The following is a 56755-nucleotide window of genomic DNA, read 5'->3' as shown; positions in this document are numbered from 1 at the left end:
CGATTGAGATAGCCATAGATGTAGATTTTTAGCAGCACTGCTGGATGGTAAGCCGGACGACCCGTTGCCGCAGGATCGACACCCTCGAACCCGAGTGTTCCAAGGTCAAGTTCATCGACAAAAACATCGACTACCCGAACTGGGTTTTCTTCGGTGATGTAGTCGTCCAGGCACTCCGGCAGCAACGTGACTTGCGTCCGAGACTCACCTTCTATGAATCGCTTCATGATCGTCCCCGCCACGATCTCGACGATCAGAAGGTTAGACAATCGCAGGCGTTTTCACACAGCCTGGGTCGTAAGCGGCCGGAGAAGTGGTGAGCGATGCACCCTTGTCTTCCACCATGTGGAGGACAAATCATGTCCATACTCACCGTAAAATCTCGAGAGCCCTGGAACAAAGGCAAACTGGTCGAAAAGCACCGCTTCGGTTTAGGGACATTTGGGCGATCAGAGCGCGGCTGGAAATTGCCAACAATCGTGATCTGGCTCTGTTCAATCTTGCCATCGACAGCAAACTACGGGCGTGAAGAGAGAGGCCTTTCTCTCAGGCGTACTCGAGCGCGGCGCAAGTGCACATGCTCCAATCGGCGAGCGCCGCAATTACTGGTTGCTCACGCGCTGCCTAAATCTGGCTTTGCCCTGTGACCACCCTAGTCGTTTCTGCCTGCGGCAACGCCAAGGCGGGCAGCTTTGAAGGCAAGTTCAACTGCCGCAATAGCGGCGTGTCGTAGCCATAAACGTCGGGCTTGAACGTCACTCTCCCCTCGGTGCTCAAGTCGACCGTCCAATAGGCCAACAACACCGGTACCTTGACCGGAAGCTTGATGTTCTCGGTCCTGCCATTGGCCAACTGCTTTTGTATCCCCTCGCTGTTCCAGCGCACCGGGTCGTTGAACAACAGCTCGACCAACTGCAGGGGATTCTCCACCCGAATACATCCGGAGCTAGTGGTGCGCACCGACTTGGCGAACAACTCGCGATGCGGTGTGTCGTGCAGGTAAATCGCATAATCGTTGGGGAAACGAATGACCACCTGCCCTAACGAGTTGGTAGGGCCGGCGTCCTGGCGCAGCGTGAGGCCGCGCGCGTTGTACCAGTCGACGGTCGCCGGATCGAGCTCATTGCCAGCCCGATCAAGGACCCTGATTCGGCTGGCCGCCAAGTAATCTGGATTCTGCTGAATCTTGGGCAGCATATCCTTTGCCAGAATCGTCGGCGGCACAGTCCAGGTGGGGTTGAAGGTGATGTGGGTGATCTCGGATTGAAATACCGGAGTGCTGCGCACAGGCTTGCCGACCTGCACCCGGGAACGCCAGATGGGTTTGCCATCGCGGTAAAACGCCACCTTGTAGCCGGCGATATCGACAACGACAAAGGTGCCATGGAGTTTGTAGAGCAGCCAGCGCGCCCGCTCCATGTTCACCCGGACCTGATCAATCCGTACCTCGACAGGCACATTCAGCGCCGCCAGGGTGGCCGCGCCAGCCACGCCATCCACACCAAGATACTGGTCGGCCTGATACTTCTTCACCGCAGCAATGACTTTGTCGTCGTAATCGCTGCGCTTGCCCTTATGCGGATCAAGGTAACCACCGGCCACCAGACGGGCACGTAACTGTGCGACCACAGCGCCGCCCATTCCCGGTTTGAGTGACTGCCCTTCGGCGATTTTCGGCCAACCGCCGGCATCGCGAACCTGACGCAACTGCGCCAATGCCTCACGCATGTTGATATAAACAGCCTCTTGCGGCGGCGCCTGGGCGAACGCACGGGCCACATCGTGGGCATCCAGGGCAGCAAAGAAACTGCTCACATCTTCACGGGGATCAACACCGACCGGGTCGAAGTTCCAATGAAAATCCAGCTGCGATGGGTTGACCTTGCCGCGCCGCAATTGCAGGAGTGCGGTGATGTAGGTGCGGGTCAGCGCGATATCAAAAGCCGCCGCCTGCGCTGGCGTCGGCGCGCAGGCCTGGAATAACAATTGAGCCTCGGCCAACTCGCCGACCCGGAAGTCCGCAGGGTTCAGGCCGTCGGTGTGAGTATCATTCAGACTTTTGAGCAACTGGGTGACATCGCGCCCGTCTGTCCAGGCGGCGCGATAGTTGCGATGGGAATAGAAATCGAGAACAACGCGATTGATGTCCGCGCGCTGATGCTTGCGAGCGGTAATCAAGGGAGGAAATGACGATGCCAGGGGTTCAAGCGCGGCCTGGATCCCTTGTCCAACGATGTCGTCAGGCGCTGCAGTCGCCGGACTGGCTTGCATAGATGCCGACACGATCTGCGACGTTTCACCCAGCGCAGTGCCACTGATCAGAAAGACCATGAATAAGGCGCGGCTTATGACGAATAACCTTGTTAATTGCACCATGGATAATCCTTGATCTCTCGCAAATCAAAGAGCTGGCGTCCAAACCGCTGCTAGACTCGACCTCTACTTGATGAGATTCACATAGGGCGTTACATCGCTTTGGCTTTCCACTCACAGCGCTGCTGTCGACGTCGGCCTTCCTACCCACAGCCTACGCCGACTTGCTTGAAATTGCCTTGGCCAAAGCCGCTCCAAATGCCAATGCCAAGGTCATCGCCCTGGCGCAGAGACTGGCAGTTCGAATAACGGTTGTGGGTGTTCGATCTGAAAAAGCGCACATTGCTGTTCCACGAACTCGTTGCCCATGGCCGTAACAGCGGCGAGAACTGAGTACCTGGAAAAAAAAAGCGCCATTCATTCGGGCGGCGCTGTCCGGTATGCCGGTAGCTGTCAGGCGCAACGGAACATTAGAGCGCCGCCAGCGGGTAAGCATGCAAACTGTCCTTGCATTGCGCTCGATGAAACGCGACCCCGTCTCTAGCTCGCCGGCAAGAGGATCACGAAGTTCTTTTTCATGTCTTCGAGCACGGTCCACTTGCCTTTGGCGCCCGGTTCGATAATGAACGTGTCGCCAGCGGCCAGTGTGACCGGGGCACAACCCTCAAGCTCGATGACGCAGCATCCACTCAAGACATGGCAGAACTCCCAGACTTTGTAGTCGATGCGCCACGCCCCGGTGCTGGCTTCCCATTCTCCGGAAATCCGACCTTGCTGTTCATCGTGATAGTACTTGGACGTCAGCGTATGAGGGTCGCCTTCCACGACTTCTTCAAAAAAGGGAAGGTCGCGCACCGGTTGGATATCCAGTTCGCGGAACACGGTCAGCTTCTTGTTCATGGTTTTTTCTCGAGCACGTTGTGGATAGGGCGATACATCAAATAGGCTTCACCGGTTACGCCAAGCATCGGGTGCGCAACGATCTGGCAGGTTTTAACAATCTGAAAGCCATGACGTTCGTAGAAGCGGCGTGCACCGTGGTTCTCGGCATAATCGATCAGGCATAACCCATCCAGGCCAGCGTCCTCGGCGCGCTGCTGCGCGTGGCGAAGAAACTGAACGCCCAGCCCCTGGCTGCGCCAGGCCTCATCCAGCGCCAGGCTGGAGATGTACAAGGTGTCGGGTATTTCCATGTCGGAATAAGGCGCGAGGACCGGGTCTGTCTCGACAGGCCTGTCAGGGGCCTCGCGCAAGGCATAGCTGTGCATCATGCCGATGACGCGCCCGTCGAACGTGGCCATCAGGCAGTTCTTGTAGGAAAAGTCGCCCTGCTCCCTGGCATAGCGAGACGCACCGACACTCAGCAATGTTTCGCCAGGTGCGGCAAGCTTGCTCCAGATGTAATCGGCCATGCCCTCCGATGTCAGTTGAAAGAAGCGCGCAATATCGTGCGCGTCCGACGCTTGAGCGGGTCTGAAGTCGATAGGCATGCAAAGTGCTCCGTTGGGACCAGGTGGCAGGGTAGCCGGGTTTAACGGTTGCCACCTTGCTCTGGGCGACACCGTCAGCACGGCGTACGACGCATGTCATCACCTGCTTGCAGGCTCCCACAGGGATTGTGCCAGCTTCAAGAATTGAGCAAGGCAGTTGCTCTCACAGGCGCAACCCGTGCCATGAGCTCAGACTCTGGCAAGTACGGCCTTGGCCTTCTCCAGCGCCATGCGCGCCCGCTGCTCACCGCTGATGCCCTGCTCCATCAGTTGCCGGGTGGGGATCTCCAGGCTCAAGGGCACGGTCGCCGGCAAGCCCCGCAACAGCCCCACCAGATCGGCATCGCCCTCCCCCGGGAAGCGCCGTTCGTTGCGCGCCTGGCGCAGGATCTCGTCCATGTCGGCGGGCACCGGGCCTGCGACGTCACACAGCTGGGCATAGCGCATGCAGTGCGGCGGCAACTGCGCCAGGTCGTCCAATGAGGAGCGCGAGCGGTTGAAGTGGAAGGCATCGACCAGCACGCAGCCATTGGCCCGATCGGCGTTGGCCACCACGCGCATGGCCTGGCGCAGGTCGCGCACGTCGGTCCAGGGCATGAATTCCAGGTGCGGGTGGATGCCATAGCCGGCGGCCAGGTCGCACAGTTCTGCAAAATGCGCAGTCAGGCGCGCTTCGTCCGGGTCGTTGCCTGCCACCAGCAGCTCGGTGCCGCCCAGATCAGCGCCGACAGCCAGGATCGGTTCAAAATCGGCCACGCAGGTGTCGGGCTTGAGCCGGAGGATCTCCAGGTCGAGCACCTGGATGCCAGTGTCGCGCAGGCGTGCCTGGGTCTGCCGGCGCAGGTCGGCGTCAGCCACCAGCGGGAAGTGCTGCTCCTGCTCGGTGGCTGGCACCAGGCGCAGGCCCACATGGCTGTATCCGGCGCGGGCGGCGGCTTCCACCATGTCGGGCGGGGACAGTTCGAGCACCGTCAGGGCGGCGAGGGAAAAGATTCGGTCGGTCATGTCAGTTACCTAAGGACGAGAAATCAGGCGATCAGTTCTGGCGCACAGGCTCGGCCCGTTTCGGCAGCCTGGCGGATCGCTTCGATCAGGGCCAGGGTGCGGCCACCGTCGGCGGCATCGATCAGCGGCGCTTCAGTGCCCTGGACCACGCGGATGAAGTGCTGCAACTGCAAGGTCAGCGCCTCGCCTGCGGGGATGGCTTCCTCGCTCTGCAACAGCGGCGTGTGCCAGCCGGATCCGGCCTCGGCGTAATGCCAGCGCTTGAGCTGCGGAATGCTCAGCGCCCCTTGGGTGCCGGCCAGCAGGTAGCAGGGCTGACCGTCCTGGCGCGGGTAGATCGGGCTTTCACCGGAATCCAGCTCCCAGCTCCACGGTGCGGCGACCGCGTCGGAGCCGGTCAGGCTGCCCAGGGCGCCGTTGGCGAACTGCAGCAGCACCGCCGCGCTGTCCTCGTTGGCGAAGCCGCGCACGTCGTTGCGGGTGAAGGCCTGCACCTGCACCACCTCGCCACACAGGTGGCGCAGCAAGTCGAGATCGTGGATCAGGTTGGTGAGCAGAAAGCCCGCCCCCGGCTCGCGGCGCCAGGGCGTCTCGAAGTAGCTGTCGGGCTTTTGCAACTGCCACAGCGCGGTGACATTGATCAACCGGCCCAGCTTGCCCTGGCTAATGACCTGATGGGCCTTGGCGATCAGCGGGTTGTGCCGCCGGTGATGGCCGACCAGCACCGGCACGCCACGGCGGCGCGAAGCCTCGACCAACGCACGCACTTCATCCAGGTGCACGCCCACCGGCTTTTCCACCAGCACCGGCACACCAGCCTCGACACAATCCAGGGCGGTGGCCACGTGCAGGTTGTTGGGGTTGGCGACGATCACCGCATCGGGCCGGGCCTGCTCGAGCATCTGCCGGTGATCGGCGTAGCAGGCAACCCCACATTCGGCGGCAAACGCCTCGGCCTGCGGGCCTGGGTCTGCCACGGCGCACAGCTGGGCTTGCGGCAGCCGGCGCAGGTGCTGGTAATGCTGGCGGCCCATGATGCCGGCGCCGATCAGGGCGATTCGTAGGGGTGAGTTCAACGCGCTGTCCTCTTGTCGTTATTGTGGTGTCGATTATGAAATCATGTTCCAGAATCGACACTGCACAATGTAGAGCCAAGTTCAGCTTTTCAGAACGCCCCACCCCACAGACTGTGCGATTACCGACCAGAAATGCCCATCAGGCGAACAATTCGCTCGCCCGGCTGGCCGCCGACAGCTCTTCTGCCGCCGCCAGCAACAGCGGCGCCAGCTCTGCCAGGCGCGTTTGCGCCAGGCGGGCACTGGGGCCGGCAACGCTGAGCACACCGATCACCTCGTCGCTCTGCGGGCGCCGCACCACGGCAGCCAGGGCTGAGGTGCCGATGGCCGAGGTCTGCTCGACCCAGGCATAGCCGCGCTCACGGGCGCGGTGCAGGTAGGCCAGCAGCTCATCGGTCGAACGGGGCGCATTGGGGCCGAACTGGGCCGGGTCGGCAATGCCCTGGCGCAACACCATCTGCAGCGCTTCGTCGTCGCCCAGGCTGGCCAGCCAGGCATGCCCGGAGGCGGTGTAGAACAGCGGTGCGTCACGCCCCATGTCGGGGTCGTAGCGCAACCCGGAACGGGCGCCCTGGGACTTGGCGATCCAGGTCTGGCGGTGGCCTTCGATCACGCCGAGGCGCACCAGCTCGCCGCTGTCCTGGGCCAGACGGTCGAGTATCGGCTGGATGATGTCGGCACCGCTGCTGGACAGGTAGCGAAAGCCCATCGCCACCAGTTTGGCAGACAGCTGATAGCGGCTGTTGTCGCGGTTCTGCCGCACGTAGCCCAGGCGTACCAGTTCGGTGAGCATGCGGTGGGCGGCGCTCTTGGGAATGTCCAGGCGCTCGGCCAGGGTTTGCAGTGGCAAGCCGTGCGGCTCGCCGGTGAGGCTTTCTACAAGACTGAAGGCGCGTTCGATCTGACTGCCAGCCATGACACGTATCCCTGAAAATTTGCCGAATTCTAGAAGATGATTCCATGCCGTCGATAGCCACCGCAGCCTGCTGACATTGAAGTGTCCGGTTACCGACCAGAAATTGGCCCTCGGCCTTGCAGTGCTATCCGCTGGAAATGATTATTGTGGAATCAAGTTCCAATAATAATCCAGGAGATACCGCAATGCCCGCCGAACCCATCCCAAGCGATTGCGACGTACTGGTCATCGGCTCCGGCGCAGCCGGCCTGGCAGCGGCGGTCACGGCCGCCTGGCACGGGCAGAAGGTCACCCTGGTCGAGAAAGACCCGGTGCTCGGCGGCGCCACCGCCTGGTCCGGTGGCTGGGCCTGGGTGCCGCGCAACCCGTTGGCCCGGCGCGCCGGCATCGTCGAGGACATCGAGCAGCCGCGCACCTACCTGCGCAACGAACTGGGCAGCCATTACAACGCCGAGCGTGTCGACGCCTTCCTTGAAGCCTGCCCGCACATGGTCGCCTTCTTCGAACAGCACACGGCCCTGCAATTCGCCGACGGCAACGCCATCCCCGACATGCACGGCGACACGCCCGGCGCCGCCCTCGGTGGCCATCAGGTGATTGCCGCTCCGTACGATGCCCGTCAGCTGGGCGCACTGCTGCCGCGGCTGCGCAAGACGATGCGCGAGACCTCGTTCATGGGCATGCCGATCATGGCCGGCACCGACCTGGCCGCCTTCCTCAACATGACCCGCTCGCCGCGCGCTTTGCTGCACGTGTGCAAACGCTTCGCCCGCCATCTCTACCACCTGGCCCGCCATGGCCGGGCGATGCACCTGGTCAACGGGGTGGCGCTAGTTGCACGGCTGGCGAAGTCGGCCGATGACCTGGGGGTGCGGATATTCGAGTCGACCGCAGCCAAGAGCCTGCTGGTGGAAGACGGCAAGGTACTAGGGGCTGTGGTAGCAACCGCGCAAAGCGAACGGGCGATCCGCGCCAAGGCGGTAGTGCTGGCCGCAGGCGGCTTCCCCAATGACCCGGAACGGCGCCGGCAACTGTTCCCGCGTGATAACAGCGGTCACGACAACCTCGCCCTGCCCCCGCCGTCCTGCTCCGGCGACGGCCTGCGCCTGGGCGAGTCGGCCGGTGGCGTGGTGGCCACTGACCTCAAGTCGCCGGTGGCCTGGGCGCCGGTTTCCAAGGTGCCGCACCGCGACGGCAGCGTCGGCCACTTCCCGCACATCATCGAGCGCGGCAAGCCGGGCATCATCGGCGTGCTTGCCAACGGCAAGCGCTTCGTCAACGAGGCGCACGGCTATTACGACTATGTGTCCGCCATGGTCGCCGCCGTGCCGCAGGGCGAGGAAGTCTGTTCCTGGCTGATCTGCGACCACCGCTTCCTGCGCCGCTTCGGCCTCGGCCATGCGCGCCCGGCGCCCCTGCCGGTGGGGCCGCACCTGCGCAGCGGCTACCTGAAACGCGGCACCACCCTGGAACAACTGGCCCAGGAGTGCGGCATCGACCCCGCCGGGCTGAGTGCCACGGTCGCTGATTTCAACCAGCATGCACGCCAAGGCCAGGACCCGGCCTTCGGCCGTGGCTCGACACCGTTCAACCGCAAACAGGGCGACCCGCTGCACAAAGGGCCGAACCCCTGCGTGGCGCCCATCGAGCAAGGGCCGTTCTATGCGGTGAAGGTGCAACCCGGCTGCTTCGGCACCTTCGCCGGCCTGCGCACCGACGGCCACGCCCGCGTGCTGAACGACGAAGGCCAGCCGATCAGCGGCCTGTACGCGGCCGGCACCGACATGGCCAGCGTGTTCGGCGGCTGGTACCCGTCCGGCGGTATCAACCTCGGGCCAGCGCTGACCTTCGGCTATGTCGCCGGGCGGCATATCAGCGGCGTAACCGAGTACGAATAGCGCCAGCGGCTGGCGAACCATGGACATTGCCAGGGTTTGCCACTCAAACTGAGGCAGACGCGTGCCCACCGACCTTACCCGAGGAGGACGACTGCCCTTGAACAAGAACACCGAGCGCTCACGCGGCTGGCTGGCCAGCAAGCTCCTCGCCGACGGCCAGGAACCGGACCCACGCTTCACCCTGGCCAACGAGCGCACCTTCCTGGCCTGGATCAGGACCGCGCTGGCGCTGCTGGCCAGCGGCATCGCCGTGGACATGTTCACCGCCGAGATCTTCAGCGCCGGCACCCGCCGCCTGCTGGCACTGGCGTTGATCAGCCTGGCCCTGCTGCTGAGCCTGCCGGCCTTCGTCCGCTGGCTCAATGTGGAACGGGCCATGCGCCAGAAGCGCCCGCTGCCGTTCCCGCTGATCGCCCCGGCGCTGTCGATTGGCGTGTCGCTGGTGATGGTGTTCTTTGCCTATGCGGTGTTCTTCCATGCCTGAGCCGCAACTGGCCCACGCCGATGACGGCTTGCAGCCGGAGCGCACCTTGCTGGCCTGGCGGCGGACTATCCTGGCGATGGTCGTGTGCAGTTGTTTCTTCCTGCGCTGGGTACCGCACCATCGCTGGCTGGCCGTGGCACCGGCGGTGCTCTGTCTGCTGGCTGCCGGTGCCGCCTGGCTGCGTTTGCGGCGCAGCTACCAGCGCCATGTGACCGGCCTGCAGGCCGAGACCATCGCCTCTGGCATCACGGTGAATCTGTTGCTGGCGGTGTGCGTTACCGCGCTATGCGCCGTCGAGCTGGCCGCGATCCTCGCCTGGTAGCCAAAGCCCTAGAACTGCGCCAGCCAGTACGCCACATCCACCTCGTCGATCTGGTCAGCGCGCAGGAAGCGCTGGGCATACTCCACATGCACCCCACTGCTGAGGAACAGCCGTAGCAGTTGCCCATCGACGTGCTGGTCGCGGGCCATGAACACCAAAATCTTCACCGACTCGGACAAGCTCTTCGGCGCCTTGTACGGACGGTCGGCGGCAGTCAGCGCCTCGAAGATATCGGCAATGGCCATCACCCGCTCGGCGATGCTCAGGTCGTCCCTGCCCAATCGCCGTGGGTAGCCGCCGCCGTCCATCCGCTCGTGGTGGTTGCCGGCAATGTCCGGCACCCGCCGCAGTTGGCGCGGGAACGGCAGCGAGGTGAGCATGATGATGGTCTGCACGATGTGTTCGTTGATCTTGAAGCGTTCTTCATCGTTCAACGTGCCACGGCGGATGGCCAGGTTGTACAGCTCGCCGTGGTTGCTGGCATTGGCCGGCAGGCGCATGTCGAAGCCCCAGACGTTGCGCGGGTCGTCCTTGGCCACCGGCGGCTTGCGCGGCCCCCAGGGCACCTGGTGGTCCGGGCGGTCGGCCAGCAGCGGCTCTGCCACCGGCAAGGGCATTGGTGCGGCACCGGCGTGGCGCTGCTCCTCATCGCGGGAAATGCCCAGGCGGTTGTCGAAATAGCGCAGCCAGCGGCGCTGGCCGATGCGCTGCAGGCGCTCGACATCCTCATCCTGCATGAACTCGCCGCCGATATTGGCCTTGGCGACGAAGGCGAACTCATCCTGCAGCTCGCCACGGTACTGCTCCAGCCAGTGTTGCAGCACCGATTTGTCCTGCCCCGCTGCCAGGCCCTGCCAATAGGCCAGTTCGCCATCGCGCCAGAGCACTTCGAAACGCATGCGGATTTCATGGATACGGTTGTACAGGGTCTCCAGCTTGGTCGCCTTGTCCACCACGTACTCAGGGCTGGTGACCTTGCCACAATCATGCAGCCAGGCGGCAATGTGGAATTCGTAGCGCTCGGCCTCGGTCATGCTGAAATCGGCATACGGGCCGCTGTCGGCCTGTACGGCCTTGTCCAGCAGCATCTGCGCCAGCTGCGGCACGCGCTCGCAATGGCCCCCGGTATAAGGGCTCTTGGCATCGATGGCATCGGCCAGCAGCTTGATCATCGACTCCAGCAGTCGCTTCTGGGCTTCGACCAGCTGGCGCGTCTCGATGGCCACGGCAGCGGCTCCGGACAATTCTTCGACGAAGCGGCGGAACGGCTCGCCGACTTCAGCAGGCTCGCCCTTCAATGCCAGGACGAGAATGCCGAGCAGGTCATGACTACGGTCCTTGAGCTCCACCGCAAGACTGTGCCCGCCCAATGCCAGGCCCTGGGTAACGGCCGCAGCCAGGTCGCGATGATCGCCCTCGCCGACCGCCAGCGCCTCGGGGTAGCCATCGCCTCGGCACGCAGCCGCCAGGCGCAGGCGGGCACGGTCTTCCTCGAACAGGTATACCGCGCCTGCGCTGACTCCGGCAGCCTCCACCAGATGCGTCAGCACACCATCCAGCATGCGCTCCAGCTGAGTCTCGCGGCTGAGTATCAGGGTCATCGCCTGGAAACTGCGGATGGTGCCGGACATGCGGCTCAGCACCCGGCTCAGCTCTTTCACCTCGGACACCCGCGAGGCCACCCCCACTTCGCGACTGAAATCGAAGTCGGCCAGTCCACGTACCTGCTCGGCCAATTGATGCAGCGGGCGGCCGATGCGCTGGCCGAGCAACCCGCCGAGCAGAAGCAGCACGGCCATCAGCATGGCCGTCCACAGCATCTGCCTGAACAACACCTGGCGTGCGCTTGCCAGCAGCTCCTGCGCCGGTACCGCGATCAGCACTTGCAGGTCCTGCCCGGCGAGGTTGGTCAGTTGCACGCGCATGCCGTACCAGGTGGCGCCGTCCACCTCATAGGGCACTGGTCGAGGACCTTGGGGCAGATGGCTGTAGAGCTGCTGCAAGCTGGGGATACCCAGTTCGGCAACACGCGACAAACGCACCGAATCACCTTCGTGCACGATGGCCCGCTGAAGGTCTGGGTACGCCACCACATTGCCCTGGTCGTCGACCACGGCGATTTCGGTGCCTGGGGTCATGCGCAGGTCACGGGTTTCACTGGCCAGGTCGTTGACCGAGACATCCATGCCGAGCACCGCCGCGCCATCGACGCTGCGCTGGGCCATGGTCATGCCGATATCGCGGGTGGTGAAAAACACGTAGGGATGGGTCAGGACGGTGCCGGCCTGCACGGAGGCATCGGCGAACCAGGGCCGCGTGCGTGGATCGTAGTGATAGTCCGGCATAGCCTGGGTCTTGAGCAGGCTCAGGGCCTGGTCATAGAAGCGCCACTCCCCCGACATCGCCCCACCCTCGCCGAGGCTGACGCTCTGCACCAGAAAGCGCGTGCCCGCTGGGGCAGCAAAGCGCTCCAGCAACTGCGGGTCGCGCAAGCGGCGCACCAGCAGGAACTCGCCGTTGGGGTAACCGATGTAGGCGGCGCTGAGCATCTTGTTGGCATTCAAGCTTTCGACCAGCTGCGGCAAGCGCTCCAGGCGCTGCGGCAGGTTGCTGGCGGCCGGGTTGAAGGCCAGCAGGCGGATGCTGCTCTGTGCGGGATCGACCAGGCGCCGGGCCCGTTCGTCGATGGTCTTGCCGACTTGTTGCGCGGCATCGCCCGCGGCGGCCACCAGCGCCTGACTGATACCGCGGTAGCCCTGCCAGGCCAGGCCGGCGCCGAGCAGCAACATGCCGAGCATGATGGCCATCGCCACCAGCAGTTGCAGGGGGACCCCGCGTCCGGCATTGCTCACGGCTGGCTGCTCCCTGAACGCCCGAGGCACACCCTGCTCGCCCACAGGCGACTTGCCGACCCGGCAGCATGACCTAGCAATACGCAGACCATCCGCAGCATTCCTTATGTGGCGACTTCAATAGTGTAATCAGTCGAGACAAACATGCCGGGCGGAGGCAGCACGCTGGCAGCTAGGCATACCAGATAGTGGCACGGCGCCATCGACAAACTCAATCATCGCCCGTAGTAGGAGCGGCCTTGTGTCGCGAAAGGGCTGCGCAGCGGCCCCAGCAATCGCGAATCAAGGTGGCATTTCTGAGTTCACCACATAAAAAACCGTCTCGTATCATCTCCACCACTAAGGAACTTCGATGCCTGTTATTTCAAGATAATGAAAAGTCTCTACGGCAGTAACTTTTCCTACAATATTTTAGGAAACCTAAAGTTTCACAACGAATTGATTCCTCGCTAGTGTTTTGGCTTCAGATTAGTTCCAAAAGCCAACTCCAGATACTAATCAGAATTGCGGCTCGAGCGCCGCAAGCTGTTAGACGAGGAATTTCCATGAGCATCACTCAAGACATTGCCAATGCAGTCGCTGAAGTCGACTTTCTTCTCACCCCCTGCAAAGCCTGCCAACGTCAGGGCCTGCCCATCCTCCCCCTGCGCCGAGCCGTGGTCCCCGATACCCACCCCGCCAGCGACCCCGCTACGCAAACCCGGATGGGATTGCGCACCTTGCGCAGCGGATACCTCTATGTGCTGCTCGACCAGCGCATCTGGCATGCCTACGAAGTCACCGCGCAAGGCCACCTGCGCCGCTTCAACCCCTACGAACCTAATCCAGGACCGCCACCGTCCCTTCCCGAGCACTGTGTACATGAGGATCACGACATCCCCTCGTCCTTCCTCAACATCGACACCGACACCTACGGTTCGGCCTGGCTGGCCTTCTCCAGCGATCCCTGGCCGGGCAGCGTGCTGCAGGCCTACAAAACTGGCCAGGCGCCTGCGCATCGCTTCGAGGGCCTGGACCTGATCCAAGCGCGCAAACACCCCGAACTGCTGGGCCTGGCCATGACTCCTGACAACCTCCAGGTTGACCGTCAGGTGTTCGAATACGCCCAGCAACTGAACGGCCCGTTCGACAGCGCCCATGGCTTCCATAGTCGGTTCCTGCGTAAGACAGCCCTGCGCGGTTATGTGGTCAACGCCATGGCCCGCCATCAATTGGAAAACGGCGTGCTGGCGGTGGTACTCGACGACACCGTCGGCCTGATCCAGGAGTACAACCACCAGCGCCTGAACTGGGTGGTCAAGCGCCAGGCCTGGCGCGAAGACCCGCTGCGCGCCTACCAGCTGCAGACGTCGCAAATCCTGCAGATCATCCGCGCCACCCAGCGCGAATGGGCGGCACAGAAAGTGTTCACGTTCGAGGCACAGACCGGTGACGGGCCGCCCGTGTTCACCGATCCCGAAGTGGAGCGTCAGCGCGTGGTCGAGATGCGCCAGCAAGAGAGCGACGAAAAGCTCGAGGAGCGCTATGACGAACCTCGGCGTGCGGCGTTCCAGGCGGAGTATGAGCAAGAGGAAGCCCGCTTCCAGGCCTACATCGACCGCCATACCAGCACCTACGCGAAGCTCTACGAGAGCGCTGCCTTCGCCCTCATCGAAAGGCACGACTACGACGGCCGGGACCGCGAATCAGGCATCGGTTACAGCAAGACCATCGCTGCCTGCCTCACCGGTGGCATCACCGAAGCGCCCGCCGCCAGCGCCGAACCGTCCCCGCCAGCCCCTGGCACCAGCGAAGCGCTGTGGCTGAAGTGGCTGCAGGACCCGAACAGCCCACCGTACCGCGCTTTGATGCTGCGCGACGGCCCCCTGATGGCAGCGCTGCTGCCAAGTTTCTCGGCGACCGAGCCGACTAACTGGAACGACAGCGAAAAGCTCTACAACGCATTGAGCAAGCTCATCGCCAGTGATGACATCGGCTTCAAGCTGCGTGACTCGGTGAAGCAAGCCATCACCGAACTGCAGGGATCGGTCAACGCCGCCAGCCAGCGCCTGCAAACGCTGCTCAATCCCGGCATCCAGCAGGCCGTGCGGCACCTGAACAGTGCCAGTCAGCGGGTCTACAACGGCGTGCATCTCATCGAATTACAGGTGCAGATGAAGCTAGGCGAGTACTACGCCCTGCAGAGCGCGCACCTGCGTGAAATGCAGAACAGCGCCAGCGACAAACTGGCCAAAGCGCGCGCGGAGATGATGCCGTCTCTCGACGAACTGAAATCCGGCGTGCCGAACGAAGCGCGCAAGGTCAAACCGATCATCCAGACCGGCCTGCTGAGCCTGGCCGTGCTCGACCCGAAAGTGGCGCACACCGTGATCCAGGTCAGCGTCTGGGTCGAAGGTACGGCGCATGAGCTGCATGAACGATTGGCCAGGGAGGTAAAGCTCAATGTCAATCAGCTGAATGATGCCGCAAAGATGGCGATGGTGGACATTACGGTTGCGGCGGGAACGCTGGAGTTGGATGCGCGGAAGACACTGAATGGCATGAAAATCAGTGCTGGGCAGGCTTCACAGTTGGTGCGGGACAGTTTTACGGGGCTGCGGGGAACGGGAAAAGGCTGGGAGTTGCTGCTGTCCCTAGGCGGGCTGTATTTATTGAACGATAGCCTTGGCAAGAACCTGAAGAATGCAGAGGAGGCGATGGGGCCTAAGGCCGGTGAAGCCATGCTGGCGCTGTACGGGGCCAAGCTGGGAATTATCGGTGGCGGTATAGAGATGGTTGGGCTTCTGATGCCGCGCAAGGCGAGCACAAGCAACCATATGTCTCTTGGCCGTAGCATTGTCAGAATTGGCGGCATCATTAACGCTGCAGCAGGAATTTTTGAAACGGCAAAAGCGATAACTGCTACCAGCCGATCATATAGTTCAGGGGACAAGACAGCTGGCAACTACTACATCTTCGCGTCAGTGGCCAGTGCTAGCTCAACTATCGCAGGCATCTTCGGAGTGCTCAGCCCATTAGCACTAAAAGCCATAGGAATTGCCATAGTATCAAGTTTCGCCGCATACATATTAAATAAATTAGCTGAAAAAAACGAGTCATCACAACTGGAGGTTTGGGCAAGACGTTGTTACTTCGGGAAGGCCGATGAGACACCTCGCATTCATTGGGACTCTCCCAATCATGCAGACATCGCGCTTGCGGCACTCAATGCGGTGACGCTAGGCATAACAGGAGCCCTAAAATTTGACACCATCATTGCAAACCAGCTAAACAACACCAAAGTTGGGGTACCCGTCGACCTGCAGACATTTCTAAAGTTCCGGGTAACGCTCCCCAACTTTAGCAATTCATCCACTGGTTATCATTGGGCACTCCTGATTCATAGACATGGCGACGGCGGCCCTTCCCATTATACTGGTGGCGAAGTCATCGCTTCGCAAGAACATTTCCCTCCAGCACTCGTGACAACCACCTCCAAGCGGGCATCACTAAAGCCCTCAAAAGACATCAATAAAATTGACTATAAACCCGAGACTTTAACAATCAACGAAATTGATCGACCACATGCACAACAGAAAAGCAACCATTTAGCAAAGACTCTCATCGGGCAAATTGAATTAACCCACGATACAGGAAGGCATAATATAATGTCTGCCTCGCTTACCATCACTTACTGGCCGGACCGGAGCATCCCTGAGGCTTATGCCGAATTCACGACACAGGAGAACAATTAATGGAAACTCCTAGCCGAGGTATCGGTTGGAAATACGATCTACCCTCCCCTCAAATCAAAGCAGCCCTAGACTTAGAAGTCAAAAACCTACTTAAACCTGTAAGCGACATGAACGAGAACTATATCGAACTATCTCGAACGACCTTGAAAGCCAGAGGCTACTGGATTATTGGAAGCATATTGATATCAGCTGTCGCGCTAACCGGAACAATACAGTCACTCTACTATTTCCCTCCGGAACCAAACTTAACCGGATTGAAACAGCTTTCTTTTTTCATGCTCATTTACCTCATTATAGCGTGCTTTATCACCCCATATATTCGAATGGAATTTGGCCTCCCTCAAGATGAACCCATCCGTTTCAACAGGCATCGACGCAAGGTCTATTTTTACCAGTACAGATTCAACTTTCTGAAACCATTCGGCAAAAAAAACTGGGGCGTGATACCCGTGGCTTACGACTGGGATGACCTCACCCTCGAGGCTTACCGCATTTATGCTCCCATGGGTAACGGTGGGCTCAAGGAAGAAGTCAAGATCTCGATTTGCAAACCGGGCACCAACGAAATAATCGACCGAGTGTTTTTTTACGACGACATAGAGGAAGGCGAGCAATACTGGGCCATCGTCAGGCTGTTCATGCAACAAGGTCCCGAAGCGATTCCCGACTTCCTCCACCCTTCCAATAACAAGGACGAAAACCCGAGTCCGAACACTGAAGGAAAAATAGTTTTTCGTAACCCGTTCAACCGCCTCGGCCCCGAGGTCAATTGGCCCGCCGAAATGGACCTGGAATCCCGCACCGCCCCCATTCAAGCCGAGCAACCATGAAACCCGCCAACCCTGGCGGTATCGCTTGGCCTCCACGCTTCCACCCGGTAGACTTCCCCCCGGGTGCTAGCTGCAATGTGCAGTGAAGCAGGTTAATCGAACAACGCCGGTCGGGCCGCCAGCGGGATTTCTTGCGCCTATGCAAAAAACCAAATTGACGCGTGCCCAACTGCTGGCCCAACGCGCCTTCGCCAATTTCGAGCGTTTCCTGCACATCGAAGCGGTCAGCGGCATCGTCCTGCTGATCACCGCCGTTGCCGCCCTGATCTGGGCCAACTCCCCGGCCGCCGCCAGTTATGACGCCCTCTGGCACACGCCGATCAGCTTCGGCATCGGTTCGCTGAGCTTCTCGCAATCTCTGCACTTCTGGATCAACGATGGCCTGATGACCATCTTCTTCCTGGTGGTGGGCATGGAGATCCGTCGCGAAATCCACGAAGGTGCCCTGTCCAGCCTGCGCCAGGCCACGCTGCCCATGGCCGCTGCGGTGGGCGGCGTCGCCGTCCCTGCGCTGATCTACCTGGCGTTCGGCCATGCGCCGGCCGAGCAGCAAGGCTGGGCCGTGCCGACCGCTACCGACATTGCCTTCGCGGTTGGTGTGCTGGCCCTGCTGGGCAAGTCGATCCCGTCCAACATCCGCGTGTTCCTGCTGGCACTGGCGATCATCGATGACATCATCGCCGTACTGATCATCGCTATCTTCTATTCCGGTGGCCTCGACTACAGCGGCTTCGGCGTGGCCGCCATCGGCCTGCTGCTGGTGGTCGGGCTGCAGAAGATCGGCGTCGGCTCGGCCTGGGCCTATGTCATCCCCGGCGCCATCACCTGGATCGGCATGCTGATGACCGGCGCTCACCCGACCCTGGCCGGCGTGATCCTCGGCCTGATGACCCCGGTTGCCGCCATGCCGTTGGGCGAGCGCCCGCTGGATGCGGTCTCGCGTTTCACCAACGACCTGCTCGGCCGCGCCAAGGCACCCGAGCAGGACACTGGCGACCTGAGCGCCCCGCTCAAGCGCCTGCGTCTGGCCCAGCGTGAACTGGTACCACCGGTAACCCGTGTGGGCGGCGCCCTGCACCCGTGGGTGGCCTACGCGATCATGCCGCTGTTCGCCCTGGCCAACGCCGGTGTGGGCCTGTCGGGCATCGACCTGTCCGCCTCGGGGCCACACTGGGTGATGACGGCCGTGGCCGTGGCCCTGGTGGTCGGCAAGCCGCTGGGCATCATCAGCGTCAGCTGGCTGATGGTGCGCCTGGGCTGGTGCAGCCTGCCGGCCCAGGTCAACTGGCGCGGCATCACCCTGATCGGCCTGCTGGCCGGCATCGGCTTCACCATGTCGATCTTCATTGCCAACCTGGCGTACAGCGACCCGGCCTCGCTGGGCGCAGCCAAGCTCGGCGTGTTGTCCGGCTCGGTGATAGCGGCCGTGCTGGGCCTGGCCTGGGGTGTCATGGGCCTGCGCAAGGGCACCAGCAAGGCGCCTGTGCAAGCGGGCTGAAAGAAACCGGGGCCTGCGGGCCCCGGTATTTTCTTGTATACAAAAATTTCAAACTTTGCTTACATGCATGTCTGTGCGCCTACGACATCGGCAATCGTCGCTGCGTATTGTGCCAGGCACATGCCATGCAAGCTTCTCAGCAACACACCTCCAAGACCCTCCTGGTCAAGAACGCCGCACTGTTGGTCACCATGGACGGCGAACGCCGCGAGATCAAAGGCGGCGGCCTATACATCGAAGACAATGTGATCAAGCAGGTCGGCCCCAGCGATACGCTGCCGCAGCACGCCGACGTGATCCTGGACATGGCCGGCAAGGTGGTCATCCCGGGTCTGGTCAACACCCACCACCACATGTATCAGAGCCTCACCCGCGTGGTGCCGGCGGCCCAGGACGGTGAGCTGTTCAACTGGCTGACCAACCTGTACCCGATCTGGGCGCGGCTGACCCCGGAAATGATCTCGGTCTCGACCCAGACGGCCATGGCCGAGCTGATCCTGTCGGGCTGCACCACCTCCAGCGACCACCTGTACATCTATCCCAACGGCTGCAAGCTCGACGACAGCATCCACGCTGCCGGCGAGATCGGCATGCGCTTCCATGCCGCCCGCGGCAGCATGAGCGTGGGCCGCAGCCAGGGTGGCCTGCCGCCGGATTCGGTGGTGGAGAAGGAAAGCGACATCCTCAAGGAATCGCAGCGCCTGATCGAGGACTACCACGACGCCAGCCATGGTTCGATGCTGCGCGTGGTGGTGGCGCCCTGCTCGCCGTTCTCGGTCAGCCGCGACCTGATGCGCGAAGCTGCGGTGCTGGCGCGTAACTACGGCGTATCGCTGCACACCCACCTGGCCGAGAACGTCAACGACATCGCCTACAGCCGCGAGAAGTTCGGCATGACCCCGGCCGAGTACGCCGAAGACCTCGGCTGGGTCGGCCACGACGTGTGGCATGCCCACTGCGTGCAGCTCGACCAGCACGGCATCGAGCTGTTCGCCCGCACCGGCACTGGCGTTGCCCACTGCCCTTGCTCGAACATGCGCCTGGCCTCGGGCATCGCGCCGATCCGCAAGATGCGCGACCACGGCGTACCGGTGGGCCTGGGCGTCGATGGTTCGGCCTCCAACGACGGCGCCAGCATGATCGGCGAAGTGCGCCAGGCACTGCTGCTGCAGCGTGTGGGCTTTGGCCCGGACGCGATGACCGCCCGCGAAGCCCTGGAAATCGCCACCCTGGGCGGTGCCAAGGTGCTCAACCGCAACGACATCGGTGCCCTGGCGCCGGGCATGATCGCCGACTTCGTCGCCTTCGACCTGGGCCACGTGGCCTACGCCGGCGCCCTGCATGATCCACTGGCGGCCCTGGTGTTCTGCACCCCGACCCACGTCGATACCAGCGTGATCAATGGCCGCGTGGTGGTGCAGGATGGTCGCATCACCACCATCGACCTGCCCCGCGTGCTGGCACGCCACAACCAGCTGGCCTACCAGCTCGTCAGCGGCGAATAACCCGAACAGGCCTGGCCGCTGCGCTCGCAAGAGCGCAGCGCGCCTTGCCGCGGCTGCGTTTTACCCGCTCCACCCGAATGCGACTGAATCCGTGCAGTTAGACGCGTAACAAAAACAAAAGCGAGCTACTCACCATGACATCTACCGCTACACCTCGTCCGGAAGACGAGAACCTCGGTATTGGCGCCAACTTCGCCTACGGCCTGCAACACGTGCTGACCATGTACGGCGGCATGATCGCCGTGCCGCTGATCATCGGCCAGGCCGCCGGCCTGTCGCCGGCCGATGTCGGCATGCTGATCGCAGCCTCCTTGTTCGCCGGGGGCCTGGCGACCTTGCTGCAGACCCTCGGCATCCCGTTCTTCGGCTGCCGCCTGCCGCTGGTCCAGGGGGTGTCGTTCGCCAGCGTGGCGACCATGGTTGCGATCATCGGCAATGACGGCACCAACGGCCTGCAGGTGGTGTTCGGCGCGGTGATCGTGTCGTCGTTGATCGGCCTGCTGATCACCCCGCTGTTCTCGCGCATCATCCAGTTCTTCCCGCCACTGGTGACCGGCATCGTCATCACCACCATCGGCCTGACCCTGATGCCGGTAGCGGCACGCTGGGCCATGGGCGGCAACAGCCAGGCGGCCGACTTCGGCAGCACGGCCAATATCAGCCTGGCCGCATTCACCCTGGCCTGCGTGCTGTTGCTGAGCAAGCTGGGCAGCGCCAGTTTGTCGCGCCTGTCGATCCTGCTGGCGATGGTCATCGGTACCCTGGTGGCCATGGCATTCGGCATGGCGGATTTCTCCCGGGCGCTGGACGGCCCGTCGGTGGCACTGCCCGAGGTGCTGCACTTCACCCCCGAGTTCCAGCTGGCGGCGATCCTGTCAATGCTGATCGTCATCATGGTGACCATGGTCGAAACCTCGGCGGACATCCTCGCCGTGGGCGAGATCATCGGCACCGACGTCAATGCCCGGCGCCTGGGCAACGGCCTGCGCGCCGACATGATCTCCAGCGCCCTGGCGCCCCTGTTCGGCTCGTTCACCCAGAGCGCCTTCGCGCAGAACGTCGGCCTGGTGGCAGTGACCGGGGTCAAGAGCCGCTATGTGGTCGCCAGCGCCGGCCTGATCCTGGTCACCCTCGGCCTGTTGCCGGTGATGGGCCGGCTGGTGGCCGCCGTGCCGACCGCCGTGCTCGGCGGTGCCGGGGTGGTGCTGTTCGGCACCGTCGCGGCCAGTGGCATCCGCACCTTGGCCCAGGTGGACTACCGCAACAACATGAACCTGATCATCGTCGCCACCTCGATCGGCTTCGGCATGATCCCGATTGCCGCACCGGGCTTCTACCACCACTTCCCGAGCTGGTTCGAGACCATCTTCCACTCCGGCATCAGCTCGTCGGCGATCATGGCGATCCTGCTCAACCTGCTGTTCAACCACCTGCGCGCCGGTAACTCCGACCAGCAGTCGGTGTTCGTCGCCGCCAGCGAGCGGACCCTGCGCTACCACGACGTGGCCTGGCTCAACGAAGGCGACTTCTTCCGCGATGGCAAGCTGTTCGACTGTGACGGCAAGGAAGTGCCGATCATCGAAGTGGATGAGGCCCACGGGCATGCTCCGGCAGCGGCCAGGAAACAGGCCGAGCACGCTCACTGATCGGCAAACCTGAAACCACATGAACAAATCTTCATGTTGGCCGTTAACGCCCTGATGGTGGGGTGGATGCGCGATCCGGGACTGGGGTCGGATCGCGCCTGCCTTGAGGCGCGGGGCCGGGTTGCGTAGCATCGCCGGCCCCGGGGCCGCTGGGCGGCCCATTCGCGGGCACGCCCGCTCCCACAGGTACCGCGCAAGCCCAAGATCAGCGCAGTACCTGTGGGAGCGGGCGTGCCCGCGAACGAGGGCGAAGCCCTCGCCTGCCGAATCCGCTACTGTACAGAGCCCCCATGCCGCAACCGATCCCCCTCAAGGACCACGAAAAGGAAAAGCACCTGGTCAACCGCCGGCTCCTGGCCTGCGCCGCCCTGGTGTTCAGCCTGTGCGCCGTCCTCGTGGGCCGGCTCTATGTGCTGCAGGTGCTGCAGCACGACCAGCAGAGCGCGGTTTCGGAAAACAACCGCGTGCACATCCTGCCTATCGCCCCCGAGCGCGGGCTGATCTACGACCGCAACGGCGTGGTGCTGGCCGACAACAAGCCCAGCTTCGACCTGACCATGACCCGCGAGCGCGCCGGTGACTCGGCCAAGGTGCTCGACAGCCTGGCCGAGATCCTCAGCCTCGGCGAAGACGACCGCAAGCAGTTCGACAAGGACCTGCGCCGTGGCCGCAAACCGTTCGAGCCAGTGACCCTGATGGTCGGCCTGACCGAAGAGCAGATCGCCCTGATCGCGGTCAACCAGTTCCGCCTGCCCGGCCTGGACGTCGAACCGCAGTTCATCCGCGAATACCCGCTGGCCGAACACTTCGCCCATTCGGTCGGCTACGTCGGGCGCATCAACGAAAAAGAAGCCAAGACCCTCGACAGCACCGAGTACCGAGGCACCCAGTCGATCGGCAAGACCGGCATCGAGCACTTCTACGAAGCCCAGCTGCATGGCCACGTTGGCTACGAAGAAGTGGAAACCAACGCCCAGGGCCGGGTGATGCGCGTGCTCAACCACAAGGACCCGATCCCCGGCAAGGACATCATCCTCAGCATCGACTCGCACCTGCAGGTGGCCGCCGAAAAGGCCCTGGGCGACCGCCGTGGCTCGGTGGTGGTGCTCGACCCGGCCAACGGCGACGTGCTGGCGATGGTCAGCAACCCGAGCTTCGACCCCAACCTGTTCGTCAAGGGCATCAGCTTCAAGCAATACGCCGCCCTGCGCGACTCGATCGACCGGCCCCTGTTCAACCGCGTGCTGCGCGGCCTGTATGCGCCCGGCTCGACGGTCAAGCCGGAAGTGGCCATTGCCGGCCTCGACAGTGGCGTGATCACCCCGGGCAGCCGGGTGTTCGACCCGGGCTACTACGAACTGCCCAACTACGATCACAAGTATCGCAACTGGAACCACAGCGGCGATGGCTGGGTGGACATGTACACCGCCATCATGCGTTCCAACGACACCTACTTCTACGACCTGGCGCACAAGCTCGGCATCGACCGCCTGCACGACTACATGGCCGAGTTCGGCCTGGGCCAGAAGGTCTCGCTGGACATGTTCGAGGAAGCGCCCGGGCTGATGCCTTCGCAGGCGTGGAAGCGCGCCACCCGCCGCCAGGCCTGGTTCCCGGGCGAGACGCTGATCCTCGGCATCGGCCAGGGCTACATGCAGGTCACCCCGCTGCAGCTGGCCCAGGCCACCAGCCTGCTGGCCAGCAAGGGCGTGTGGCATCGCCCGCACCTGGCCATGACCGTGGGTGGCGAAACCCCGGTCGACCCCAACCCGATGCCCGATATCGTGCTGCGCGACAAGCACGCCTGGGACCAGGTCAACGTCGGCATGCAGATGGTCATGCACGACCCCCGCGGCATCGCCCGCGCCGCTGCGGCGGGCGCCCAGTACCGCATCGCCGGCAAGAGCGGCACGGCGCAGGTGGTGGCGATCAAGCAAGGTGAGCGCTACAACCGCAACAAGACCCTTGAGCGGCACCGCGACAACGCCCTGTTCGTCGGTTTCGCCCCGGCCGACCACCCGAGCATGGTGGTGGCGGTGATGATCGAGAACGGCGAAGCCGGCGGCCGCGTTGCTGGGCCGGTGGTGCGCGAAGTCATGGATGCCTATCTGCTCGATGAGCAGGGCCATCTGAAGCCTCAATATGCCGGCACGCCGGCGGCCAAGGCCGTGCCGCACACCTGAGGCGCAGGTGGAAACACTGCTGTCTCACATTGCTACATTTCGAAGCGCCATCCCGGCGCTTGCCGCATGACGGGTGCGCTGCAACCTGCCAAAACGCGTTAATTACCTCTTTTATATCAATGCCTTACCTCCAGTACAGGTTGATCGCGGAGGTCTTCGGGCCTGCTTTTTGCTTGAATATTCAAGTGATTTGTAATGCAAGCCCAAAGACCAAGAGTTCGCCCGAGCGATCCGCGTCAAGTTCTACTGCGTGAGGCATCCATGACCCCTGCAAGCCGCGTTTCCGACGACCACTTCCAGGCCTGGCTCAGCCAGGTCAATGAAGCTTGCGGCCATTTCAACGGCCGCAAGCTCGACCCCGGCTTCATCGGCCAGCTGGAAAAGTGCCAGGTCGGCCAGATCTCCATGAGCATCGTCGACATGACCCAGGTCAACCTGTTCCGTGGCCAGCGGGAAATCCGCGCGAGCAGTGCCGACCACTACTACGCCGTGCTGCAGATGGCCGGTACCTCGCGCATCGAACACCAGGACACCTGCATCGAACTGCAGGCCGGCGACCTGACCCTGATCGATGCCAGCACCCCGCTGGACATGCACTTTCACCAGCGCTCGCGCCAGCTGTCGCTGATCCTGCCGCGCAGCCAGGTGCAGAGCGGCACCCGTGGCATCGGCGTGGCCTGCGCCAGGCGGATCGAGGCCACCACGCCCCTGGCCAGCATCGCCCGGCTGATGATGCTCGAAGCCGGCCGCACCCAGCACATGGCCAACCACGAAAGCCAGGCGGTGCTCGATGCCCTGATCACCGTGTTGCGCCCCGCCATTGCCCAGGACGCCATCCCCGGCAGCCACGAGCGCATGTTCCGCAAGGCCCTGGCGCTGATCGACCAGAACATCACCTGCGAAGGCCTCAGCCCCGAATTCATCGCCCGCGAAGTGGGCATCTCGATGCGCAGCCTGTACCGCATCTTTGCCAAGCACGAACTGGTCATCGCCCAGTACATCCGCAACCGCCGCCTGGACTTCTGCGCCGAAAGCCTGCGCAACCCGGCCATGGACCAGAAAGTCTCGTCGCTGGGCTATGCCTGGGGCTTTTCCGACTCGAGCTATTTCAGCACCGCGTTCAAGGGCCGCTTTGGCATGACCCCCGGCGAGTACCGCAAGCGCCACGCCAACTGACACGCTGAGCAAACCCACGAAGGCCCCGCAACGGGGCCTTCGGCGTTTCAGCCCGACCATCAGCTTGGCACGGCGCCAAAGGCAACTGGCAGCCAGCACAAAAGCTGGCAGCGAGGCTTCCTGCATGATCCTTGGCATGTCTTCGGAACTTCTGCCAAACCCATAACAAAGGAAGCCAGACCATGCACCACCGCCCGTTCCGTCTCACCCTGGCCGCAGTCCTCGCCGGGGTCTCGCTTGAGGCGTCCGCGCTGGAGCTCTACGGCGATGACGAGCGCCACCTCAATGCCAACGTGGAGGCCGTGTTCGGTGTGTTCCACAGCGAAGAAAGCTACGCCATCGCCCGCGACCAGCCCGGCTCCACCTCGTGGCGCGAGGGCTACATCAAGTACGGCTTGAGCGGCGACCAGCGCCTGGGTGGCAGCGGCTCGCTGTACGGCGCCTTCGCCCTGCTCAGCTCCGGCACCTGGGGCGATGGCGACGCCGCCGGCTTCAGCGACGGCAGCGAACGCACCACCAAGATCGAGGATGCCTACCTGGGCTGGAAGTCCGGCAACCTGGTGCCGGCGCTGGGCGAGGACGGCATCGACCTGTCGTTCGGCAAGCAGATGGTCGCGGTCGGTGATGGCTTCCTGATCCAGGGCGACTCGCTCAACGTGGGCCACGGCCTGGCCGATGGCCAGTTCAACCGCGGCGGCGCCTACTACCTGGCGGCGCGCAAGAGCTTCGACAAGACCGCCGTGCTGCGCCTGGGCGGCAAGCAGGGCTGGCGCAGCGACCTGATGTGGCTGCAATCGGACAACCGCGCCCAGGCCAAGACCGAGATGCACGTTGCCACCCTAGAGCATGTGGCCGATGCCGGCACGGTCGGCCTGACCTACATCGACACCACCCACGTCGACAAGGAGTTTGCCTCGGCGCAACAGCTGGAACGCGACGGCATGAAGACCTACAGCCTGCGCGGTCAGGGCAATGCCGGGGTAGAGAACCTGTTCCTGTCCGGCGAGTACGCCAAGCAGGACAAACCGCACACCGCCACCGAGGATGCCTGGTACCTGGAAGCCGGCTGGACCTTCGCCGACGTGCCGTGGCAACCGAACATCAGCTACCGCTACAGCCGCTTCTCCGAAGGCTATGACACCTTGTTCTACGGGCTGGGCCGCGGCCTGGGCACCTGGTTCCAGGGTGAAGTGGCGGGCAACTATGCCGGGCCGTTCAACAGCAATGCGCGTATCCAGAAAGTGGGGCTGACGGTGAGCCCGACCCCGTCGCTGAAGGTCGGGATCCTGGGCTTCAACTTCGACACCATCGACCGCAGCCTGGGCAATGCCGACGGGCATGAAGTGGATCTGTATGCGGAATGGACGATCAACGAGCACCTGATGATCGTGCCGCTGGTGGGCCTGTACCAGCCGGATCGCAGTGCGGAACAAGGTGGGACGCAGCTGGGCAATGACAACCGCAATCTCTACAGCCAGGTGGTGTTCGTCAGTACCTTCTGAAGAAAAGCCGGGGCTGCTTTGCAGCCCATCGCTGGCAAGCGCGGCTCCCACACGTACAGCGCACACCAGGAAGCTGGTGATAATCCTGTGGCGATAGGCCCTTCAACTCATTGCGCACTGGCCGCCCGCAGGCGCTGCCCCAGCTTCGGCCCGAACACATTGACCAACAGGCCGAGCATCACCAGCAGCGCGCCCCAGCCCTGCACCGCCGTCAACCGTTCACCCAGCAACCAGGCGGACGAACTCAGGCCGATCACCGGCACCAGCAGCGAGAACGGCGCCACCTTGCCCGCTGGGTGGCGCGACAGCAATTTGCTCCACAGGCTGTAGCCGATCATGGTGGCAACGAATGCCAGGTACGCCAGCGCCAGCACCGAACTCCAGCTGATATTGGCCAGCGCATGGCCGATGCGCTCCGGCCCTTCCAGCCACCACGACAAGGCCAGGAACGGCAGCGGCGGAATCAACCCACCCCAGATCACCAGCGCTACCAGGTCCACCGAGCCAAAACGGCGGGTGATGATGTTGCCCATGCCCCACATGGCCCCGCCACACAAGGTCAGCAGCAACGCCACCAGCGGCACATGGCCGCTGTCTTCACTGCCGATCAGCGCCAGGCCGCTGGCAGCCACCACCAGTCCCAAAACACTGGCCAGGCGCAGCCGCTCACCCAGGAACAGCGCGGCAAAACCGAGGGTAAAGAACGCTTGCGATTGCAGCACCAACGACGCCAGGCCCGGAGGCATGCCGCTGTACATGGCCTGGAACAGGAAGGCGAACTGGCCCAGGGAGATGGTCGCGCCATAGGCGATCAGCCAGCGCCACGGCAGCTTCGGCCGCTTGACCAGCAGCACGGCAGGGAACGCCACCAGCAGAAAGCGCAATGCCCCCAGCAGCATCGGCGGCAAGCCATCGAGGCCGACCTTGATGACCACGAAATTGACTCCCCAGGCGACGATTACCACCAGGGCAATCAGCAGGTCCTTGAGCGGCATTGCAGCTTCCTTCTTCAGGCGTTCTAGACATATTTCGTAACAGCATAAGGCCATTTTCCGGACAGGGACCAGCACAGTTGTGGCCAACCCTTGCGCAACAGATTGGCTGTTATGGCCTGCAAGCTTCACTTGACCTTACTTGTATAGACATGATGATATCAGGCAGACGCCATCCGCGCAGCGTGCCGGCGATGGCCCTCTCCCTGACACAAAAACAATCAAGTGGAGCCCTCAATGTCCCGCAAATCCGTGCTCGAACGGCGCTCTATCGACTACATTCCCGAAGCCGAGCGCCACGGCAAGCTGTACAGCCAGTTCACCCTCTGGCTCGGCGCCAACCTGCAGATTACCGCCATCGTCACCGGCGCCCTGGCCGTGGTGCTCGGTGGCGACGTGTTCTGGTCGCTGATCGGCCTGCTGCTCGGCCAGTTGATCGGCGGCGCTGTCATGGCCTTGCATGCGGCCCAGGGCCCGCGCCTGGGCCTGCCGCAGATGATCTCCAGCCGCGTGCAGTTCGGCGTGTATGGCGCAGCCATTCCGATGGTACTGGTGTGCCTGATGTACCTGGGCTTCACTGCCACCGGCACGGTGCTGTCCGGGCAGGCCATTGGCCAGTTGCTGAGCGTCAGCGACAGCACCGGCATCCTCATCTTCGCCTCGGTGATCGTGCTCGCCACCCTGGCCGGCTACCGGGTAATCCACTGGATCGGCCGGATCGCCAGCGTGCTGGGCATCATCGCCTTCGTCTACCTGTTCAGCCGCATCCTGATGCTCGCCGACATCGGCCAGCTGCTGGAAAACCGCCACTTCAGCTGGGCCACCTTCCTGCTCTCGGTGTCGCTGGCGGCCTCCTGGCAGATCGCCTTCGGCCCCTACGTGGCAGACTACTCGCGCTACCTGCCGAGCAGCACGTCGCCAGTGAAGACCTTCCTCGCCGCTGGCCTGGGTTCGGTCGTCGGCGCGCAGGCGTCGATGATTCTCGGCGTGTTCGCTGCGGCAATCGCCGGCGGGCAGTTCAGCGGGCGTGAAGTGGCCTACATCGTCGGCCTCGGCGGCGCTGGTACCACGGCTGCGCTGCTGTACTTCAGCATCGCCTTTGGCAAGGTGACCATCTCGACGCTGAACTCCTACGGCAGCTTCATGTGCATCGCCACCATCATCAGCGGCTTCCGCGGCCACTTGGCAATCAGCCGTGTACAACGCCTGGTGTTCGTATTGGCCATCGTCGGCGCTGCCACCTTGGTGGCCCTGCTCGGCCAGCACTCGTTCCTCACTGCGTTCAAGTCGTTCATCCTGTTCCTGCTGACCTTCTTCGTGCCCTGGAGCGCGGTCAACCTGGTGGACTACTACTTCATCACCAAGGAGCGCTACGACATCCCGGCCCTGGCCGACCCGGAGGGCCGCTATGGCCGCTGGAACTGGCCTGGCATCAGTGTCTACACCCTTGGCGTGCTGGTGCAGATGCCGTTCATCGACACCAAGCTGTACACCGGCCCCATGGTCGCGCACCTGGGCGGCGTGGATGTGTCATGGCTGATCGGGCTGGTAGTGCCGAGCGTGCTGTACTACTGCGTTGCGCGCCGACGTGCCGCCGAAGCCCCCGCCAGCATGATCGTGCCGCAGGCGCGCTGATGGCCGTGTACTGAGTTCTTCTGCACCAGCCTCTTCGCGGTTAAACCCGCGAAGAGGCCAGAGAGTCAGTCGCGATAATCCGGGGCAATCCGCTCCAGCATCCGCAGCAAAGCCGCCCACGCCATCTGCAGCGCATCCGGATCATTCAGCTCGCCCTGCTTCAACCCGCGCATCGGCTCATTGAACTGCCGCTCGGTATGCGCACACACCGCCTCCGGCGGCAGCACCAGTTGCCCGGCACTCTGCGCCGCCAGCTGAATGTCGCACGCCTTCTCCAGGTAATACATGCGCAAGAACGCCTCGGCCACCGAGCGCCCGGTAGTCAGCAAGCCATGGTTGCGCAGGATCATCACCGGCTTGTCACCCAGGTCCGCCACCAGCCGTTGCTGCTCGTCCAGGTCGAGCGCGATACCTTCGTAGGCGTGGTAGGCGACCTTGCCGTGGAACTCCATCGACATCTGGTTGACCGGCAGCAAGCCGCACTCCAGTGCCGCCACCGCGCAACCGGCGCGGGTATGGGTGTGCAGCACGCACTGGGCGTCCTCACGGGCGGCATGGATGGCACTGTGGATGACGAAGCCGGCCGGGTTGACCGGGTATTCGGTAGGCTCCACCGGCCGGCCTTGCAGGTCGATCTTCACCAGGCTAGAGGCGGTGATTTCGTCGAACAGCAGGCCGTAGGGGTTGATCAGGAAATGGTGTTCGGGGCCCGGCAAGCGCAGGGAGATATGGGTGAAAATCAGGTCCGACATGCGGAAATGGGCAATCAGGCGATAGCAGGCGGCCAGTTGCTGGCGCAGGGTCTGTTCCGTGGCGGTCATTGTTATTCTTCCTGTTGGAATTTGGGGCTGCAAAGCAGCCCCGATAAACTACATCATTTGCTGGCCCAGGCATTGAAGCGTTGCTCCAGCTCCTCGCCGTGATCGACCCAGAACTCCACATTCATCGCCAAGGCGCCCTGCAGGTTCTCCGGCGAGGTCGGCACCCAACTGGCCAGCGACGGGTCAAGCTTGGCCGCCGCCTGGGTATTGGTCGGCCCGTAGGGGATCTGCTCGACGTAACGCACCTGGGTATCCGGCTGGTTGGCATAGCTGATCAGGCGCTTGGCCTGGTCGACGTGCTTCGAGCCCTTGATGATCGCCCAGTAGTCCATGCCATACAGGCTGCCAGGCCAGACCACCGCCAGCGGGCTGCCTTGCTGGGCGGCCACGGCGATGCGGCCGCTGTAGGTCGAGGTCATCACCACATCACCCGCCGTCAGCCACTGCGCCGGTTGCGCGCCGGCATCCCACCACTGGATGTACGGTTTGAGCTCGGTGAGCTTGGCGAAGGCACGCTCGACACCCGCCGGGGTCGACAGCACCTTGTACACGTCATCGACCTTGACCCCGTCGGCCAGCAAGGCGAACTCCAGGTTGTACACCGCGCGCTTGCGCAGGCCGCGTTTGCCCGGGTACTTCTGCACGTTCCAGAAATCGGCCCACGAGGTCGGTGCCTGGGCCAGCTTGTCGCGGTCGTAGGCGATTGCCACGCTCCACACCAGCGCCGCCGAGCCACAGTCCTGGGCCGCCGCGGGGATCAGTTCGGCGGCATGCCCCAGGCGCTGCCAGTCGAGGTGCTCGTAGATGCCCTCGTCGCAGCCGCGCATGAGGTCCGGCCCCTCGATCTGCACCACGTCCCAGTCGACATTGCCGGTATCGGCCATCACCTGGATGCGCGCCATCTCGCCGTTGTATTCGCTCTGGATCAACTTGCTGCCGTCCTGGGCGCTGAAAGGCTGGAAGATCGCCACATCCTGGGCTTTCTGACCAGCGCCGCCATAGCCGACCACGACCATCTGCGGCGCCGCTTGCGCACTGCCCAGGCCCAAGGCCAAAAGCGCAGCGCAAAGGCCGGTACTGCGAGGAAATGCCTGCATCGAGTTGCCTCCTGTCGGTACCGTCCAGCGTTTTAGCTCGAAGGCCCGTTTCTTGTTGTAGTGAGGTCACGCGCCACTGCCGTGGCTGGGAAAAAGCTAGTCGGGTGCCAGTAAAAAAACAAGTTGATTTTTTACTGGCGCTACACTTTCATGAGAAAAACAAGAACGACACCGCACCGGAGCCGCCCGCATGACGACCGCCTTCGCCCACCTGTTCGAACCCCTGCAGATCCGCGGCAAACGCCTGAAAAACCGAATCATGTCGACCGGCCACGACACTTGCCTGCCCACCGACAACCTGGTCAACGACAAGCTCATCGCCTACCAGCGCGCCCGTGCCGCCGGCGGCGTAGGCCTGATCGTGCTGCAGGTGGCCGGGGTGCATGACAGTGCCCGCTACACCTCGCACGTGCTGATGGCCACCGACGACGCCTGCATCGACGGCTACCGGCGCCTGGCCGAGGCCTGCCATGCCCACGGCACGGTGGTGCTGTCGCAACTGTTTCACCCGGGGCGGGAGATCATGGAGTCGGCGGATGGCCTGCTGGCAGTGGCCTATTCGGCCTCGTCGGTGCCCAACGAGCGCTTCCGGGTGATGCCGCGGGCGCTGGACCAGGCGATGATCGACGAAATCGTCCAGGGCTATGCCAGCGCCGCCCGGCGCCTGCACCAGGCCGGCCTGGACGGTGTCGAGGTGGTGGCCAGCCATGGCTACCTGCCGGCGCAGTTTCTCAACCCGCGAGTCAACCAGCGCAACGACGGTTATAACGGCGACCTGGAACAGCGCCTGCGCTTCCTGCGTGAAGTGCTGGCAGCGGTCCGGGCGGCCACCGACGAGCAATTCATCGTCGGCCTGCGCATCAGCGCCGACGAACGCGACAGCGAGGGCCTCAGCGAGGACGAATCGCTCGCCGCCGCGCAGGCCCTGCAAGACCAGGTCGACTACCTGCACATCGTCGCCGGTACTTCGGCGTCGCTGGGTGGCGCCGTGCACATTGTGCCGCCCATGGCCATCGCCCCGGCCTACCTGGCGCGCGAGGCCGGCACCTTCAAGCAGCACCTGGACATCCCGCTGTTCGTCACCGGGCGCATCAACCAGCCGCAGGAAGCCGAACTGATCCTGGCCCGTGGCCAGGCCGACGTGTGTGGCATGACCCGCGCCCTGATCTGCGACCCGCAGATGCCGGCCAAGACCGAGCGCGGCCAGGTCGAGGACGTGCGCGCCTGCATTGCCTGCAACCAGGCCTGCATCGGCCACTTTCACCGGGGGCTGCCGATCTCCTGTATCCAGCACCCGGAAACCGGACGCGAGTTGCAGTACGAAACCCCTGCTCCCGCGACCGCCCGCAAGCGCATCCTCGTGGCGGGTGGCGGCCCCGCCGGCATGAAGGCCGCAGCCGTTGCCGCCGCCCGTGGGCATGACGTCACGCTGTACGAAGCCAGTACACAACTGGGCGGCCAGGTACAGCTCGCCCAGTTGCTGCCCCGGCGCGCAGAATTCGGCGGCGCCAGCACCAACCTGCAGCGGGAAATGGAGCTGGTCGGTGTACGTGTAGTACGTAATACGCGTGTCGATCGCGCATTGGTCGAACGCGAACGCCCCGACCTGGTGATAGCCGCCACCGGCGCCACGCCCTACTGGCCGTCGTTCGAACGCAGCGGCGAGCTGCAGGTGGTGGATGCCTGGCAAGTCCTGCGCAATGAAGTCACGCTCGGCCGCTCGGTGCTGGTGATCGATTGGCGCTGCGACTGGATCGGCCCCGGCATCGCCGAGCGCCTGGTACGCGACGGCCACCAGGTGCAACTGGCGGTGAATGGCACCCACTGCGGCGAAACCCTGCCGCTGTATGTACGCGACCAGCTGGCCGGCGAACTGCACCGCCTGGGCATCCCGATCACACCCTATGCCCGCCTGTACGGCTGCGACGACAACACGGTCTACCTGCAACACACCGCCAGCGGCGAGCCGATGATCTTCGAAGGCATCGACACCCTGGTGCTGTGCCTCGGCCACCAACCTGAGGACACCCTGGCAGCAGAACTGGCCGGCCTGGTGGAGGTGCGGCGCATCGGCGACTGCCTGGCCCCACGCACGGTCGAGGAGGCGATCCATGAGGGCCTGACAGTTGCCTGGGCGCTCTGAGCCTGTCCATACTGCGGCTTTCCCGATGGACCGAAGCGCATGAGCCAGCAACCCCAGTTCCCGCCCGCCGCCGAAGACGGCGGCAGCGCGCCGCAGTTCCTCGGTGGCCGCATCCGCGGCCTGCGCAAGCGCCGCGGCATGACCCTGGCGGAACTGGCGGCGCACAGCGAGCTGACCGCTGGCTACATCAGCCAGCTGGAGCGCAACCTGTCTTACCCGTCGATCCCGGCGCTGTTCAACATTGCCCGCAGCCTCGGCGTGACCATCCAGTGGTTCTTCGCCAGCGAAGCCACCACCGCACCCGAAGACCAGGGTTACGTGGTGCGGCGCAACAGCCGGCTGAGCGTGCATTACGAGGACGGCATCGTCGACCAGCTGCTCACCCCGCAACCCAACCGCCAGCTGGAGATGCTGCACTCGCGCTTTCCGCCAGGCACCTACAGCCAGCAAAGCTACAGCCATGAAGGTGACGAAGCGGGCTATGTGCTCTCGGGCAGCTTCGAGGTGTGGGTGGGCGAACGCCACTTCCTGCTGGGCGAAGGCGACAGCTTCAGCTTCTCCAGCCAGGAGCCGCACCGCTATGGCAACCCCGGCGAGGTGGACGCGGTGGTGATCTGGGTGATCACCCCGCCAACATTTTGAAAAGATCTGCCAGCTGGCCCCGTAACATCGTTGTCTGCAATTACGGTCTACTGTGTCTTTCGGACTTTCCAGGAGCACAACGTTGAACAATATCCTGATCATTGGCACCGGCATCGCCGGCCCTTGGAGCGCCCTGAGCGCCATTCGCCAACTGAACCTGCAGGGCCACAGGGGTGCCCAGGTGACCTTGCTGGCCCCCCAGACCGGCCTGCAACAGCCGTTCGACCATGGCAACCTGTGCCTGGTCCAGGGCACCCCCTCCCATGTCGACGCTGCCGACCGGCGCGTCCACTACCGCACCCCGTCCGGCACCCGCTGCAGCCTTTCCTATGACCGCCTGATCGCGGCGCAACTGTGGCCTTGGTGAGCCACGTGACCAACGCACCTTGCAACTGACGCTCGCGCCCAATGCATTTGCGCTTTTCTCCGAACCCGTGGCATAGATGCAGGTCCACGTCTTTACGTGGTCGCTTTCGCGCTTTCCAAGGAGAACCTCTGCATGAGCAAGCCCACTTACGTCCCGCCCAAGGTCTGGCGCAACGATGCCGCGTCCGGCGGCCAGTTCGCCAGCATCAACCGGCCGATCGCCGGGCCGACCCATGACAAGGAGCTGCCGGTCGGCAAGCACCCGCTGCAGCTGTACTCCCTGGCTACCCCCAATGGCGTCAAGGTCACCATCCTGCTCGAAGAACTGCTCGCCCTGGGCCACAGCGGCGCCGAGTACGACGCCTGGCTGATCCGCATCGGTGACGGCGACCAGTTCTCCAGCGGTTTCGTCGAAGTCAACCCCAACTCGAAGATCCCCGCCCTGCTCGACCGCAGCGTCGAGCCGCCAGTGCGGGTGTTCGAGTCCGGTTCGATCCTGCTGCACCTGGCGGAAAAATTCGGCGCCTTCCTGCCCAAGGCACCCGCCGCACGCACTGAAAGCCTGAACTGGCTGTTCTGGCAGATGGGGGCCGCGCCTTACCTGGGCGGTGGCTTCGGCCACTTCTATGTGTACGCGCCAGAGAAGTTCGAGTACGCCATCAACCGCTTCACCATGGAGGCCAAGCGCCAACTCGACGTGCTGGAGCGCCGCCTGGCGGTCAGCCGCTACCTCGGTGGCGACGAATACAGCATCGCCGATATCGCCGTGTGGCCTTGGTATGGCCAGCTGGTGCGCGGCAACCTGTACGGTGCAGCCGAATTCCTGGCGGTGGATGAGTACCCGCAAGTGCAGCGCTGGGCCGAGGAAATTGCCCAGCGCCCGGCCGTACAGCGTGGCACCCGGGTCAACCGCACCTGGGGCGATGAAGCCAGCCAGGTCCCCGAGCGGCACTCGGCGGCCGACCTGGATTGAGTCTGACGGGGCCGCTATGCGGCCCCGACAATGCCCCGTTGCAAAAAACCATTTCTCCCGCGCAAACCTCCCAGCCCTGATCCCTTCTTGTACACTCCTCGCACTAGCCCCAACCTGCACAAATTTTGGTGAAAGCATGATCGAGGTAACCGAGGTTTCCATTGCCGAGCTGCGCGACGCGCTCGAAACCGGCCGCACGACGGCAGTCGAGTTGGTCAAGGCCTACCTGGCACGCATCGACGCCTACGATGGCGCCGACACCGCCACCGCACTGAACGCCGTGGTCGTACGCAACCCTGAAGCGCTCAAGGAAGCCGAGGCCTCCGACGCCCGCCGCGCCAAGGGCCAAACCTTGAGCCCGCTGGACGGCATCCCCTACACCGCCAAGGACAGCTACCTGGTCAAGGGCCTGACCGCCGCCTCCGGCAGCCCGGCGTTCAAGGACCTGGTCGCCCAACGCGACGCCTTCACCATCGAGCGCCTGCGCGCCGCCGGCGCCGTGTGCCTGGGCAAGACCAACATGCCACCGATGGCCAATGGCGGCATGCAGCGTGGCGTCTACGGCCGCGCCGAAAGCCCGTACAACGCCCAGTACCTGACCGCGCCGTTCGCCTCCGGCTCGTCGAACGGTGCCGGTACCGCCACCGCCGCGAGCTTCAGCGCCTTCGGCCTGGCCGAGGAAACCTGGTCGAGCGGCCGCGGCCCTGCCTCGAACAACGGCCTGTGCGCCTACACCCCGTCGCGTGGCGTGATCTCGGTACGTGGCAACTGGCCGCTGACCCCGACCATGGACGTGGTGGTGCCGTATGCCCGGACCATGAGCGACCTGCTGGAAATCCTCGACGTGGTAGTTGCCGACGATGCCGACAAGCGCGGCGACCTGTGGCGCCTGCAGCCGTGGGTGCCAATCCCGGCCGCCTCCTCCGTGCGCCCTGCTTCCTACCTGGACCTGGCTGTCGACGCCAGCTCGCTCAAGGGCAAGCGTTTTGGCGTACCGCGCATGTACATCAATGCCGACGCCGAGGCCGGCACCTCCGAGAAGCCAGGCATCGGTGGCCCGACCGGCCAGCGCATCAACACCCGCGACAGTGTCATCGAATTGTGGAAGCAGGCCCGCCAGGCCCTGGAAGCGGCCGGCGCCGAAGTGCTGGAAGTCGACTTCCCGCTGGTGTCCAACTGCGAGGGCGACCGCCCGGGCGCGCCGACCGTCTACAACCGTGGCATCGTCAGCAAGGAATTCCTCCACGACGAACTGTGGGAGCTGTCGGGCTGGGCTTTCGATGACTTCTTGCGTGCCAACGATGACCCCAAACTCAACCGCCTGGCCGATGTCGACGGCCCGCAGATCTTCCCGCACGACCCGGGCACCCTGCCCAACCGCGAGGACGACCTGGCCGCCGGTATGGACGAATACGTCAACATGGCCAAGCGCGGCCTGAAGACCTGGGACCAGATCGAGACCCTGCCCGACGGCCTGCGCGGGCTGGAAAAGACCCGCAAGATGGACCTCGAAGACTGGATGGACGCGCAGGGCCTGGACGCCGTGCTGTTCCCGACCGTGGCCGATGTGGGCCCGGCCGATGCCGACGTCAACCCGGCTTCGGCCGACATCGCCTGGAGCAACGGTATCTGGGTGGCCAACGGCAACCTGGCCATCCGTCACCTGGGCGTGCCGACCGTGACCGTGCCGATGGGCGTGATGGCCGATATCGGCATGCCGGTGGGGCTGACCTTTGCCGGCAAGGCCTATAGCGACAATGCGCTGCTGAGCTTCGCGGCAGCCTTCGAGGCGACCGGCTCGCGGCGGATGATTCCGCCGCGCACGCCAGCCTTGAGTTGAGGCATAAAGGGGCCGCTTTGCGGCCCATTCGCGGGCAAGCCCGCGAATGGGCCTGAAAAAGCCAATCGCACAATTCAACGTTATGTGTAAAATTACACATAACGTTGAATTGTGCGATTACCCCATGTCCCCTCCTGAAGAACGCCAACTTACCCTCACCGTCCTCAAGGCCGCCCTCCAGGCCCTGGGCAGCGTTGCCGCGCGCAACATGGAAATCCTCCTGCACGACCTCGACCACCCGGAACACTCCGTGGTGGCGATCGTCAACGGCCACCTCTCCGGCCGCGTGGTCGGCAGCCCGATACTCGCCGCCCCGGAGCAGGACCAGGGCTTCAAGGCCCTGATGCAGGCCAGCGCCGATCAGCAAGGCGCTGCCCCCCTGGTATTGCCCGACTACCCCACCACCCTCAAGGGCCGCACCCTGCGCAGCGCCACGGCGATCTTCCGCGACAGCAACGGCCACCCGTTCGCCAGCCTCTGCGTCAACACCGACGTCACCGGCCTCGACGCCGCCATGCACTTCCTCCAGCAGCTGCAGCCACTCGGCGCATCCCCCGCCGAGGCCAGCGAGCCCGCCGACATGGCCATCCTGATGAGTGAGATCATCGAAGACTCGCTGCAGCGCAGCGGCCAGGGCCGAATGAACAAACAGGCCAAGGTCGAGGCCGTGCGTGTCATGCAGGAACGTGGCCTGTTCATGGTCAAGGGCGGGGTGGAGAAAGCGGCCGCGGCACTGGGTGTGACCCGCTACACCATTTACAACTATCTGGAACAACTGCGAGGAGCCAACCCATGACCCTGCACATCGAGACACCGTTGATCGAATCCCGCCCGCTGTCGCTGGCCGCAGGCCGCTCGGTCTGGCTCAAGCTCGACGCCCTGCAGCCCTGCGGCTCGTTCAAGCTGCGCGGGGTCGGCCATGCCTGCGAGGTGCACCACGCCCGTGGTGCGCGCCATTTCGTCTCCTCGTCGGGCGGCAATGCCGGGCTGGCGGTGGCTTATGCCGGGCGCAAGCTGGGGGTGCCGGTGACCGTGGTAGTACCTGAAACCACCACTGAACGGGCCAAGGAGCTGCTGCGCCTGGAAGACGCCAAGGTGGTGGTGCATGGCAGCTCGTGGCAAGAGGCCAACGAACTGGCACTGACCCTGGTCGGCGAAGGTGATGCCTTCATCCACCCGTTCGACGATCCACTGCTGTGGGCCGGGCACGCCAGCCTGGTCGATGAAGTAGTGGCGAGCGGGTTCAAACCGGATGCAGTGGTGCTGTCGGTGGGCGGCGGCGGCCTGCTCAGCGGTGTGGTCGAAGGCCTGCAGCGCCATGGCTGGGGCGATGTGCCGGTGCTGGCGGTGGAAACCACCGGGGCCGCTTCGCTGCATGCGGCCATTGAGGCCGGGCACACGGTGGAACTCCCACGTATCGCCTCGGTGGCCAGCTCGCTGGGCGCCAAGCGCGTGGCGGAACAGGCACTGGCCTGTACCCGGCAGCATCCCGTACACAGCCACCTGGTCAGTGACCGGGCAGCGCTGGAGGCCTGCGAGCGGTTCCTGCTCGATCATCGGGTACTGGTAGAACCGGCGTGTGGGGCGGCGTTGGCAGTGGCCTATGAGCCTGCTGCATTGGCCAGTTACCAGCATGTACTGGTGGTGGTTTGTGGTGGGGCTACTGCCACGCTCGAGCAGATTCAGGCTTGGCTCAAGCAGGTCGATTGATACCGCCCGAGCAGGAAAATGAACGTCGCTGTCATCAGGATGTTCATTTCCTCCTGTACTACTGAACCCGCCACTGCCGAAACAATTCACCTGCAACCACCGCCACGCAGACGAAATACACCATCCGCCCTTTCGATCTGCGGCAAGTGAAGGCACAATGCGGGTCTTTTTTTTGGCCGGCCTGGCCGGGGGCCTTTAAATGATCAAGACGCCGTACTACCTCATCGACAAAACCAAGCTCCTGAGCAACATGGAGAAGATCGCCTACGTGCGTGAAAACTCCGGTGCCAAGGCGCTGCTCGCCCTCAAGTGCTTCGCCACCTGGTCGGTGTTCGACCTGATGCAGCAGTACATGGATGGCACCACCTCGTCCTCGCTGTTCGAGCTCAAGCTCGGCCGCCAGAAATTCGCTGGCGAAACCCACGCCTACAGCGTGGCCTGGGCCGATGACGAAATCGAGGAAATGCTCGAGAACTGCGACAAGATCATCTTCAACTCGATCGGCCAGCTGCAGCGCTTCGCCGAACAGTCCGAAGGCAAGGTCCGCGGCCTGCGCGTCAACCCGCAGGTGAGCAGCTCCGACTACCTGCTGGCCGACCCGGCCCGCCCGTTCAGCCGCCTCGGCGAGTGGGACCCGGCAAAGATCGAACAGGTGATCGAACAGATCTCCGGCTTCATGTTCCACAACAACTGCGAGAACGGTGACTTCGGCCTGTTCGACAAGATGCTGTCGCACATCGAAGAGCGCTTCGGCCACCTGCTGCACAAGGTCGAGTGGGTCAGCCTCGGTGGCGGCATCCACTTCACCGGCGAAGGCTATGCGCTGGACGCCTTCTGCGCACGCCTGAAAGCCTTCTCGGAAAAATACGGCGTGCAGGTCTACCTGGAGCCGGGCGAAGCCGCCATCACCAATAGCGCCTCGCTGGAAGTGACCGTGCTCGACACCCTGTTCAACGGCAAAAACCTGGCCGTGGTCGACAGCTCGATCGAAGCACACCTGCTCGACCTGCTGATCTACCGCCTCAACGCCAAGATGGCCCCCAACGACGGCGAGCACACCTACATGGTCTGCGGCAAGTCGTGCCTGGCCGGTGACATCTTCGGCGAGTACCAATTCGATCGTCCGCTGGCCATTGGCGACCGCCTGTCGTTCATCGACACCGCCGGTTACACCATGGTCAAGAAAAACTGGTTCAACGGTCTGAAGATGCCTTCGATCGTGGTCAAGCAACTCGACGGCAGCGTCGAGGTGGTCCGCGATTTCGGTTTCGAAGACTACGTTTCCAGCCTGTCGTAAGACCGGCTTTCCAAGTAAGGAGCAAAAGGTAAATTGAAGAAGAACGTTCTTATCATTGGTGCAGGAGGTGTCGCCAAGGTGGTGGCCCACAAGTGCGCGCAGCATAACGACGAACTGGGTCGTATCGCTATCGCGTCACGGAACATCTCCAAATGCCAGGCCATCATCGACAGCGTCAAGGCCAAGGGTAGCCTCAAGGTACCCGCCGACATCCAGGCCTTTTCGCTCAACGCCCTCGATGTCGAGGCGACCAAGGCACTGATCCGCGAAACCGAATCGCAGATCGTGATCAACGTCGGTTCCGCCTTCCTCAACATGTCGGTGCTGCGTGCCTGCATCGATACCGGTGTCGCCTACCTGGACACCGCCATCCACGAAGAGCCGGGCAAGATCTGCGAGACCCCGCCGTGGTACGGCAACTACGAGTGGAAACACCTCGAAGAGTGCCAACAAAAGAACATTACCGCCATTCTCGGCGTCGGCTTCGACCCGGGTGTGGTGAACAGCTACGCAAAACTTGCGCAGCAGCAATACTTCGACAGCATTGATTCGATCGACATTCTCGACGTCAATGCCGGTTCGCACGGCAAGTACTTTGCCACCAACTTCGACCCGGAAATCAACTTCCGCGAGTTTACCGGGCAAGTCTGGAGCTGGCAGAACAGCCAGTGGACCAGCAACACCATGTTCGAAGTCAAGCGCACCGACGACCTGCCGGTGGTAGGTTCACAGAACCTGTACCTGACCGGCCACGACGAAGTTCATTCGATCTCGAAGAACCTCAATGTGCCGAACGTGCGTTTCTGGATGAGCTTCGGCGAACACTACATCAATGTGTTCACCGTGCTGAAGAACCTTGGCCTGCTTTCCGAGCAACCGGTGAAAACCGCCGAAGGCCTGGAAGTGGTCCCGCTGAAAGTGGTCAAGGCCGTGCTGCCTGACCCGGCCTCGCTGGCCCCGGGCTACACCGGCAAGACCTGCATCGGTGACCTGGTCAAGGGCACCAAGAACGGCCAGCCGCGTGAGGTGTTCATCTACAACGTGGCCGACCACGAAGAAGCCTACGCCGAGACCGACAGCCAGGGCATTTCCTACACCGCCGGTGTACCGCCAGTGGCTGCGGCCCTGCTGGTCGCCCGTGGCGAGTGGGATGCCAAGCGCATGGTCAACGTCGAGGAGCTGCCAGCCGAGCCGTTCCTCAAGGCGCTGGACGTGATGGGCCTGCCGACCCGCGTGAAAGATGAAAATGGCGATCGTCCCTGGGACGCTGAAGCCTAAGCTGTAAACCAGAAGGGGCGCCAATCAGGCGCCCCTTCTGCATTTCAGGCCCAAGCTGAATGCCGGCCATTTCCTGGCACCAGGAAATACCACCACATTGTTTACACCCGCTTGCGATCGCTAGGGTGGCCTTCGCTCGGAGACAACCTGTCTCTGATCCTCGCCACAGGAAGCGCTATGAACAATGAAAGCATTTCCCCATATTGGGCAGAACAGACATTTATTGGAAAGTTGTACCTCCAGGTACAAAACGAAAAAATCGCTATCAACGTTGGCAACGAACCTTATATTGCGGGTGAAAACGAGAGTTCGTTAAGAGGCCCAACTCCACCTCCTACTCCCATTCCCTTGCTCAAGCCTGGCACTCAGGACGCAGTCAAGCTTGTCTTCAAGTTCAGCAACAAGGCGTCGAATCGCCTCAGCTATCAGTTACTGGATGCGGCAGGCCCCGCTCGTTGCACGCTTGACGAACGTGGCCACATCATACTCCGCGGAGCACCAGCGACCACCTTTGAACTTGAAGTGCTTTCGGCAGAGGCCCATTCGCTGCGGTGCATCCTGTACAGCAATAACCAGAGGATCAGGCTTTTCCGTTACGCGTTCACGGGGCCTGGGCCACGCCAGGTAAAAGTGCTGAGGCTCCACGTCGGCGAGGCCTGCGAATTCGTGATCGAGCGCTGTTGAAGCATACAGACGCCTATCCCCGAATCCCCCGTCATTCTTGTGAATAGCCGACCCATGTCTTCAAGGAGTCTTTTATGGCTGTAGAACAACCCGCACAATGGATTCAACGTTCCTCATTTCTCGGCAAGCTCTATTTGCTTGATCAGAGCAAGCGCATCCCCCTTTCCCTGACCACCGCAGGGCTGTTCGACTTTGCTGCCAATGACTGGCTGCAGGCTGGGGGGGCCAGTGACTCCCCGACCATGCTGTTCCACTATCACTCTGAAACACCCGACCGAATCAACGTCAAGATCGCGCTGTTCGACAAGCGCGTTGCAACGCTGGATATCAGCCGGAACAACTACCTCGGTTTCTATGCCAATCAGGACAAACAGGCCGTCTTCAAACTACAACCCCTCGAATGGAACAAAGATACGCTGAAGTGTCATTGGCGCGATCAACAGGACAATCACGTCAGGCGCATAGCAGGTGCCCCCACCAACCTGGCAGAAACTGCCTATCTGTCGGTTGCTGCTGGTACCCAGCATGAGTTCCTTGTTGTTCGCACGAACTGACCCTCGCCCCTGCGTTGACTTATCTGCCGTTCATTGGTTTCGAGGTGGGTTGCCCCACCTCGAACCAGGCGACAGGGCCGCATGTGCAACGGGCCGACACGTGGGCACGCCCTATTTACGGGCTTCCAGGATCAAATTGAACGGTGTCTGCGTAGCCCGCCGGAACTGTCTGAACCCCGCCTCCTCGAACACCGCCCGCAACCGCGCCTCCCCGGCCTGCGCCCCCAGCCCCAGCCCCACCTCCTGGGACAGCGAATTAGGCGTGCAGATGAACGTCGATGCCGCATAGAACAAGCGCCCAACCGGCGTCAGGTTGCCCTCCAGCGAGTCTTCGGCATAGGGCTCCACCAGCATCACCGTGCCATCTGCCTTCAACGCCCGGTAGGCATGCTTCGCCGCGCCCACAGGGTCGCCCATGTCATGCAGGCAATCGAAGAAGCACACCAGGTCGTGGTCATGCCCCGGGTAGTCCTTGGCCGATGCCTGCTGGAAGCTCACACGCTCCGCCAGCCCGGCCTCCCGCGCACGCTCGCTGGCCGTGGCGATGGACGGTGCGTGATAGTCGTAGCCTGTGAAGGTAGAAGCCGGAAACGCCTGGGCCAGGACCAAGGTCGAAGCGCCGTGGCCGCAACCGACATCCGCCACCTTGGCTCCGGCCTGCAGCTTGGCTACCACACCCTCTAGCGCCGGCAGCCAGTCCGCGACCAGGAAGGTGCGGTAGCCGGGCCGGAAGAAGCGTTCGGTACCACTGAACATGCACGGATGGTGATCACCCCAGGCCAGCCCGCCGTCGCCGCGCATGGCCGCCACCAGCTTGTCCTTGTCGTGGAACAGTGCGGCGATCACCGCCGCACCACCCGCCATATAGGCCGGCGAGTCTTCCAGGGCCAGGGTCATGGCCTGCTCTTCAGGCAGCACGAACGTGCCCTTGTCATGCACCATGTAGCCGGAGGCCGCCTGGGCGTTGAGCCATTCGCGCACCAGCCGTGGGTGGCAGCCGGTCTTTGCCGCCAGCGCCTCGGGGCTGGTCGGCTGGCTGTCGGCCATGGCCCGGTACAGCCCGAGTTCATCGCCGAGGATCACATTGGCCAGGGTCGCCGCAGCGCCCATGTCACCGACCAGCTTGCCCATGAATTCGTGAAGCCTTGCCTCGTCCATGACCTGCCCTCCTCTGCAAGAAGGCCACCGTCGACGATCAAGTCCGGTTCGAGGGAGCGGTGGTCAGTGGGATGAATGGATGCATATCCGATATAAGTTTAGCCCCTCGGCACCACCACCACTTGAGGCAACTTACCAGCCTCCACTGTCATACAACTGACATCTCTTAGTGCAATTCCCCCTCAACTTCCAGGCCTGCAACAGGCGCTCTTTTGTGCGCCGGGAAGATGCAGTTGCCTTTTATTTGCAAAGCAAACGTGTGCACGAGCAACGCACCTTCATATCCGGGTTTAAGTAACAAAATTTAAACAAAAATGTGACATTTTTTTTCTGCTTTTTCGCCAAGGATCTCTGCGGCCAAATGCCAGACACCTGCATTAGCAGGGGGTACTGCCCGTACAGGTTCACACCATGGAGCTTTGAATGAAGGTTACGGTTTTCGGTACCGGCTATGTTGGCCTTACCCAGGCGGTATGCCTGGCCCAGGTGGGGCATTCGGTGTTGTGCATGGATATCAACGCCGAGCGGGTGGCGGCGCTCAGCGAGGGGCATTGCCCGATCTTCGAGCCCGGCCTTGCGCCCCTGCTGGAGAAGAACCTGGCCTGCGGCCGCCTGCGTTTCACCACCGACGCCGCTGAAGCGGCGCAGTACGGCAGATTGCACTTCATCGCCGTCGGCACCCCGCCACAGGCCGATGGCAGCGCCGACATGCGCTATGTGTTCAGCGTGATCGACAGCATCCTCGAACATGCCGATGGCCCCAAGGTCATCGTCAACAAGTCCACCTCGCCGGTCGGCACGGTAGACCGCATCAAGGCGCGGATCAGCCAGGCGGTCGCCGACGCAGACCGCTACCAGGTGATCAGCAACCCCGAATTCCTCAAGGAAGGCTCGGCAGTGGAAGACTGCATGCGCCCGGACCGCATCATCATCGGCGGCGCCGCACCGGCCGAGGTCGAGTTGCTGCGCGAACTGTACCAACCGTTCAGCCGCAATCACGAAAAAGTCATGGTCATGGACGCGCGCAGCGCCGAGCTGACCAAGTACGCCGCCAACTGCATGCTGGCGACCAAAATTTCCTTCATCAACGAAATGGCCAACCTGGCCGAGCACCTGGGTGCCGACATCGAAATGGTCCGCCGCGGCATCGGCTCGGACCCGCGCATCGGCTACGACTTCATCTACCCCGGCTGCGGCTTCGGCGGTTCGTGCTTCCCCAAGGACCTGCAGGCGCTGCGCAGGACCGCCGAGGCCGAAGGCCTCGACCCGCTGCTGCTGGGCGCGGTGGAAGCGGTCAACCAGCGGCAGAAGAGCCGGCTGTTCAGCAAGATCCAGCGCCACTACCCCGGCGGCCTGCACGGCAAGGTCTTTGCCTTGTGGGGGCTGTCGTTCAAAGCCAACACCGATGACATCCGCGAAGCCTCCAGCCTGGTGCTGCTCGAAGCCCTGTGGGCCGCCGGCGCCAGCGTCCAGGCCCACGACCCGCAAGCCATGCACGAGATCCAGCGGCACTACGGCGCTCGCCCCGACCTGAAACTGGTGCCGTGCAAGGACGATGCGCTGGAAGGTGCCGATGCCCTGGTGATCGTCACCGAGTGGCAGGACTACCGCGTGCTGAATCTGGACAAGGTCCCTCAGCAGCTGGCCGACCGCGTGGTGTTCGACGGCCGCAACCTGTTCGAACCCGAGCACATGGCCGCTGCCGGCCTCACGTATTACGGCATTGGCCGTGGCCAGGTGAATCCACCATGCCCGTACTGATCACCGGCGCGGCCGGATTCATCGGTTTCCACCTGGCCCGCCGCCTGTGCGAAGCGGGCATCGAAGTGGTGGGCATCGACAACCTCAACGCCTACTACAGCGTCGAGCTCAAACTGGCGCGCCTGCAACAGTTGCTCGCCTACCCCACTTTCCGCTTCCAGACGGTCGACATCGCCAACGCCGCCGACATGCAGCAACTGTTCGCCGGGCAGCCGTTCAGCGAAGTGATCCACCTGGCGGCGCAGGCCGGTGTGCGCTACTCGCTGGACAACCCGGCGGTCTATGGGCAGTCCAACCTGACCGGCTTTCTCAACCTCCTCGAAGCCTGCCGCCAGCACCCACCGCGCCACCTGATCTATGCCTCCAGCAGTTCGGTGTACGGCGCCAATACCAAGCAGCCGTTCAGCATCGATGACCCGGTCGAGCAGCCGATTTCGCTGTATGCCGCGAGCAAGCGCGCCAACGAGCTGATGGCCCACAGCTACGCGCACCTGTACCAGCTGCCGATCACCGGCCTGCGCTTCTTCACCGTCTATGGCCCGTGGGGCCGCCCCGACATGGCGCTGTTCAAGTTCACCCGGGCGATGCTCGAAGGCCAGCCGATCGAGATCTACAACCACGGCCAGATGGCGCGCGACTTCACCTACATCGACGACATCGTCGAAAGCATCCTGCGCCTGCGCCAGAAGCCGCCACGGCCCGAAGCCGGGCAACCGCCCTGCCAGCTGTTCAACATCGGCCGCGGCCAGCCGGTGCGCCTGCTGGAATTCGTCGAGTGCCTGGAGGATGCACTGGGCATCAAGGCCCGGCGCGAGTATCTGCCGTTGCAGGCGGGTGACGTGCTGGAAACCTGGGCGGATGTGGACTCACTGACGCGCTGGATCGATTTTGCGCCGAGCACCCCACTGGAGCACGGCGTCGCCGCTTTCGTTGGCTGGTACCGGGACTTCTACCGGGTTTGACCACGCACTCATTACAAGAACACAGGTAGCCTCAATGAATGATCCACTTGACCTCTCGGTACTGATCCCCGCCAAGAATGAGGTCGACAACCTGCCGGCGTTGCTGGCGGAAATCCGCACGGCGCTGGCCAATGAAAACTACGAAGTGCTGGTGGTCGACGACGGCAGCACCGACCAGACACTCAACAGGCTGAAGCAGCTCAAGCAGGAGGGCTTCACTCAGTTGCGCATCCTGCGTCACGACCGCTCGCTGGGCCAGAGCACCTCGATCTGGCATGCCGCCGAGGCTGCCCGTGGCCGCTGGCTGGCCACCCTCGACGGCGACGGGCAGAACGACCCGGCCGACATCCCCGGCATGCTCGCCCTGGTGCGCGGCAACGAAGACTTCGCCGGCGGCATCCAGCTGGTCGCCGGCCACCGCGTCAACCGCCGCGATACTGCCAGCAAACGCTGGGCCTCGCGCTTTGCCAACGGCCTGCGCAGCCGCCTGCTCAAGGACGCCACGCCAGACACCGGCTGCGGCCTGAAGCTGATCGAGCGCGACGCCTTCCTGCGCCTGCCCTATTTCGACCACATGCACCGCTACATCCCGGCGCTGATCCTGCGCCACAAGGGCCGCATGCTGGTGCACCCGGTGAACCATCGCCCGCGCCATGCCGGGGTGTCCAAGTACGGCAACCTGGACCGTGCCCTGGTCGGCATTCTCGACCTGGTCGGGGTCTGGTGGCTGATCCGCCGCACGCGCCTCGACACCCAACCCCAGGAGCTCGAAGGATGACCCGCGAAACCCTCTGGCTGATCGTCGGCTTCGCCGGTCAGGTCGTGTTCACCGGCCGCTTCGTCCTGCAGTGGCTGTACAGCGAATTCAAGAAGCGCAGCGTGATCCCGGTGGGCTTCTGGTACCTGAGCATGCTCGGCAGCGCCCTGCTGCTGATCTACGCCATCTACCGCGAAGACCCGGTGTTCATCATCGGCCAGTCGTTCGGCCTGGTGGTCTACCTGCGCAACCTGCAATTGATTGCCCGACACAAAGAGCAGAAGGAATAGCCCTTGCCTAGGTTCAAGACGCTCGGGGCCGAACGCCTGGCCCTGGTTGTACTCGCTGTGCTGCTGGTCGGTGCCGGTATCGGCTGGCGCCAGCCGATGAACGTCGATGAGGAGCGCTTCCTCGGCGTTGCCCTGGAGATGCTCCAGAACGGCAACTGGTTCATCCCCCACCGTGCTGCAGAAATCTACGGCGACAAGCCACCGCTGTTCATGTGGACCGTGGCCCTGTTCAGCTACCTGACCGGCTCGCCCAAGGTCGCGCTGTACCTGCCGGGGCTGATGTCCGCGGCGACCATCACCCTGGTGCTGCATGACCTGGGGCGACGCCTGTGGACCCGACGCATCGGCGTGATTGCCGCGCTGCTGTTCCTGGCGACCTACCAAAGCTACAGCATCCTGCGTACCGGGCAGATCGACAGCTACCTGTGCCTGTGGGTGGCGCTGGGCCTCTACGGCATGGTCCGCCACCTGCTGCTCGGGCCTGCCTGGGGCTGGTTCTACCTGGCCTGCGCGGCCATGGGCCTGGGCATCATCAGCAAGGGCGTGGGGTTTGTTCCGGCACTGATGCTGCTGCCTTATGCCTGGGCGGTGCGCAAAGGCTGGCGCGGCGTGGTGGCCTATCCCGGCCAGGCTGGGCGCTGGAGCCTGGGTTTCGTCTGGCTGCTGGCAGGCTGCGCGGTGTGGCTGCTGCCGCTGCTGGTCTCGATCGCCCACGGCGGCGGCGCGGCGGAACTGGCCTACCTGAAGGAAATTCTCCTGCGCCAGACCGCCAACCGCTATGCCAATGCCTGGGACCATCGCGAGCCCTTCTGGTACTTCTTCGTCAAGGTCATCCCGCAGTACTGGCTGCCGCTGATCCTGGCCTTGCCGTGGCTGGTCCCGGCCTGGCGCCGGCAGTTGCAGAAACGCGATGGGCGCTTCCTGCTGCTGCTCGGCTGGGTGGCCCTGGTGCTGCTGTTCTTCAGCCTCAGCAGCGGCAAGCGCAAGCTCTACATCTTCCCGGCCCTGCCTGGCCTGGTACTGGCCATCGCCCCGCTGGTGCCGTGGATGCTCAAGCGCTGGCTGCAGCGCCGCCCCGGCTGGCGCAAGGCGTTCACCGCCATTGCCGTGGCCTGGTTCTGCCTGTGGTTCGCCCGCGGCTTCGTCGAGCCGCTCAAGGAAGGCCAAAACCCCCACGAAACCTTGATGGCCGACGCCGCCCGCGCCACGGGTGGCGCCGAGCTGGTGCTGGTCAACTGGCGTGAAGGGCACTGGCTGTTCGCCCGACAACCCATTGTCCATTTCGGTTTCGCCAACCAGTCCAAGCCCGAAACGGCGGTGTACTGGCTGCGCCAAAATCCCTCGGCCTTCGCCCTGATCCCGGAAACCGAGCTGGGCCGCTGCTTCAACGCCGACAAGGCTCACCGGCTGGGCGATACCTCGCGCGCCGAGTGGTACGTGGTCGGTGCCGATGCCGACAACGGCCAGTGCCGGCCAGCCGTACCTGAACAGGTCTACCACTTCGCCTGGGCCAACACCCCCGGGAACCTGCAAACCGCCGCACAGGGGCCTGCACAATGACGACCCGGACTCTGCCAGTGCCGCGCCGGCACCTGTGGCGACGCTTGAACCGCTGGGGCCAGATTGGTGCAGTCAGCGTGCTGGTGGCCATGGCCCTGTTGGGCATCGAAGCCGCCCGCTCGTTCTGGCCACAGCAGCTCTACGCACACCTGAGCAACCGCTGGACCGGCGACACCGCGCCCGGCAAGAACATCTGGCTGCCGGACTTCAAGGTCACCATTGATGCCAAGGTGGTGGCGCCAGACCTGAACAACCTCTCCGGCATCACCTACGACTACGACCGTGACCGGCTGCTGGCGATCACCAATGGTGTGCCCATGGAGCTGCTGGAGCTGAGCAAGACCGGCGACATCCTGGCGCGCTACCCGCTGGTGGACTTCGAAGATACCGAGGGCCTGGCGTACCTGGGCAATGGCCGCCTGGCCATCAGCGACGAGCAGAAGCAACGGCTGGACGTGATCACCCTCCCCGACCACCCGCAGCCGATCCACGCCAGCGAGGCCCAGTGGATCACCCTCGACATCAACCCGACCTTCCGCAACAAGGGCTTCGAGGGGGTGACCTACGACCGCCAGCACGACCGCCTGTTCGCCATCAAGGAGCGCGACCCACGCCAGCTGTTCACCGTGACCGGCATGCTCACGGCACTCAGCGGCGGCCCCCTGCAAATGACCGTCAGCGACCGCCGCGACTGGGTCAAGCGCAGCGTGTACGCCACCGACCTGTCCGACGGCTACTACGACCCGCGTACCGGGCACCTGCTGGTACTCAGCGACCAGTCGAAGAACATCACCGAGCTCGATGGTGATGGCCGCTTCGTCAGCATCCGTTCGCTGCGCGCCTGGCTGGGTGGGCTGCACCGTGATGCGCCGCAACCCGAAGGCATGACCATGGACAGTGCCGGCAACCTCTATATCGTCAGCGAGCCGAACCTGTTCTACGTCTTCAGTAAGCCCTGAAGCCGATTCAGGCCCTTGCAAATGCACAAGTCTCGAAATACTGTATGAATATTCAGTATTTCGAGACATCCCCATGCAGCTCATCGCCAAACTCGGCATTCTCGCCGATGCCGCCAAGTACGATGCCTCATGCGCCAGCAGCGGCGCGCCGAAACGCAGCTCGCGTGGCAGCGATGGCCTGGGCGCGACCGATGGCATGGGCATTTGCCACAGCTACACCCCCGATGGCCGCTGCGTGTCGCTGCTCAAGGTGCTGCTGACCAACTTCTGCCTGTATGACTGCCAGTACTGCGTCAACCGCCGCTCCAGCAACGTGCCGCGGGCCCGTTTCAGCCCCGAGGAAGTGGTGCGCCTGACCCTGGATTTCTACCGGCGCAACTGCATCAGCGGCCTGTTCCTCAGCTCCGGCATCATCCGCTCGGCCGACTACACCATGGAACAGCTGATCCGCGTGGCGCGCCTGCTGCGCGAAGAACACAACTTCCGTGGCTACATCCACCTCAAGACCATCCCCGACGCCGACCCGCTGCTGATCGAAGAAGCCGGGCGCCTGGCCGACCGCCTCAGCGTCAACATCGAGTTGCCCACCGATGCCAGCCTCAAGCGCCTGGCCCCGGAAAAGCAGGCGCATACTATCCGCCAGGCCATGGGCGTGATTCATCAGGGCCAGCAGGCCGTGGCCGGTGAGCCGAAAGCACCGCGCTTCACCCCGGCCGGGCAAAGCACCCAGGTCATCGTCGGCGCCGACGCTACCGACGACAGCACCCTGCTGCGCAATGCCGAATCGCTGTATCAGGGCTACGGGCTCAAGCGCGTGTACTACTCAGCCTTCAGCCCGATCCCCGACAGCCCGGGCAGCGTGCCGCTGGCCGCCCCGCCACTGCTGCGCGAACACCGCCTGTACCAGGCCGACTTCCTGCTACGCGGCTACGGCTACAAGGCCGGTGAGCTGCTCGGCGACGCCGGCAACCTGGCGCTGGACATCGACCCCAAGCTGGCCTGGGCGCTGGCCAACCGCGAGATGTTCCCGCTGGATGTGAACCGCGCCGAACCGGCGCTGCTGGCGCGCATTCCCGGCATTGGCCTGCGCAGCGTGCAACGGCTGGTGGCCCTGCGCCGCGAGCGGCGGGTGCGCTACGACGACCTGATCCAGCTGCGCTGCGTGCTGGACAAGGCGCGGCCGTTCATCGTCACCAGCGATTACCGCCCCGCCGATGGCGAGCTGCGCAGTGGCTTGCTCAGGGCACGCCTGCGCGAACCTCAAGCGCCGCAGCAGATGGGGTTGTGGGGGTGATTGCGCTCGATTGCGATGACCAGTTCGGCACCTGGCGCGACCAGGCGCGTACCCTGCTCGGCCACGGCATCGACCCCGCCGACGTGACCTGGGCACAAGGCCCGATTCAGGACCTGCTGGCCCTACCCACACCTTTGCCCGATGGCCCCGGCCCGTTTCGCGCCAAGGTGCCCGCCGCGTTGCTGACGCAACTGGAGCAGGCGGCCCGCTACCGCGGCGAGCAACGCTGGAACCTGCTGTATGAAGTGCTCTGGCGCGTGGCCCACGGCGACCGCACCGCCATGCTGGCCGGTGACCGACTGGGCAGCGAATTGCAGCGGCGCATCAAGCAGGTCAGCCGCGAGGCGCACCACCTGCATGCGTTCGTGCGCTTCGTGCCGCTGCCAGAGGCGCTGGCCGAGCAGTTGCAGCTCGACCTGGTGGCCTATCACGAACCTGCCCACGACATCCTGGAAAGCGCCAGCGCGCACTTCGCCGACCGCCTGGGGCGCCAGCGCTGGCTCATCGCAACGCCTCGGGACGGCATTCGCTACGACGGCCAGGCCTTCGACTATCACCGCCGTTGCCCGGACGATTGGCGGCAATGGGCACACAATGCCGACGACCCCGACGCCGAACTGTGGCGTACCTACTACCGGCACACCTTCAATCCGGCCCGGCTCAACCCCGACGCCCTGCGCCTGCACATGCCGGGGCGGTTCTGGCGGCACTTGCCGGAAGGCATGCTGATTCCGCAGCTCGAAGGCCTGGCGCGGCAAGGCAAGCAGCGCGATGGGCAGGCGCTGGAAGTGGCGAGCCAACGAGGCAAGAAGATCACCCGCTCCGGGTAATTTGTGAAAATTTTGTAATGGATTCGGTATACCACCTTCCCAAGGTGGGACACATCCTGACAAACTTACTGCTAATCGTTCTCATATTCACTTACATTAGCAGTTGTCAGGAGCCCGCCCTACATGTTGTCGCCCCTCGCGCACACGCGCCCCCTCGCCGCCCGTAACCTGCTCGCCATGGCCGTCTACATGGCTATCGCCACTCCCGCACTGGCTGAAGACGCCCCAACCACACTGGAACTGGGCGCCACTGAAATCAGCTCCGACGCGCTGGGCAGCACCACCGAGGGCTCGGGCTCCTACACCACCGGTTCCATGTCCACCGCCACCAAGCTGCCGCTGAGCATGCGTGAAACGCCCCAGGCGGTGACCGTGATCACCCGCCAACGCATGGACGACCAGGCCATGACCAGCATCAACGACGTGGTCAAGGCCACGCCTGGCCTGTTCCTCGACTACTCCAACGGCCCGGGCCGGCAAAGCTACTCGGCACGCGGGTTCGACATCGACAACCTGATGTACGACGGCATCCCCAGCGGCTACACCGGCTACATAGTCGGCGCCCAGCCAAACCTGGCGATGTTCGACCGGGTCGAGGTGGTGCGCGGCGCCACCGGCCTGGTCACCGGTGCCGGCAACCCGTCGGCGGCCATCAACCTGGTGCGCAAGCGCCCGCTGGCCGAACAGAAGGTCACCCTGACCGGCGCCGCTGGCAGCTGGGACGACTACCGCGGCGAGGTCGATGCCTCCAGCCCGCTCAACGACAGCGGCACCCTGCGTGGGCGCGTGGTGGCGTCTTACCGCGACGCCAACAGCTACATCGATGACGTCGAGGAAGACCACGGCCTGTTCTATGCGGTGACCGAGGCAGACCTGTCCGATGACACCAGCCTGATGCTCGGTTTCTCGCACCAGAAGGACAAGACCAACTACTTCTGGGGCGCCATGCCGACTGCCCTGGACGGCCATCACATGGGCTTCTCGCGCTCCTACAACCCCGGCAGCGACTGGGAAAACAAAGACCAGCAAATCGACACGGTATTCGCCGAGTTGCGCCAGCGCCTGGCCAACGACTGGAAGCTGCAGGTCAATGCCAACTACGCGCAGCAGCAGGCCACCTTCACCGGTTCCTACCAGTCGCGCTGGGCCGGGCTGCAGGCGCCTATATCGCGCACGGTCTACCAGTCCAAGCACCAGGAAAACCAGGCGGGCCTGGATGCCTTCGTCAGCGGGCCGTTCGACCTGCTGGGCCGCAGCCATGAGCTGGTGGTCGGCGCCAGCAAACGCATCTACGACATGGACACCCGCAACTACAGCCCGTACGACACCAACTGGCCGCTCAACGGCAGCAAGCCGAACTTCGTGCACACCGGCAACCAGCGCGAAGTCACCACCCAGGACGGCGTGTACATCACCACCCGCCTGAACCTGGCCGACCCGCTCAAGCTGATCCTCGGCGGGCGCCTGGACTGGTACGACTACGACAACCGTGATGGCGACGGCGACTACAAGGTCACCCGCAACGTCACCAAGTACGCAGGCCTGATCTACGACCTCGACGACCATCACTCGGTGTACGTGAGCTACAGCGACATCTTCACCCCGCAAAGCTCGAAGGACATTTCCGGCACCCCGGTAAAACCGATCGTGGGCAAGAACTACGAGGTCGGCATCAAGGGCGAATACTTTGGCGGCGCGCTCAACGCCAGCATCGCACTGTTCCGCATCGACCAGGAAAACCGTGCCACCCAGGTATTCGTCGCGGATTGCCCGCAAACCTCCTGCTACGAAGCCTCGGGCGAGGTACGCAGCCAGGGTATCGACATGGAGCTGCAAGGCGCGCTGACCCCGAATTGGCAGGTTGGAGGCGGTTACACCTACGCCCGCGCGCACACCATCAAGGACGCCGCCAACCCCGCCAACGTCAACCAGCGTTTCGACACCGACACCCCGGAGCACATGTTCAAGCTGAACACCGTCTACCACTTCCAGGGCCCGCTGGAGAAACTGCGCGTGGGTGGCAACATCTCGTGGCAGAGCCGTATCTACAACGACTTCACCGTGGCCGATGGCAGCGAGTACCGGCTGATTCAAGGTTCCTACGCGGTCACCGACCTGATGGCCGGCTATCGGGTCAACCAGAATCTGGACCTGCAGCTCAATGCCAACAATGTGTTCGACCGCAAGTACTACTCGGCCATTGCCAGTTCTGTGGACTATGCCGGCGATACCTGGGGCGCGCCGCGTAACATGATGCTGACGGCCAAGTACAGCTTCTGAAGCTGCGGTGGCCTGTACCGGCCTCTTCGCGGGCAAGCCCGCTCCCACAAGTACTGCACTGGGCTTGAATACTGTGCAAATCCTGTGGGAGCGGGCTTGCCCGCGAAGAGGCCGGTACAGGTAACCGTTTACTCAGCCAAACAGCCTGGCCAGGCAGCCGAGCTTCTTCTTGTACGAGCGCCGGGCCGCCAGAGCATCCTCCAGGCTCACCGCCAAAAACCGCGCCTGCTGGTTCGGCTGCATCTGCCCGATCAGGTCCAGGTCGGCACTGATCACCGTGCCGATCATCGCGTAGCCACCGCCTGACACCGCATCCCGGTGCAGGATGATCGGCTCCAGCCCTGCCGGCACCTGGATCGAGCCGATCGGGTAGCAGCTGTCGACGATGTTCGAGGGGTCCGACCCTGCGCCAAACGGCTGCTCACGCGGCTGGAAGCTCAGCGCACCGCCGCCCTTGTAGCGATAGCCGATGCGGTCAGCTTCTGAACCGACGGTCCAGGCATCGGTGAAGAAGCTTTTCGCCGCCGCCTCGGTCAAGCGGTGGAAATACAGCCCCGGCACCACCCGCAACACCACTTCGCCGCCCAACGATTGGCGCAAGGCCATGGGCAGGCTGGCGCCGACGCGGCTCTTGCCACTCGGCACGCCGACCGGCAGCAGGTCACCGGCTACCAGCTTGCGCCCCTGCAAACCACCGAGCGCGCCCAACGCGTAAGTCGAGCGGCTACCAAGCACCTCGGGGACATCAATGCCGCCCGCCACCGCCAGGTACGCTCGCGCGCCCGCCGTAGGGAAGCCAAAGCGCAGCACCTGCCCCGCACGTACCGCGAAGGCGGTATCCGGGCGCTGTTCGCGGCCATCGAGCAGCACCGGCATCTGCGCACCGCACACCGCCACCAGTGCGTCATGCTGGAACTCCAGTTCCGGTCCCACCAACGTGCATTCCAGGCCCGCCGCACCTGCGGGGTTGCCGACCAGGTGGTTGGCGGCCTGCAAGGCGTACTGGTCCAGCGCACCGGAAGGCGGGATGCCCAGGTGGTAATAGCCTTCGCGGCCCATGTCCTGCACCGAGGTGGCCAATCCGGGTTTGATGACCTTGATCATGCCAGCGCCTCCTGCAGCGATTTGGGATAGCCGACCGGGTCGGCGAGGAATGCATCCAGGGAAAACTCCACCGGGCGGATACGCAGGTCGAAGCGCCCTTCCTCGACATCCGCCACGGCCTGGTCATAGGCCTGCCGGTCCATGGGCTTGAACTGCACGATATCGCCGGGGCGGAAGAACACCATGTGATCCTTCAGGTAGGCCAGCGACTGCTGCGGGTCGTAGATCGGTGCCGGGGTCACGCCGAACATCTGGTAGCCCCCTGCCCCGCGCACCGAGTAGATGCAACCGAAGCAGCCACCATGGCCGAGGGTCAGCTTGGGCGTGTCGGTGCGTGGGCGCAGGTACTTGGGCACCTGCAACTGCCGCTCGCGCTCGACCATCTGGAACATGAACGGCAAGCCGGCAACGAAGCCGACCATCGACACGAACCACGGCGCGCCACTGTGCGCGGCAATGAACGCCTCGACGTCGGCCAGGCCGTTGATGCGGGCGGCGTATTCCAGGTCGGTGCTGTCGGGGTCCTGGTGGCGGTCACGGAAACGCATGAGGGTTTCGTGGGTCCACGGGTCGTTGTACAGCACCGGGATCTCGATGATCCGCGTGCTCAACGAACGCTCGGCCACCGCCTCGGCCTCGGCGCCACGTACGGCTTCGAGCAGCGCCTCGGGGGCAATGCGGTCCGGGTCGAAGCGGATCTGGAACGAGGCATTGGCCAGGCAGATGTCGAGCACGCCCTCCAGCGCCAGGCGCTCCACCGCACGGGTCACCGCCATGCCCTTGAAGAAGGCCTCCAGCGACATGCTGTCGCTGACTTCGGCGAACAGGTGCTCGTCGGCACCGAAGCTGTAGCGAATGGGGGTACTGGCCATGTCTGCTCCTTTTTTGGAATCTTTATCGAACGGCAGGCAAAACAAAACAGGTGCAACCGGCTGCGGCGTCTTTGCGCCTGCAGCCGTCGAAACTCAGCGCGGTGCGCGCACCTCGATACCGGCGGCGTCCAGTGCCCCACGGGTGGCTTCGACCAGGTCGAGTGCGCCCGGGGTGTCGCTGTGCAGGCAGATGGAATCGAATTCGATCGCCAGGTCCTGGCCTTCCACGGTACGCACCACACCCTCCTGGCAGGCCCGCAGCACCCGCTCGGCGACCCGTTGCGGCTCGTAACCACGCACGTTGCGGGTGAACACGATGGAGCCGCTCAGATCGTACTCGCGGTCGGCGTAGAACTCGCGCACCACCGGCTGGCCGAGGTCCTGGGCAATGCGGCAGATCACCGAGCCGGGCATGCAATACAGCAACAGCTCCGGTTCGATCACCCGCAGGTTTTCCACCAGCAGG

The 56755-nt window shown here is 63.5% G+C and carries 47 protein-coding genes and 2 pseudogenes (1 of these 49 only partly in view); 34 read left to right on the top strand and 15 right to left on the bottom strand.

The window, feature by feature from the left end; genetic code table 11:
- On the bottom strand, nt 1–227 hold a 227-nt coding region (locus N430_RS07070; protein WP_133248832.1), incomplete at its 3' end, for a transposase.
- Between the two features lie 132 nt (nt 228–359).
- Between N430_RS07070 and N430_RS29605 the strand changes: the two are divergent.
- A pseudogene (locus N430_RS29605) lies at nt 360–526 on the top strand (integrase); the annotation flags it as partial.
- A gap of 98 nt (nt 527–624) precedes the next feature.
- Here the strand turns inward: N430_RS29605 and N430_RS07060 are convergent.
- The gene (locus N430_RS07060) at nt 625–2376 is read right to left on the bottom strand and encodes a murein L,D-transpeptidase (protein WP_110633802.1); all 1752 of its coding nucleotides are present in this window, start codon (nt 2374–2376) and stop codon (nt 625–627) included.
- A gap of 119 nt (nt 2377–2495) precedes the next feature.
- On the opposite strand from N430_RS07060, the pseudogene N430_RS07055 reads away from it, so the two are divergent.
- Nucleotides 2496–2703 (top strand): annotated as a pseudogene (locus tag N430_RS07055) (murein L,D-transpeptidase catalytic domain-containing protein); the annotation flags it as partial.
- A gap of 150 nt (nt 2704–2853) precedes the next feature.
- Here N430_RS07055 and N430_RS07050 read toward each other — a convergent pair.
- From N430_RS07050 to N430_RS07030, 5 genes are all read right to left on the bottom strand, one after another.
- Nucleotides 2854–3213: a cupin domain-containing protein gene (locus N430_RS07050; protein ID WP_110633805.1), complete on the bottom strand. Its 360-nt coding sequence runs from the start codon at nt 3211–3213 to the stop codon at nt 2854–2856.
- A complete protein-coding gene (locus N430_RS07045; protein ID WP_110633808.1) occupies nt 3210–3803 on the bottom strand; it encodes a GNAT family N-acetyltransferase in 594 nt (197 codons plus the stop codon). Before N430_RS07045 ends, N430_RS07050 begins: the two co-directional genes overlap by 4 nt.
- A 189-nt stretch (nt 3804–3992) precedes the next feature.
- Nucleotides 3993–4808: a sugar phosphate isomerase/epimerase gene (locus N430_RS07040; protein WP_110633811.1), complete on the bottom strand. Its 816-nt coding sequence runs from the start codon at nt 4806–4808 to the stop codon at nt 3993–3995.
- A gap of 23 nt (nt 4809–4831) precedes the next feature.
- Nucleotides 4832–5884: a Gfo/Idh/MocA family protein gene (locus N430_RS07035; protein WP_110633815.1), complete on the bottom strand. Its 1053-nt coding sequence runs from the start codon at nt 5882–5884 to the stop codon at nt 4832–4834.
- Nucleotides 5885–6023: 139 nt separating this feature from the next.
- A complete protein-coding gene (locus N430_RS07030) occupies nt 6024–6800 on the bottom strand; it encodes an IclR family transcriptional regulator (protein ID WP_110633818.1) in 777 nt (258 codons plus the stop codon).
- 185 nt (nt 6801–6985) lie between these two features.
- On the opposite strand from N430_RS07030, the gene N430_RS07025 reads away from it, so the two are divergent.
- From N430_RS07025 to N430_RS07015, 3 genes are all read left to right on the top strand, one after another.
- Complete coding sequence (locus N430_RS07025; RefSeq protein ID WP_110633821.1) at nt 6986–8698, top strand: FAD-dependent oxidoreductase; 1713 nt, start codon at nt 6986–6988, stop codon at nt 8696–8698.
- A 97-nt stretch (nt 8699–8795) separates the two neighbouring features.
- Nucleotides 8796–9182, top strand: coding sequence for a YidH family protein (locus N430_RS07020; RefSeq protein ID WP_218278048.1), 387 nt, complete (start codon nt 8796–8798; stop codon nt 9180–9182).
- Nucleotides 9175–9504, top strand: coding sequence for a DUF202 domain-containing protein (locus tag N430_RS07015; protein WP_218278047.1), 330 nt, complete (start codon nt 9175–9177; stop codon nt 9502–9504). Before N430_RS07020 ends, N430_RS07015 begins: the two co-directional genes overlap by 8 nt.
- 8 nt (nt 9505–9512) lie before the next feature.
- Here the strand turns inward: N430_RS07015 and N430_RS07010 are convergent, their stop codons facing one another.
- Entirely contained in the window at nt 9513–12311 is a 2799-nt protein-coding gene (locus N430_RS07010; RefSeq protein ID WP_110634604.1) for an HD domain-containing phosphohydrolase, read from the bottom strand.
- 590 nt (nt 12312–12901) lie between these two features.
- Here N430_RS07010 and N430_RS07005 point away from each other — a divergent pair.
- From N430_RS07005 to N430_RS06970, 8 genes are all read left to right on the top strand, one after another.
- Nucleotides 12902–16090 carry a T6SS effector BTH_I2691 family protein gene (locus N430_RS07005; protein WP_110633826.1) on the top strand — a complete coding sequence of 1063 codons (3189 nt, stop codon included), beginning with the start codon at nt 12902–12904 and terminating at the stop codon, nt 16088–16090.
- Nucleotides 16090–16920: a DUF6708 domain-containing protein gene (locus N430_RS29685; protein WP_256592100.1), complete on the top strand. Its 831-nt coding sequence runs from the start codon at nt 16090–16092 to the stop codon at nt 16918–16920. The genes N430_RS07005 and N430_RS29685 overlap by 1 nt, the downstream gene beginning before the upstream one ends.
- A 139-nt stretch (nt 16921–17059) precedes the next feature.
- Nucleotides 17060–18418 carry a Na+/H+ antiporter NhaA gene (gene nhaA / locus N430_RS06995; protein ID WP_110633829.1) on the top strand — a complete coding sequence of 453 codons (1359 nt, stop codon included), beginning with the start codon at nt 17060–17062 and terminating at the stop codon, nt 18416–18418.
- Between the two features lie 125 nt (nt 18419–18543).
- A complete protein-coding gene (locus N430_RS06990) occupies nt 18544–19923 on the top strand; it encodes an 8-oxoguanine deaminase (protein WP_110633832.1) in 1380 nt (459 codons plus the stop codon).
- Nucleotides 19924–20057: 134 nt separating this feature from the next.
- The gene (locus N430_RS06985) at nt 20058–21569 is read left to right on the top strand and encodes a nucleobase:cation symporter-2 family protein (protein WP_110633836.1); all 1512 of its coding nucleotides are present in this window, start codon (nt 20058–20060) and stop codon (nt 21567–21569) included.
- Between the two features lie 290 nt (nt 21570–21859).
- Complete coding sequence (gene mrdA / locus N430_RS06980) at nt 21860–23752, top strand: penicillin-binding protein 2 (RefSeq protein WP_110633840.1); 1893 nt, start codon at nt 21860–21862, stop codon at nt 23750–23752.
- A gap of 261 nt (nt 23753–24013) precedes the next feature.
- On the top strand, nt 24014–24928 hold the full coding sequence (gene feaR, locus N430_RS06975) for a transcriptional regulator FeaR (protein WP_110633844.1): 915 nt from the start codon (nt 24014–24016) through the stop codon (nt 24926–24928).
- A 182-nt stretch (nt 24929–25110) separates the two neighbouring features.
- Nucleotides 25111–26430 carry a hypothetical protein gene (locus tag N430_RS06970; RefSeq protein WP_110633847.1) on the top strand — a complete coding sequence of 440 codons (1320 nt, stop codon included), beginning with the start codon at nt 25111–25113 and terminating at the stop codon, nt 26428–26430.
- A 107-nt stretch (nt 26431–26537) separates the two neighbouring features.
- Here the strand turns inward: N430_RS06970 and N430_RS06965 are convergent, their stop codons facing one another.
- Nucleotides 26538–27425: an EamA family transporter gene (locus tag N430_RS06965; protein ID WP_110633850.1), complete on the bottom strand. Its 888-nt coding sequence runs from the start codon at nt 27423–27425 to the stop codon at nt 26538–26540.
- Nucleotides 27426–27659: 234 nt separating this feature from the next.
- Here N430_RS06965 and N430_RS06960 point away from each other — a divergent pair, with 234 nt between their 5' ends.
- Nucleotides 27660–29057, top strand: a complete 1398-nt coding sequence (locus tag N430_RS06960; RefSeq protein ID WP_110633853.1) for a cytosine permease — start codon at nt 27660–27662, stop codon at nt 29055–29057.
- A gap of 65 nt (nt 29058–29122) precedes the next feature.
- On the opposite strand, the gene N430_RS06955 is transcribed toward N430_RS06960, so the two are convergent.
- Both N430_RS06955 and N430_RS06950 read right to left on the bottom strand, forming a co-directional pair.
- Entirely contained in the window at nt 29123–29878 is a 756-nt protein-coding gene (locus tag N430_RS06955; RefSeq protein ID WP_110633856.1) for a class II aldolase/adducin family protein, read from the bottom strand.
- Between the two features lie 53 nt (nt 29879–29931).
- Nucleotides 29932–30975 carry an ABC transporter substrate-binding protein gene (locus N430_RS06950; protein WP_110633859.1) on the bottom strand — a complete coding sequence of 348 codons (1044 nt, stop codon included), beginning with the start codon at nt 30973–30975 and terminating at the stop codon, nt 29932–29934.
- Nucleotides 30976–31165: 190 nt separating this feature from the next.
- Here N430_RS06950 and N430_RS06945 point away from each other — a divergent pair, with 190 nt between their 5' ends.
- From N430_RS06945 to N430_RS06895, 11 genes are all read left to right on the top strand, one after another.
- Nucleotides 31166–33118: an FAD-dependent oxidoreductase gene (locus tag N430_RS06945; RefSeq protein ID WP_110633862.1), complete on the top strand. Its 1953-nt coding sequence runs from the start codon at nt 31166–31168 to the stop codon at nt 33116–33118.
- A 39-nt stretch (nt 33119–33157) separates the two neighbouring features.
- Entirely contained in the window at nt 33158–33760 is a 603-nt protein-coding gene (locus N430_RS06940) for a helix-turn-helix domain-containing protein (RefSeq protein WP_110633865.1), read from the top strand.
- An 82-nt stretch (nt 33761–33842) separates the two neighbouring features.
- Entirely contained in the window at nt 33843–34127 is a 285-nt protein-coding gene (locus N430_RS06935) for a hypothetical protein (RefSeq protein ID WP_110633867.1), read from the top strand.
- A 132-nt stretch (nt 34128–34259) separates the two neighbouring features.
- A complete protein-coding gene (yghU, locus tag N430_RS06930; protein ID WP_110633870.1) occupies nt 34260–35099 on the top strand; it encodes a glutathione-dependent disulfide-bond oxidoreductase in 840 nt (279 codons plus the stop codon).
- A 136-nt stretch (nt 35100–35235) separates the two neighbouring features.
- The gene (locus N430_RS06925) at nt 35236–36939 is read left to right on the top strand and encodes an amidase (protein WP_110633873.1); all 1704 of its coding nucleotides are present in this window, start codon (nt 35236–35238) and stop codon (nt 36937–36939) included.
- Between the two features lie 124 nt (nt 36940–37063).
- Nucleotides 37064–37735 (top strand): transcriptional regulator, encoded by a 672-nt coding sequence (locus N430_RS06920; RefSeq protein ID WP_256592099.1) that lies wholly within the window; start codon nt 37064–37066, stop codon nt 37733–37735.
- Nucleotides 37732–38649 carry a pyridoxal-phosphate dependent enzyme gene (locus N430_RS06915; RefSeq protein ID WP_110633876.1) on the top strand — a complete coding sequence of 306 codons (918 nt, stop codon included), beginning with the start codon at nt 37732–37734 and terminating at the stop codon, nt 38647–38649. Before N430_RS06920 ends, N430_RS06915 begins: the two co-directional genes overlap by 4 nt.
- Before the next feature lie 199 nt (nt 38650–38848).
- On the top strand, nt 38849–39946 hold the full coding sequence (locus N430_RS06910) for a carboxynorspermidine decarboxylase (protein ID WP_110633879.1): 1098 nt from the start codon (nt 38849–38851) through the stop codon (nt 39944–39946).
- A 33-nt stretch (nt 39947–39979) separates the two neighbouring features.
- Entirely contained in the window at nt 39980–41224 is a 1245-nt protein-coding gene (locus N430_RS06905; RefSeq protein WP_085676984.1) for a saccharopine dehydrogenase family protein, read from the top strand.
- Between the two features lie 177 nt (nt 41225–41401).
- Entirely contained in the window at nt 41402–41908 is a 507-nt protein-coding gene (locus N430_RS06900) for a hypothetical protein (protein ID WP_110633882.1), read from the top strand.
- Nucleotides 41909–41982: 74 nt separating this feature from the next.
- Nucleotides 41983–42462 (top strand): hypothetical protein, encoded by a 480-nt coding sequence (locus N430_RS06895; protein ID WP_110633885.1) that lies wholly within the window; start codon nt 41983–41985, stop codon nt 42460–42462.
- A gap of 111 nt (nt 42463–42573) precedes the next feature.
- Here N430_RS06895 and N430_RS06890 read toward each other — a convergent pair whose 3' ends face one another.
- Nucleotides 42574–43620: a class I SAM-dependent methyltransferase gene (locus N430_RS06890; RefSeq protein ID WP_110633889.1), complete on the bottom strand. Its 1047-nt coding sequence runs from the start codon at nt 43618–43620 to the stop codon at nt 42574–42576.
- 423 nt (nt 43621–44043) lie between these two features.
- On the opposite strand from N430_RS06890, the gene N430_RS06885 reads away from it, so the two are divergent.
- The 9 genes from N430_RS06885 to N430_RS06845 all read left to right on the top strand — a co-directional run bounded on the left by N430_RS06885 (nt 44044) and on the right by N430_RS06845 (nt 54313).
- On the top strand, nt 44044–45381 hold the full coding sequence (locus tag N430_RS06885; RefSeq protein WP_110633892.1) for a UDP-glucose/GDP-mannose dehydrogenase family protein: 1338 nt from the start codon (nt 44044–44046) through the stop codon (nt 45379–45381).
- A complete protein-coding gene (locus tag N430_RS06880; protein ID WP_110633895.1) occupies nt 45369–46343 on the top strand; it encodes an NAD-dependent epimerase in 975 nt (324 codons plus the stop codon). Before N430_RS06885 ends, N430_RS06880 begins: the two co-directional genes overlap by 13 nt.
- Before the next feature lie 34 nt (nt 46344–46377).
- Nucleotides 46378–47121, top strand: coding sequence for a glycosyltransferase family 2 protein (locus N430_RS06875; RefSeq protein ID WP_110633899.1), 744 nt, complete (start codon nt 46378–46380; stop codon nt 47119–47121).
- Nucleotides 47118–47390 carry a lipid-A-disaccharide synthase N-terminal domain-containing protein gene (locus N430_RS06870; protein ID WP_079227811.1) on the top strand — a complete coding sequence of 91 codons (273 nt, stop codon included), beginning with the start codon at nt 47118–47120 and terminating at the stop codon, nt 47388–47390. Before N430_RS06875 ends, N430_RS06870 begins: the two co-directional genes overlap by 4 nt.
- A 3-nt stretch (nt 47391–47393) precedes the next feature.
- The gene (locus N430_RS06865; RefSeq protein WP_110633903.1) at nt 47394–48950 is read left to right on the top strand and encodes a glycosyltransferase family 39 protein; all 1557 of its coding nucleotides are present in this window, start codon (nt 47394–47396) and stop codon (nt 48948–48950) included.
- Between the two features lie 89 nt (nt 48951–49039).
- Nucleotides 49040–49909, top strand: a complete 870-nt coding sequence (locus N430_RS06860) for an SdiA-regulated domain-containing protein (RefSeq protein WP_371922765.1) — start codon at nt 49040–49042, stop codon at nt 49907–49909.
- 73 nt (nt 49910–49982) lie between these two features.
- The gene (locus N430_RS06855) at nt 49983–51203 is read left to right on the top strand and encodes a putative DNA modification/repair radical SAM protein (protein WP_110633910.1); all 1221 of its coding nucleotides are present in this window, start codon (nt 49983–49985) and stop codon (nt 51201–51203) included.
- Nucleotides 51194–52033: a TIGR03915 family putative DNA repair protein gene (locus N430_RS06850; RefSeq protein WP_110633913.1), complete on the top strand. Its 840-nt coding sequence runs from the start codon at nt 51194–51196 to the stop codon at nt 52031–52033. The genes N430_RS06855 and N430_RS06850 overlap by 10 nt, the downstream gene beginning before the upstream one ends.
- A 123-nt stretch (nt 52034–52156) precedes the next feature.
- Nucleotides 52157–54313 (top strand): TonB-dependent siderophore receptor, encoded by a 2157-nt coding sequence (locus tag N430_RS06845; RefSeq protein ID WP_110633916.1) that lies wholly within the window; start codon nt 52157–52159, stop codon nt 54311–54313.
- 132 nt (nt 54314–54445) lie between these two features.
- Here N430_RS06845 and N430_RS06835 read toward each other — a convergent pair whose 3' ends face one another.
- From N430_RS06835 to N430_RS06825, 3 genes are all read right to left on the bottom strand, one after another.
- Complete coding sequence (locus N430_RS06835) at nt 54446–55417, bottom strand: biotin-dependent carboxyltransferase family protein (RefSeq protein WP_110633918.1); 972 nt, start codon at nt 55415–55417, stop codon at nt 54446–54448.
- Nucleotides 55414–56289, bottom strand: a complete 876-nt coding sequence (locus tag N430_RS06830) for an allophanate hydrolase subunit 1 (protein WP_110633921.1) — start codon at nt 56287–56289, stop codon at nt 55414–55416. Before N430_RS06830 ends, N430_RS06835 begins: the two co-directional genes overlap by 4 nt.
- Before the next feature lie 93 nt (nt 56290–56382).
- Nucleotides 56383–56755 carry the 3' end of a 5-oxoprolinase subunit PxpA gene (locus N430_RS06825; protein WP_110633925.1) on the bottom strand. It continues 386 nt past the right edge of the window, so the window shows 373 of its 759 coding nt (coding positions 387–759); its start codon lies beyond the right edge, outside the window; its stop codon occupies nt 56383–56385.

The sequence above is a fragment of the Pseudomonas sp. CC120222-01a genome (genome assembly GCF_003097235.1).
GTDB lineage: Bacteria > Pseudomonadota > Gammaproteobacteria > Pseudomonadales > Pseudomonadaceae > Aquipseudomonas.
Note: the sequence above shows the minus strand (reverse complement) of the source record. Positions and strands in the feature narration are given on the sequence as shown.

Coding starts and splice junctions, on each gene's coding strand:
- mrdA (WP_110633840.1), top strand. CDS start 21,860: ATGCCGCAACCGATCCCCCTCAAGGACCACGAAAAGGAAAAGCACCTG.
- N430_RS06985 (WP_110633836.1), top strand. CDS start 20,058: ATGACATCTACCGCTACACCTCGTCCGGAAGACGAGAACCTCGGTATT.
- N430_RS06890 (WP_110633889.1), bottom strand. CDS start 43,620: ATGGACGAGGCAAGGCTTCACGAATTCATGGGCAAGCTGGTCGGTGAC.
- N430_RS06920 (WP_256592099.1), top strand. CDS start 37,064: ATGTCCCCTCCTGAAGAACGCCAACTTACCCTCACCGTCCTCAAGGCC.
- N430_RS29685 (WP_256592100.1), top strand. CDS start 16,090: ATGGAAACTCCTAGCCGAGGTATCGGTTGGAAATACGATCTACCCTCC.
- N430_RS07010 (WP_110634604.1), bottom strand. CDS start 12,311: ATGGCCATCATGCTCGGCATGTTGCTGCTCGGCGCCGGCCTGGCCTGG.
- N430_RS06910 (WP_110633879.1), top strand. CDS start 38,849: ATGATCAAGACGCCGTACTACCTCATCGACAAAACCAAGCTCCTGAGC.
- N430_RS06900 (WP_110633882.1), top strand. CDS start 41,402: ATGAACAATGAAAGCATTTCCCCATATTGGGCAGAACAGACATTTATT.
- N430_RS06950 (WP_110633859.1), bottom strand. CDS start 30,975: ATGCAGGCATTTCCTCGCAGTACCGGCCTTTGCGCTGCGCTTTTGGCC.
- N430_RS07060 (WP_110633802.1), bottom strand. CDS start 2,376: ATGGTGCAATTAACAAGGTTATTCGTCATAAGCCGCGCCTTATTCATG.
- N430_RS06895 (WP_110633885.1), top strand. CDS start 41,983: ATGGCTGTAGAACAACCCGCACAATGGATTCAACGTTCCTCATTTCTC.
- N430_RS07040 (WP_110633811.1), bottom strand. CDS start 4,808: ATGACCGACCGAATCTTTTCCCTCGCCGCCCTGACGGTGCTCGAACTG.
- N430_RS06940 (WP_110633865.1), top strand. CDS start 33,158: ATGAGCCAGCAACCCCAGTTCCCGCCCGCCGCCGAAGACGGCGGCAGC.
- N430_RS06915 (WP_110633876.1), top strand. CDS start 37,732: ATGACCCTGCACATCGAGACACCGTTGATCGAATCCCGCCCGCTGTCG.
- N430_RS07050 (WP_110633805.1), bottom strand. CDS start 3,213: ATGAACAAGAAGCTGACCGTGTTCCGCGAACTGGATATCCAACCGGTG.
- N430_RS07025 (WP_110633821.1), top strand. CDS start 6,986: ATGCCCGCCGAACCCATCCCAAGCGATTGCGACGTACTGGTCATCGGC.
- N430_RS06835 (WP_110633918.1), bottom strand. CDS start 55,417: ATGATCAAGGTCATCAAACCCGGATTGGCCACCTCGGTGCAGGACATG.
- N430_RS07030 (WP_110633818.1), bottom strand. CDS start 6,800: ATGGCTGGCAGTCAGATCGAACGCGCCTTCAGTCTTGTAGAAAGCCTC.
- feaR (WP_110633844.1), top strand. CDS start 24,014: ATGACCCCTGCAAGCCGCGTTTCCGACGACCACTTCCAGGCCTGGCTC.
- N430_RS06990 (WP_110633832.1), top strand. CDS start 18,544: ATGCAAGCTTCTCAGCAACACACCTCCAAGACCCTCCTGGTCAAGAAC.
- N430_RS06965 (WP_110633850.1), bottom strand. CDS start 27,425: ATGCCGCTCAAGGACCTGCTGATTGCCCTGGTGGTAATCGTCGCCTGG.
- N430_RS06880 (WP_110633895.1), top strand. CDS start 45,369: ATGCCCGTACTGATCACCGGCGCGGCCGGATTCATCGGTTTCCACCTG.
- N430_RS06960 (WP_110633853.1), top strand. CDS start 27,660: ATGTCCCGCAAATCCGTGCTCGAACGGCGCTCTATCGACTACATTCCC.
- N430_RS06945 (WP_110633862.1), top strand. CDS start 31,166: ATGACGACCGCCTTCGCCCACCTGTTCGAACCCCTGCAGATCCGCGGC.
- N430_RS06955 (WP_110633856.1), bottom strand. CDS start 29,878: ATGACCGCCACGGAACAGACCCTGCGCCAGCAACTGGCCGCCTGCTAT.
- N430_RS06925 (WP_110633873.1), top strand. CDS start 35,236: ATGATCGAGGTAACCGAGGTTTCCATTGCCGAGCTGCGCGACGCGCTC.
- N430_RS07045 (WP_110633808.1), bottom strand. CDS start 3,803: ATGCCTATCGACTTCAGACCCGCTCAAGCGTCGGACGCGCACGATATT.
- N430_RS06875 (WP_110633899.1), top strand. CDS start 46,378: ATGAATGATCCACTTGACCTCTCGGTACTGATCCCCGCCAAGAATGAG.
- yghU (WP_110633870.1), top strand. CDS start 34,260: ATGAGCAAGCCCACTTACGTCCCGCCCAAGGTCTGGCGCAACGATGCC.
- N430_RS06860 (WP_371922765.1), top strand. CDS start 49,040: ATGGCCCTGTTGGGCATCGAAGCCGCCCGCTCGTTCTGGCCACAGCAG.
- N430_RS06845 (WP_110633916.1), top strand. CDS start 52,157: ATGTTGTCGCCCCTCGCGCACACGCGCCCCCTCGCCGCCCGTAACCTG.
- N430_RS06885 (WP_110633892.1), top strand. CDS start 44,044: ATGAAGGTTACGGTTTTCGGTACCGGCTATGTTGGCCTTACCCAGGCG.
- N430_RS07015 (WP_218278047.1), top strand. CDS start 9,175: ATGCCTGAGCCGCAACTGGCCCACGCCGATGACGGCTTGCAGCCGGAG.
- nhaA (WP_110633829.1), top strand. CDS start 17,060: ATGCAAAAAACCAAATTGACGCGTGCCCAACTGCTGGCCCAACGCGCC.
- N430_RS06830 (WP_110633921.1), bottom strand. CDS start 56,289: ATGGCCAGTACCCCCATTCGCTACAGCTTCGGTGCCGACGAGCACCTG.
- N430_RS06855 (WP_110633910.1), top strand. CDS start 49,983: ATGCAGCTCATCGCCAAACTCGGCATTCTCGCCGATGCCGCCAAGTAC.
- N430_RS06870 (WP_079227811.1), top strand. CDS start 47,118: ATGACCCGCGAAACCCTCTGGCTGATCGTCGGCTTCGCCGGTCAGGTC.
- N430_RS07005 (WP_110633826.1), top strand. CDS start 12,902: ATGAGCATCACTCAAGACATTGCCAATGCAGTCGCTGAAGTCGACTTT.
- N430_RS06970 (WP_110633847.1), top strand. CDS start 25,111: ATGCACCACCGCCCGTTCCGTCTCACCCTGGCCGCAGTCCTCGCCGGG.